This is a genomic window from Streptomyces corallincola (assembly GCF_019104725.1).
Taxonomy (GTDB): Bacteria; Actinomycetota; Actinomycetes; order Streptomycetales; family Streptomycetaceae; genus Streptomyces; species Streptomyces corallincola.
Genome location: NZ_JAHRXF010000043.1, coordinates 1 through 54,810 on the forward strand (window position 1 = coordinate 1; position 54,810 = coordinate 54,810).

At 72.5% G+C, this 54,810-nt stretch carries 48 protein-coding genes, 2 pseudogenes and 1 CRISPR repeat array; of the genes and pseudogenes, 28 read left to right on the forward strand and 22 right to left on the reverse strand.

From position 1 onward, the window contains the following. Positions 1-659 precede the first annotated feature (659 nt). The 3 genes from KUM39_RS22480 to KUM39_RS22490 all read left to right on the forward strand — a co-directional run bounded on the left by KUM39_RS22480 (position 660) and on the right by KUM39_RS22490 (position 4,844). Positions 660-1,604, forward strand: a complete 945-nt coding sequence (locus KUM39_RS22480) for an SCO0930 family lipoprotein (protein ID WP_217787566.1) — start codon at positions 660-662, stop codon at positions 1,602-1,604. Between the two features lie 292 nt (positions 1,605-1,896). Next, complete coding sequence (locus tag KUM39_RS22485; RefSeq protein ID WP_217787567.1) at positions 1,897-2,709, forward strand: SAM-dependent methyltransferase; 813 nt, start codon at positions 1,897-1,899, stop codon at positions 2,707-2,709. Then, positions 2,706-4,844, forward strand: a complete 2,139-nt coding sequence (locus tag KUM39_RS22490) for a putative bifunctional diguanylate cyclase/phosphodiesterase (protein WP_217787568.1) — start codon at positions 2,706-2,708, stop codon at positions 4,842-4,844. The genes KUM39_RS22485 and KUM39_RS22490 overlap by 4 nt, the downstream gene beginning before the upstream one ends. 463 nt (positions 4,845-5,307) lie before the next feature. Here KUM39_RS22490 and KUM39_RS22495 read toward each other — a convergent pair whose 3' ends face one another. Then, on the reverse strand, positions 5,308-6,204 hold the full coding sequence (locus KUM39_RS22495) for a LysR family transcriptional regulator (RefSeq protein ID WP_217787569.1): 897 nt from the start codon (positions 6,202-6,204) through the stop codon (positions 5,308-5,310). A gap of 94 nt (positions 6,205-6,298) precedes the next feature. Here KUM39_RS22495 and KUM39_RS22500 point away from each other — a divergent pair, with 94 nt between their 5' ends. From KUM39_RS22500 to KUM39_RS22520, 5 genes are all read left to right on the forward strand, one after another. After that, the gene (locus KUM39_RS22500) at positions 6,299-7,003 is read left to right on the forward strand and encodes a succinate dehydrogenase (RefSeq protein WP_217787570.1); all 705 of its coding nucleotides are present in this window, start codon (positions 6,299-6,301) and stop codon (positions 7,001-7,003) included. A gap of 2 nt (positions 7,004-7,005) precedes the next feature. Then, positions 7,006-8,955: a fumarate reductase/succinate dehydrogenase flavoprotein subunit gene (locus tag KUM39_RS22505; RefSeq protein WP_217787571.1), complete on the forward strand. Its 1,950-nt coding sequence runs from the start codon at positions 7,006-7,008 to the stop codon at positions 8,953-8,955. Further along, entirely contained in the window at positions 8,952-9,701 is a 750-nt protein-coding gene (locus tag KUM39_RS22510; RefSeq protein ID WP_217787572.1) for a succinate dehydrogenase/fumarate reductase iron-sulfur subunit, read from the forward strand. Before KUM39_RS22505 ends, KUM39_RS22510 begins: the two co-directional genes overlap by 4 nt. Positions 9,702-9,940: 239 nt before the next feature. After that, positions 9,941-10,711: a GNAT family N-acetyltransferase gene (locus tag KUM39_RS22515; RefSeq protein WP_217787573.1), complete on the forward strand. Its 771-nt coding sequence runs from the start codon at positions 9,941-9,943 to the stop codon at positions 10,709-10,711. Continuing rightward, a complete protein-coding gene (locus KUM39_RS22520; RefSeq protein WP_217787574.1) occupies positions 10,711-11,568 on the forward strand; it encodes a lysophospholipid acyltransferase family protein in 858 nt (285 codons plus the stop codon). The genes KUM39_RS22515 and KUM39_RS22520 overlap by 1 nt, the downstream gene beginning before the upstream one ends. On the opposite strand, the gene KUM39_RS22525 is transcribed toward KUM39_RS22520, so the two are convergent. Further along, entirely contained in the window at positions 11,510-13,870 is a 2,361-nt protein-coding gene (locus KUM39_RS22525) for an ATP-binding cassette domain-containing protein (RefSeq protein WP_217787575.1), read from the reverse strand. The two genes, KUM39_RS22520 and KUM39_RS22525, sit on opposite strands and share 59 nt — an antisense overlap. Before the next feature lie 88 nt (positions 13,871-13,958). Further along, positions 13,959-14,156, reverse strand: a complete 198-nt coding sequence (locus KUM39_RS22530) for an antitoxin (protein WP_217787576.1) — start codon at positions 14,154-14,156, stop codon at positions 13,959-13,961. Positions 14,157-14,381: 225 nt separating this feature from the next. Between KUM39_RS22530 and KUM39_RS22535 the strand changes: the two genes are divergently transcribed. Both KUM39_RS22535 and KUM39_RS22540 read left to right on the forward strand, forming a co-directional pair. Continuing rightward, positions 14,382-16,862, forward strand: coding sequence for an ATP-dependent Clp protease ATP-binding subunit (locus KUM39_RS22535; protein ID WP_217787577.1), 2,481 nt, complete (start codon positions 14,382-14,384; stop codon positions 16,860-16,862). 232 nt (positions 16,863-17,094) lie between these two features. Then, positions 17,095-17,580 (forward strand): phosphatase domain-containing protein, encoded by a 486-nt coding sequence (locus KUM39_RS22540; protein ID WP_217787578.1) that lies wholly within the window; start codon positions 17,095-17,097, stop codon positions 17,578-17,580. A gap of 13 nt (positions 17,581-17,593) precedes the next feature. Here the strand turns inward: KUM39_RS22540 and KUM39_RS22545 are convergent, their stop codons facing one another. From KUM39_RS22545 to KUM39_RS22585, 9 genes are all read right to left on the reverse strand, one after another. Next, positions 17,594-17,818 (reverse strand): dodecin, encoded by a 225-nt coding sequence (locus KUM39_RS22545; RefSeq protein ID WP_217787579.1) that lies wholly within the window; start codon positions 17,816-17,818, stop codon positions 17,594-17,596. Between the two features lie 146 nt (positions 17,819-17,964). After that, positions 17,965-18,927 (reverse strand): L-histidine N(alpha)-methyltransferase, encoded by a 963-nt coding sequence (egtD, locus tag KUM39_RS22550; protein WP_217787580.1) that lies wholly within the window; start codon positions 18,925-18,927, stop codon positions 17,965-17,967. Next, positions 18,924-19,697, reverse strand: coding sequence for an ergothioneine biosynthesis protein EgtC (gene egtC, locus KUM39_RS22555; RefSeq protein ID WP_217787581.1), 774 nt, complete (start codon positions 19,695-19,697; stop codon positions 18,924-18,926). The genes egtD and egtC overlap by 4 nt, the downstream gene beginning before the upstream one ends. After that, entirely contained in the window at positions 19,697-21,076 is a 1,380-nt protein-coding gene (gene egtB / locus KUM39_RS22560; RefSeq protein WP_217787582.1) for an ergothioneine biosynthesis protein EgtB, read from the reverse strand. Before egtB ends, egtC begins: the two co-directional genes overlap by 1 nt. Then, positions 21,073-22,506 (reverse strand): ergothioneine biosynthesis glutamate--cysteine ligase EgtA, encoded by a 1,434-nt coding sequence (gene egtA / locus KUM39_RS22565; protein WP_217787583.1) that lies wholly within the window; start codon positions 22,504-22,506, stop codon positions 21,073-21,075. The genes egtB and egtA overlap by 4 nt, the downstream gene beginning before the upstream one ends. Before the next feature lie 761 nt (positions 22,507-23,267). Then, complete coding sequence (locus KUM39_RS22570; RefSeq protein ID WP_217787584.1) at positions 23,268-23,711, reverse strand: type II toxin-antitoxin system PemK/MazF family toxin; 444 nt, start codon at positions 23,709-23,711, stop codon at positions 23,268-23,270. A 302-nt stretch (positions 23,712-24,013) separates the two neighbouring features. Then, positions 24,014-25,510, reverse strand: a complete 1,497-nt coding sequence (locus tag KUM39_RS22575; RefSeq protein WP_217787585.1) for an SPFH domain-containing protein — start codon at positions 25,508-25,510, stop codon at positions 24,014-24,016. Between the two features lie 133 nt (positions 25,511-25,643). After that, positions 25,644-25,862: an NfeD C-terminal domain-containing protein gene (locus tag KUM39_RS22580; RefSeq protein ID WP_217787586.1), complete on the reverse strand. Its 219-nt coding sequence runs from the start codon at positions 25,860-25,862 to the stop codon at positions 25,644-25,646. Between the two features lie 151 nt (positions 25,863-26,013). Then, a CRISPR array of direct repeats spans positions 26,014-27,934; the repeat unit is 29 nt; unit sequence CTGCTCCCCGCACACGCGGGGGTGACCCC. Positions 27,935-28,045: 111 nt separating this feature from the next. Continuing rightward, the gene (locus KUM39_RS22585) at positions 28,046-29,092 is read right to left on the reverse strand and encodes an alpha/beta hydrolase (RefSeq protein ID WP_217787587.1); all 1,047 of its coding nucleotides are present in this window, start codon (positions 29,090-29,092) and stop codon (positions 28,046-28,048) included. Between the two features lie 192 nt (positions 29,093-29,284). On the opposite strand from KUM39_RS22585, the gene KUM39_RS22590 reads away from it, so the two are divergent. Continuing rightward, a complete protein-coding gene (locus tag KUM39_RS22590; RefSeq protein ID WP_217787588.1) occupies positions 29,285-30,166 on the forward strand; it encodes an LLM class F420-dependent oxidoreductase in 882 nt (293 codons plus the stop codon). A gap of 120 nt (positions 30,167-30,286) precedes the next feature. Here KUM39_RS22590 and KUM39_RS22595 read toward each other — a convergent pair whose 3' ends face one another. Continuing rightward, on the reverse strand, positions 30,287-30,850 hold the full coding sequence (locus tag KUM39_RS22595) for an NADPH-dependent FMN reductase (protein WP_217787589.1): 564 nt from the start codon (positions 30,848-30,850) through the stop codon (positions 30,287-30,289). A 115-nt stretch (positions 30,851-30,965) separates the two neighbouring features. Between KUM39_RS22595 and KUM39_RS22600 the strand changes: the two genes are divergently transcribed. After that, positions 30,966-31,637, forward strand: coding sequence for a TetR/AcrR family transcriptional regulator (locus tag KUM39_RS22600; protein ID WP_217787590.1), 672 nt, complete (start codon positions 30,966-30,968; stop codon positions 31,635-31,637). Positions 31,638-31,674: 37 nt separating this feature from the next. On the opposite strand, the gene KUM39_RS22605 is transcribed toward KUM39_RS22600, so the two are convergent. Beyond that, positions 31,675-32,826, reverse strand: coding sequence for an FAD-dependent oxidoreductase (locus KUM39_RS22605; RefSeq protein ID WP_217787591.1), 1,152 nt, complete (start codon positions 32,824-32,826; stop codon positions 31,675-31,677). A gap of 82 nt (positions 32,827-32,908) precedes the next feature. Then, entirely contained in the window at positions 32,909-33,574 is a 666-nt protein-coding gene (locus KUM39_RS22610; RefSeq protein WP_217787592.1) for a TetR/AcrR family transcriptional regulator, read from the reverse strand. Between the two features lie 156 nt (positions 33,575-33,730). Between KUM39_RS22610 and KUM39_RS22615 the strand changes: the two genes are divergently transcribed. Continuing rightward, positions 33,731-34,837 (forward strand): LacI family DNA-binding transcriptional regulator, encoded by a 1,107-nt coding sequence (locus KUM39_RS22615; protein ID WP_217787593.1) that lies wholly within the window; start codon positions 33,731-33,733, stop codon positions 34,835-34,837. A gap of 30 nt (positions 34,838-34,867) precedes the next feature. Here KUM39_RS22615 and trxA read toward each other — a convergent pair whose 3' ends face one another. Next, positions 34,868-35,266 carry a thioredoxin gene (gene trxA / locus KUM39_RS22620; protein WP_217787594.1) on the reverse strand — a complete coding sequence of 133 codons (399 nt, stop codon included), beginning with the start codon at positions 35,264-35,266 and terminating at the stop codon, positions 34,868-34,870. 163 nt (positions 35,267-35,429) lie between these two features. Between trxA and KUM39_RS22625 the strand changes: the two genes are divergently transcribed. Then, positions 35,430-36,860 (forward strand): dihydrolipoyl dehydrogenase family protein, encoded by a 1,431-nt coding sequence (locus KUM39_RS22625; RefSeq protein ID WP_217787595.1) that lies wholly within the window; start codon positions 35,430-35,432, stop codon positions 36,858-36,860. Between the two features lie 31 nt (positions 36,861-36,891). Here KUM39_RS22625 and KUM39_RS22630 read toward each other — a convergent pair whose 3' ends face one another. Next, on the reverse strand, positions 36,892-37,548 hold the full coding sequence (locus KUM39_RS22630; protein WP_217787596.1) for a peptide deformylase: 657 nt from the start codon (positions 37,546-37,548) through the stop codon (positions 36,892-36,894). Between the two features lie 259 nt (positions 37,549-37,807). On the opposite strand from KUM39_RS22630, the gene KUM39_RS22635 reads away from it, so the two are divergent. Both KUM39_RS22635 and KUM39_RS22640 read left to right on the forward strand, forming a co-directional pair. After that, positions 37,808-38,266 carry a BlaI/MecI/CopY family transcriptional regulator gene (locus KUM39_RS22635; protein ID WP_246620579.1) on the forward strand — a complete coding sequence of 153 codons (459 nt, stop codon included), beginning with the start codon at positions 37,808-37,810 and terminating at the stop codon, positions 38,264-38,266. A gap of 6 nt (positions 38,267-38,272) precedes the next feature. Continuing rightward, positions 38,273-39,226, forward strand: a complete 954-nt coding sequence (locus KUM39_RS22640) for a M56 family metallopeptidase (protein WP_217787597.1) — start codon at positions 38,273-38,275, stop codon at positions 39,224-39,226. Between the two features lie 117 nt (positions 39,227-39,343). Here the strand turns inward: KUM39_RS22640 and KUM39_RS22645 are convergent, their stop codons facing one another. Then, positions 39,344-39,769, reverse strand: a complete 426-nt coding sequence (locus tag KUM39_RS22645; protein ID WP_217787598.1) for a hypothetical protein — start codon at positions 39,767-39,769, stop codon at positions 39,344-39,346. A gap of 184 nt (positions 39,770-39,953) precedes the next feature. On the opposite strand from KUM39_RS22645, the gene KUM39_RS22650 reads away from it, so the two are divergent. Next, positions 39,954-42,047 carry a P-loop NTPase family protein gene (locus tag KUM39_RS22650; protein ID WP_217787599.1) on the forward strand — a complete coding sequence of 698 codons (2,094 nt, stop codon included), beginning with the start codon at positions 39,954-39,956 and terminating at the stop codon, positions 42,045-42,047. Here the strand turns inward: KUM39_RS22650 and KUM39_RS28880 are convergent. Continuing rightward, on the reverse strand, positions 42,035-42,289 hold the full coding sequence (locus tag KUM39_RS28880; RefSeq protein WP_308288209.1) for a hypothetical protein: 255 nt from the start codon (positions 42,287-42,289) through the stop codon (positions 42,035-42,037). The genes KUM39_RS22650 and KUM39_RS28880 overlap by 13 nt on opposite strands. A 1,591-nt stretch (positions 42,290-43,880) precedes the next feature. On the opposite strand from KUM39_RS28880, the gene KUM39_RS22660 reads away from it, so the two are divergent. Continuing rightward, positions 43,881-44,282: a PPOX class F420-dependent oxidoreductase gene (locus KUM39_RS22660; RefSeq protein WP_217787600.1), complete on the forward strand. Its 402-nt coding sequence runs from the start codon at positions 43,881-43,883 to the stop codon at positions 44,280-44,282. Positions 44,283-44,328: 46 nt separating this feature from the next. Here KUM39_RS22660 and KUM39_RS22665 read toward each other — a convergent pair whose 3' ends face one another. Further along, positions 44,329-45,450: an FAD-dependent oxidoreductase gene (locus KUM39_RS22665; protein ID WP_217787601.1), complete on the reverse strand. Its 1,122-nt coding sequence runs from the start codon at positions 45,448-45,450 to the stop codon at positions 44,329-44,331. A 151-nt stretch (positions 45,451-45,601) separates the two neighbouring features. Here KUM39_RS22665 and KUM39_RS22670 point away from each other — a divergent pair, with 151 nt between their 5' ends. The 6 genes and pseudogenes from KUM39_RS22670 (at position 45,602) to KUM39_RS22695 (ending at position 50,095) form a co-directional block, all read left to right on the forward strand. After that, a complete protein-coding gene (locus tag KUM39_RS22670) occupies positions 45,602-46,288 on the forward strand; it encodes a TetR/AcrR family transcriptional regulator (RefSeq protein WP_217787602.1) in 687 nt (228 codons plus the stop codon). Between the two features lie 146 nt (positions 46,289-46,434). Beyond that, entirely contained in the window at positions 46,435-47,214 is a 780-nt protein-coding gene (locus KUM39_RS22675; RefSeq protein WP_217787603.1) for a VOC family protein, read from the forward strand. Between the two features lie 296 nt (positions 47,215-47,510). Next, positions 47,511-47,990, forward strand: coding sequence for a hypothetical protein (locus KUM39_RS22680; RefSeq protein ID WP_246620580.1), 480 nt, complete (start codon positions 47,511-47,513; stop codon positions 47,988-47,990). A gap of 145 nt (positions 47,991-48,135) precedes the next feature. Continuing rightward, positions 48,136-48,384 (forward strand): annotated as a pseudogene (locus tag KUM39_RS22685) (DUF2568 domain-containing protein); the annotation flags it as partial. Positions 48,385-48,447: 63 nt separating this feature from the next. Further along, positions 48,448-49,653: a phospholipase D-like domain-containing protein gene (locus KUM39_RS22690; RefSeq protein WP_217787605.1), complete on the forward strand. Its 1,206-nt coding sequence runs from the start codon at positions 48,448-48,450 to the stop codon at positions 49,651-49,653. 196 nt (positions 49,654-49,849) lie between these two features. Next, complete coding sequence (locus KUM39_RS22695; RefSeq protein ID WP_217787606.1) at positions 49,850-50,095, forward strand: DUF5133 domain-containing protein; 246 nt, start codon at positions 49,850-49,852, stop codon at positions 50,093-50,095. Positions 50,096-50,360: 265 nt separating this feature from the next. Here KUM39_RS22695 and KUM39_RS22700 read toward each other — a convergent pair whose 3' ends face one another. Beyond that, positions 50,361-50,639, reverse strand: a complete 279-nt coding sequence (locus KUM39_RS22700; protein ID WP_217787607.1) for a GlsB/YeaQ/YmgE family stress response membrane protein — start codon at positions 50,637-50,639, stop codon at positions 50,361-50,363. 327 nt (positions 50,640-50,966) lie between these two features. On the opposite strand from KUM39_RS22700, the gene KUM39_RS22705 reads away from it, so the two are divergent. The 3 genes from KUM39_RS22705 to KUM39_RS22715 are packed head-to-tail and all read left to right on the forward strand — an operon-like array spanning position 50,967 to position 53,750. After that, positions 50,967-52,172, forward strand: a complete 1,206-nt coding sequence (locus KUM39_RS22705) for an acyl-CoA dehydrogenase family protein (RefSeq protein ID WP_217787608.1) — start codon at positions 50,967-50,969, stop codon at positions 52,170-52,172. A 47-nt stretch (positions 52,173-52,219) separates the two neighbouring features. Beyond that, positions 52,220-53,044, forward strand: a complete 825-nt coding sequence (locus KUM39_RS22710; protein ID WP_217787609.1) for an SDR family oxidoreductase — start codon at positions 52,220-52,222, stop codon at positions 53,042-53,044. Positions 53,045-53,099: 55 nt separating this feature from the next. Then, entirely contained in the window at positions 53,100-53,750 is a 651-nt protein-coding gene (locus tag KUM39_RS22715) for a GNAT family N-acetyltransferase (protein ID WP_217787610.1), read from the forward strand. A 114-nt stretch (positions 53,751-53,864) separates the two neighbouring features. Here the strand turns inward: KUM39_RS22715 and KUM39_RS22720 are convergent, their stop codons facing one another. Further along, entirely contained in the window at positions 53,865-54,071 is a 207-nt protein-coding gene (locus KUM39_RS22720; protein WP_190016681.1) for a cold-shock protein, read from the reverse strand. Positions 54,072-54,543: 472 nt separating this feature from the next. Here KUM39_RS22720 and KUM39_RS22725 point away from each other — a divergent pair. Continuing rightward, positions 54,544-54,810: pseudogene (locus KUM39_RS22725) on the forward strand (FdhF/YdeP family oxidoreductase); the annotation flags it as partial.

Consider the following 54,810-nt stretch of genomic DNA (forward strand, 5'->3'; position numbering starts at 1 on the left):
GAGGAGGCGGAGGTGGTGGGGTGGGCCGGGGAGTCGGCGTAGGCGTCGGTGTCGGCTTCGGCGGCGGGGGAGTCGGTGTCGGTGTCGGCGTGGGCGTCGGGGTGGGGGTCGGTGGACACGGTGGCGGGGTCGGCCGGGGGCACGGCGGCCAGTGGTGGCCGCCTCCCGCGACGGCCACCGCGACCGTGCCGTCCGGGCCCGTCGAGGCGTAGGCGCAGGCGTCGGCGGACGCCGTACCGACCGGGCAGCCCACCAGGGTCCAGGTCAGTGTCAGGAGGGTCAACACCCTTGTGGCGGGAGCGCGACGGGTGGGTTCGGGTCCATGCACGCGAAGATCATGAGGCTCGCCGGGCGGACGCGCGCCGGAGTGCGCGGGGATTGGTCCGAAGGAGGGACAAAGAACGCTCGTTGGTTTGACGTGCCGTCACCACTCGGGTGGCGGGCGCGTACGCGCGTACGAGGTGGTGCGCCCCGGCGCCCGGCGCCCCGCCGTGCCCTCCCCGGCGCCCGCTCCTCCACCGGCTCCGCGCGCCCCCGGGGAAACTCCCGGAAAGAATTTCCCGGCGCGTTGAACATCCCGCCCCCCGGCCCCCGTACTGATGCCTGTGCGACGGCGCGGCAGGCGCTGCGACATCCAGGCGAATGAGGGGAGTTGGGCCATGAAGACCTCCTGGCGTACCGCCTCGCTGGTGGCCACGGCCGCGGCGGTGCTGACACTGACGACGGCGTGCGGTCAGGACAAGGCGGCGTCCCCGTCCTCGCAGGCGCAGAACGTGGGCGCCACCGCCGCGGCGGGCGACTACGGCGTGCCGGGCAGCGGCAACGGGTACGGCGCCGACGGAGACAAGGCGTCCGCGCCCCCGGCGTCCGCCCCCGCGGGCAAGCTCACCGCGTCCGTGGACGCCAAGCTGGGCCAGGTCGTCACCGACGGCAACGGCATGACGCTGTACCGGTTCGACAACGACACGGCCAGCCCGCCCAAGTCCAACTGCGACGGCGACTGCGCCACCGCCTGGCCGCCCGTCCCCGCAGGTGACGCGCTGGCCGGTGCGGGCATCGACAAGTCGCTGCTCGGCGAGGTCACCCGGTCCGACGGCAGCAAGCAGCTCACCATCGGCGACTGGCCCGCGTACCGCTACGCCAAGGACACCGCCCCCGGCGAGGTCAACGGGCAGGGCGTCAACGGGAAGTGGTTCGCGCTCGCCCCCAACGGCAAGAAGGCGTCGGCCGAGAAGCCGCCCGGGCTGTCGGTCCGCAAGGACCCCAAGCTCGGGGACGTCGTCGTGGACCGCAACGGCATGACCGTGTACCGGTTCATGAAGGACCAGGCGTGGCCCAAGTCCGTCTCCAACTGCCTCGGCGCGTGCTTGGCCAAGTGGCCGGCCGTCGCGCCGGTCGCCGCCGCCGACACCAAGGGCGTGCAGAAGAAGGGCCTGATGGGCTTCACCCGCTCCGACGGGGTGAAGCAGATGACGGTCAACTGCTGGCCGGTCTACACCTTCACCGGTGACAAGGCGCCCGGTGACACCAACGGTCAGGGCGTGGGCGGCACGTGGTACGCCGTCGCGCCCGACGGCAAGCCGGTCGGCGCGCCGGGCAAGTAAGAGATCACCTCCCCAGGGTCGATCCACCCGCCCTCGGCGCGTCACCGCGAGTCCGCCCCCTCCGCACCGCACGGAGGGGGCGGACGTCTTCGTGTGCCCGGAACCGCCCTGTTCGACCTCGCACGGGCACGGAAGGGGCCGTCACGGAACGGGTCCGCACGAGCACATGCCGCAGGCAGTGACCGGGAACGGATGGTCAATTTCCGGTTCTGGTCGCTCCGTTGGCGGACGATCAGTAGCCTCTGCTCGAACACCGGATCGCCTACGCCACCGTCCACCCTTGGAGAGATACATGGAGCGTCCCGCCTGGGCCCCCAGGAACATCGACATCTCGGTGCCGAGCGTCTCCCGTATCTACGACTACTACCTGGGCGGTTCGCACAACTTCGAGGTGGACCGGGAAGCGGCCCGCAAGGCGATGGAGTTCCTGCCGGGCCTGCCGAAGATCATGCAGGCCAACCGCGCCTTCCTGCGCCGCGCGGTGCGGTTCGCCGCAGCCGAGGGCATCACCCAGTTCCTCGACATCGGCTCCGGCATCCCCACGTACGGCAACGTGCACGAGATCGCGCGGGCCGCGGTGGACGGCGCCCGTGTGCTGTACGTCGATCACGACCCGGTCGCCGTCGCGCACAGCGAGGCCGTCCTCGCCGGGAACGACGGCGCCGACGTGCTCGCCGCCGATCTGCGCAAGCCGCACGAGATCCTGTCCAGCCCGCAACTCGCCCGGCTCATCGACCTGAAGCGTCCGGTGGCACTGCTCCTCGTTGCCATACTGCACTTCGTGGAAGACACCGACGACCCCCGCGCCGCCGTGGCCGAGCTGCGTGACGCGCTCGCCCCCGGCAGCATGCTGGTGCTCACCCATGCCTCCTACGAGGGCATCCCGCTGCCCGAGGAACAGGCGGGCGGTGCGGTCGGGGTGTACCGGGACATCCGCAATCCGCTGGTCATGCGCTCCCGCGAGGAGATCGCCCGGTTCTTCGAGGGGTTCGAGCTGGTGGACCCCGGCCTGGTCCTCATGCCGCACTGGCGGCCCGACTCCGCACCCGAGGAGGAGGACCCGTACGCGTTCTCCGGGTTCGCCGGAGTGGGGCGTACCGCGTGAGCGCGCTGCCGGACGGACCGGAGGACAGACTGCGGCGGCTGACCACGATCTGGAGCCGGGCGGTGTACCCGGTCACCTCCACGTCGCTGACCCGCGTCGAGTTCGAGGACCTGCTGCGTCCGCTCGCCGACCGTCTCAGCGAGCTGCTGCGCGCCCGCAGCTTCGACGCCGAGGGGGCCCGAGCCGTCGGCGCCGCGCTCGTCACCGCGCACTGCACCGACCCCGAGGCACTGTCCCGGTCCCTGGACTGCGTGGACGCCTACCTCGTGCTGTACTGCGGCGGAGACGGCCCGCAGGACGAACTCCGCATGCGCTCCTCGCGGTTGCAGCACGCGATGGCCGCCGGTTACGCACATGCGCTGCGGGCCCGCACGCTCGCCGAGCAGGAGTCCGTCGCGCAGGCCGCGCTGCGCGCCCAGGGCGTGGTCGCCCAGGCCCTGCACGCCAGCGAGGCCCGCTTCCGCGCGGTGTTCGAGGGCGCGGCCATAGGCATCGGCATCGCGGACCTGGACGGCAACATCCTCCAGGTCAACGAGGCGCTGACGCGCATGTTCGGCCTCACCGAGCAGGCGCTGCGCGGGCGCCGGGTCCTGGACTGGACGCACCCCGAGGACGCCCCGCAGACCTGGCGGCTCTACGAGGAACTCGTCTCCGGCGACCGCGAGCACTACCACGTGGAGAAGGCGTTCAACCGCCCCGACGGCACCGCCCTGTGGACCAACCTCACGGTGTCGCTGCTCCGGGACCCCGACGGGGTGCCGCAGTACCAGCTGGCGATGGTGGAGGACACCACCGAGCGGCGCCTGCTCAACCTCCGGCTGCGCTACGAGGCCACCCACGACGCGCTGACCGGGCTGCCCAACCGCACGCTGTTCTTCGAGCGCCTGGAGAAGGCGCTCGCGGCGGGGGAGGGCCAGCGCTTCGGGCTGTGCTACCTCGATCTGGACGGCTTCAAGACCATCAACGACAGCCTCGGGCACGCGGCCGGGGACCGGCTGCTGGTGGAGGTCGCGGACCGGCTCCAGTCCTGCGCGACCGCGCCCGGCGAGATGGTCGCCCGGCTCGGCGGTGACGAGTTCGTCGCCCTGACCACCGGCCCCGGCACCCAGCGCGAGGTGGACGAGCTGGCCGAGCGCATCATGCACGCGCTCACCGGCCCCATCAGCATCGACGGCCGCGACCTGATGGTGCGCGGCAGCCTCGGCATCGTCGAGGGTCCCGCCGGGGAACGCACCGCCGCCGAGGTGCTGCGCAGCGCCGACATCACGATGTACCGCGCCAAGTCGGCGGGCGGCAACCGCGCCGAGACCGCCGACGCCGAGTCCGACGCCCGCGCGATCACCCGGCACGCCCTGACCACCGCGCTGCCCGCCGCCCTGGAACGCGGCGAGTTCTTCATCGAGTACCAGCCCCTGGTGCACCTCGGCGACGGCAGCGTGCGCGGCGCGGAGGCGCTGGTTCGCTGGCTGCACCCGCAGCACGGGGTGCTCGGTCCGGACCGCTTCATCCCGCTCGCCGAGGACACCGGCCTCATCGTGCCGCTGGGCCGCTGGGTGCTGGAGGAGTCGATCCGCCAGGCCCGCGTGTGGGGCGAGCGGTACGGCGCCGACGACACACCGCTGCGCATCAACGTCAACCTCTCCCCGTGCCAGCTCGGCCATCCCCAACTGGTCCAGGACACCGTGGAGATCCTGGAGCGCACCGGTGTCGCCCCGGACGCGCTCTGCCTCGAAGTCACCGAGTCCGCGCTGATCGGCGCCGACGACGATCTCCTCAAACCCCTGCGCCGCCTCGCCGAGATGGGCGTGGACATCGCCCTCGACGACTTCGGCACCGGTTACTCCAATCTCGCCAACCTCCGCCGCCTCCCGGTCAACGTCCTCAAACTCGACCGCTCCTTCACCCAGGGCATGCAACAGTTCCCCGCCGACCCCGTGGACCTCAAGATCGTCGAAGGCATCGTGTCGCTGGCCCACAGCCTCGACCTGGCCGTCACCGTCGAAGGCGTGGAAACCGGCGCCCAGGCCGAACAACTCCGCATCCTCGGCTGCGACACAGCCCAAGGCTGGTACTACGCCCGCCCCGGCCCCCCGGAAAACCTCCACAGACTCGCCCTGGTGGACACAACAGGCTGACAAGCCCGAGCGTCCCCCTCGGGGGCGTGGGCGGGGACGTGCCTTTCAGGGACGCGGGGAACGTCGCGTCTTCGGGATGGCGGGAGAACGGCGCGTCTTTTTTTGGGGGTGCGCGGAAGCGGGGGCGGAACTTTCGAGGCGCGGGAGCGGGGCGCGTCTTTGGGGGCGCGGGAGGGGGACGCGCCTTTCGGGGGCGGCGGGAAGAGGCGCGCCTTTGGGGGCGCGGGGAACTGCGCGTCTTTTAGGGGCGCGGGGAACTGCGCGAGAAGGGCATCCAAGTCCGGCTTCTCGACAAGGGGCACCCGGAACTCCCTGAAGGGGCGCGGGGAACTGCGCGAGTGGAACACCCCAGTCCAGCAATCCAGCAAGGGGCACCCGGAACTCCTTGAAGGGGCGCGGGGAACGGCGCGACCAGCCTCCACAACCCGCACCCCGCAACGGAGTTGAAGAGGCCCCCCAACCGCTACCGCTCCAGCAGCATCCGCTGCAACTCCCGAGCAGCCCGCGGCGGCGCAACATCACTGCGATGAGCCAACGCGATGGTCCGCCCCAACCCCGGCCGAGCCAAGGACGTCACCCGCAACCCCCGCCCCGCCCGCCCGGCCACCATCCGAGGAACGACAGCCACCCCCAACCCGGCCCGCACAAACCCCAGCACCGCGTCCATCTCACCCCCCTCCACCGCGAACTCCGGCTCGAACCCCGCGGAGCGGCACGCCGCCACGGTCAGCTCCCGCAGGTCGTACCCGTGCCGGAACATCACGAGCCGCTCCCCCTCCAGATCCCCGATCTCCACGACCCGCCCCCCGGACCCCCCGTCCCGCCCCGGCGCGGGCGCCTCCGGCGAGGACACCACGACGAGATCCTCCCGCAGCAGCTCGACGGTGGTCAGCGCGGGCGCGGGCGTCGGCAGCGGCAGTACGACCAGCGCGAGATCGAGCGCCCCGCGCGCGAGGAGTCGTACGAGATCGCGGGAGCCGCCCTCCTCGACCAGCAGCCGGATGCCCGGATACCGGTCGTGGAAGGCGCGCAGCACGTCCGGCAGCAGCCCGGTGCACAGACTGGGGGTGGCGCCGAGGCGTACCCGCCCGGCCCGCAGCTGCACCAGTTCCTGCACCTCCTGCCGCGCCGTGTCCGTGTCCGCGAGGATGCGCCGGGCCAGCGGCAGCAGCGCCTCACCCGCGTCGGTGAGGGTGATGTTGCCCCGGGCCCGCTGGAAGAGGTCCGCGCCCAGCTCCCGCTCCAGCGCCCTGATCTGCTGCGACAGCGACGGCTGCGCCACGTGCACCTGCTCGGCGGCGCGGGTGAAGTGCCGGGTCTCGGCGACGGCCACGAAGTACTGGAGCTGCTGGAACTGCATACGCCCAGGATAAGCCCGTACATAGGCAGTGCCTATCGAAACGAGCCGCACCATGTCTTGGACCGATCGCGCCGGGCCGCCCTAGCGTGACGGCATGGCTCTGGCAACGAGGACGGACCGACGGCCGTCGAGGGCGCGCACCCTGTGGGACAGCTCCGTCGGCAAGAAGACCGTCATGGCGGTCAGCGGCCTGATCATGCTGCTCTACCTCGTGGTGCACATGATCGGGAACCTGAAGATCTACTTCGGCGCGGGCGAGTTCAACCACTACGCGCACTGGCTGCGCACCGTGGGCGAACCCTTCATGCACTACGAGTGGACACTCTGGCTGGTCCGGATCGTCCTGGTCGTCGCCGTCGTCGCGCACGCCACCTCCGCGTACCAGCTCAGCCGCCGGGACCTGAGGGCGCGTCCGGTGAAGTACGCCCACCGCAGGGGCCGTTCGAGCTACGCCACCCGCACCATGCGCTGGGGCGGCGTGATCCTCGGGCTGTTCATCGTCTGGCACCTCCTGGACCTGACCACCGGCACCGTGCACCCCGGCTTCCAGGAGGGCCACCCGTACCAGAACGTGGTCGGCACCTTCTCCACCTGGTACGGCGACCTGATCTACATCGTCGCCATGCTCGCCCTCGGCCTGCATGTGCGGCACGGCTTCTGGAGCGCCGCGCAGACCCTCGGCGCCGGGAGCCGCACCCGTGACCGCGCCCTGAAGGCGACCGCGAACATCCTCGCGCTGCTGCTCACGGCCGGTTTCATCGCCGTACCCGTGGGCGTCATGACCGGAGTGGTGAGCTGAACGTGAACCCGTACCCGAACTACACCACCGGCGCGCCCGCCCGCGACACCAGGGCGCCCGCCGGGCCGATCGCCGAGCGCTGGGACACCCGCCGCTTCGAGGCGAAGCTCGTCAACCCCGCCAACCGGCGCAAGCACACCGTCATCGTGGTCGGCACCGGCCTCGCGGGCGGCTCGGCCGGGGCCACCCTCGCCGAACAGGGCTACCACGTCGTCCAGTTCTGCTACCAGGACTCCCCGCGCCGCGCCCACTCCATCGCCGCGCAGGGCGGCATCAACGCGGCGAAGAACTACCGCAACGACGGCGACTCCGTACACCGGCTGTTCTACGACACCGTCAAGGGCGGCGACTTCCGAGCCCGCGAGTCCAATGTGCACCGGCTGGCGCAGATCTCGGTGGAGATCATCGACCAGTGCGTCGCGCAGGGCGTGCCGTTCGCCCGCGAGTACGGCGGCCTGCTCGACACCCGCTCCTTCGGCGGCGTCCAGGTCTCCCGCACCTTCTACGCGCGCGGCCAGACCGGTCAGCAACTCCTGCTCGGCGCCTATCAGGCGCTGTCCCGGCAGATCGCCGCGGGCAACGTCGAGATGCATCCCCGTACCGAGATGCTGGACCTGATCGTCATCGACGGCCGGGCACGCGGCATCGTCGCCCGCGACCTGATCACCGGCCGGGTGAGCACGTACTTCGCGGACGCGGTGGTCCTCGCCAGCGGCGGTTACGGGAACGTCTTCTACCTGTCCACCAACGCGATGAACTCCAACGCGACCGCCGTGTGGCGGGCGCACCGGCGCGGCGCGCACTTCGCCAACCCCTGCTTCACACAGATCCATCCGACGTGCATCCCGCGCACCGGCGACCACCAGTCCAAGCTGACCCTGATGAGCGAGTCGCTGCGCAACGACGGCCGGATCTGGGTGCCGAGGGCGAAGGGCGACACCCGGCCCGCGCACGAGATCCCCGAGGACGAGCGCGACTACTACCTGGAGCGGATCTACCCCTCGTTCGGCAACCTCGTCCCCCGTGACATCGCCTCCCGCGCCGCGAAGAACGTCTGCGACGAGGGACGCGGTGTCGGCCCCGGCGGACAGGGCGTCTACCTCGACTTCGCGGACGCCATCGGGCGGTTGGGCCGCGGTGCGGTCGAGGCGAAGTACGGCAACCTCTTCGACATGTACCAGCGGATCACCGACGAGGACCCCTACCGGGTCCCGATGCGGATCTACCCGGCGGTGCACTACACGATGGGCGGACTCTGGGTCGATTACGACCTCCAGACCACCGTGCCCGGCCTGTTCGCCGTCGGGGAGGCCAACTTCTCCGACCACGGCGCCAACCGGCTCGGCGCCTCCGCGCTGATGCAGGGCCTCGCGGACGGCTACTTCGTACTGCCCGCCACCATCAACGACTACCTCGCCCGCAACCCGCACCAGGAGGCCGTCACCGACCGGCACCCCGCCGTCGCCGAGGTGCTGGCCGAGACCGAGGACCGGCTGAACCTGCTGCTGGCCGTGGACGGCGACCGCACCCCCGACTCCTTCCACCGCGAACTCGGCGCCCTCATGTGGGAGTTCTGCGGCATGGCCCGCACCGAAAGCGGACTGCGCGAGGCACTGGAACGCATCCCACGCATCCGCGACGAGTTCTGGCGCCGTATCAAGGTCCCCGGCACCGGAGAGGAGTTCAACCAGTCGCTGGAGAAGGCCAACCGGGTCGTGGACTACCTCGAACTCGCGGAACTCATGTGCCTGGACGCCCTGCACCGCGCCGAGTCCTGCGGCGGCCACTTCCGTGAGGAGTCCCAGACCCCGGACGGGGAGGCCGCCCGCCGCGACGAGGAGTTCGGCTACGCCGCCGCCTGGGAGTTCACCGGCACCGGCACCCCGCCCGTCCTGCACAAGGAAGACCTCGTCTTCGAGTACGTCCACCCCACCCAGCGGAGCTACGCATGAGGCTCACCCTGCGCGTCTGGCGGCAGCGCGCCGCCGACACCGACGGCGCCCTGTCCACCTACGAGGTGGACGACATCTCGCCCGACATGTCCTTCCTGGAGATGCTCGACGTCCTCAACGAACGGCTCATCCTGGAGGGCGAGGACCCCGTCGCCTTCGACCACGACTGCCGCGAGGGCATCTGCGGCGCCTGCTCCCTCGTCATCAACGGCGAGGCGCACGGCCCCGAACGCACCACCACCTGCCAGCTGCACATGCGGTCCTTCCGCGACGGCGACACCATCGACGTCGAACCCTGGCGGGCCGCCGCCTTCCCCGTCGTCAAGGACCTCGTCGTGGACCGGTCCGCGTTCGACCGGATCATCCAGGCGGGCGGCTACGTCAGCGTGCCCACCGGCGCCGCGCCCGAGGCCCACGCCACCCCGGTGCCCAAGGCCGACGCCGACTTCGCCTTCGAGCACGCCGAGTGCATCGGCTGCGGCGCCTGCGTCGCCGCCTGCCCCAACGGCGCGGCCATGCTGTTCACCTCCGCCAAGGTCAACCACCTGGCCGTGCTCCCGCAGGGCGCGCCCGAGCGGGAGACCCGCGTGCTGGACATGGTCGCCCAGATGGACGCCGAGGGCTTCGGCGGCTGCACCCTCGCCGGTGAGTGCGCCACCGCCTGCCCCAAGGGCATCCCGCTGGTCTCCATCACCGGCATGAACAAGGAATGGCTCCGCGCCACCCGCAGGGCGGGCAAGCGGTAGTCCTCCGCAGGACGTTCGCCAGGGGCGGACGGGCGGGGCCGGGAGGTGCTCCCCGGCCCCGTCTCGCTTCCCCGGCCCGGCCGCGCCCCCGCCGAGTGAGCCGTTCAGCAAGGCTGCACCCGCGCACCCCGCTCCGGTCACGCGGCGGTCAGCCTGCCTCGGAAGAACAGGGGTGGCGGACCGCACGCACGCGGTCCGCGCCCGCTCCGCCGAACCGGCCCGCGACCAGGAGTGCAGCCATGACCGGCGTACCCACGCTCGACCGCCCCGCGCGGTCCGCCGCCCCCGCCCGCTACACCGTCTCCCTCGCCCGCGACGAGGAGGACGTACGAGCCGCCCAGCGGCTGCGCCACGCCGTCTTCGCCGGGGAGCTGGGCGCCCTGCTGGACAGCCCCGAGCCGGGACTCGACATCGACCCGTTCGACGCGTACTGCGACCACCTCCTGGTCCGCGACACCTTCGACGGCACGGTGGTCGGCACCTACCGGCTGCTCCCGCCCGAGCGGGCCGCCCTCGCCGGACGGCTCTACGCGGAGAGCGAGTTCGACCTCTCCCGGCTCGACGCCCTCCGCCCCGGCATGGTCGAGGTCGGCCGCTCCTGCGTCCACCCCGACCACCGCGACGGCGCCGTCATCGGCCTCGTCTGGGCCGGGATCGCCCGCTACATGGTGGACCGGGGCCACGAGTGGCTCGCCGGATGCTGCTCCCTGCCCCTCGCCGACGGCGGCACCCTCGCCGGAGCCACCTGGGCCCGGGTGCGCGAACGGCACCTCGCGCCCGAGGAGTTCCGGGTCAGCCCGCTGCGGCCCTGGACACCCGAGGCCGCCGTGCCCGCCGGGAACAACGAACTGCCCGCCCTGCTGCGCGGCTACCTCCGGCTCGGCGCCCAGGTGTGCGGCGCACCCGCCCACGACCCGGACTTCGGCGTCGCCGACCTGTACGTCCTGCTGTCGATGCGCCGGGTCAACCAGCGCTACCTGCGCCACTTCCTCTCCCTCGTGCCCGCCTGATGAGCGCCTGGCTGCCGACCGCGCCCTGCACCCCGCTCGCCTGCGTGGCCCCGGCACCCCGCGCGGTGCCGCTGCCGCGCGCCGTCCTGCGGGTCGCGGCGGCCACCGCCCTGCTGCTGGCCGGGATCGCGCTGATCCCGCTCGGCCCCCGGCTCCCCGCCGACTGGGTCCGCCGCTGGTGCCGGGCCGTCGTCCGGGCCATCGGGGTCCGGGTCCGGATCACCGGTGACCTCCCGCCGGACGGCGGGGTGCTGCTGGTCGCCAACCACGTCTCCTGGCTGGACATTCCGCTGCTCGCCGCCGTACGGCCCGCCCGGATGCTCGCCAAGAGCGAGATCCGCGGCTGGCCGCTGGCCGGACCGGTCGTCGCGCGCGGCGGGGTCCTCTTCATCGAACGCGACCGGCTGCGCGCCCTGCCCGCCACCGTCGCCCGCGTCGCGGACGCGCTGCGCGCGGGCGCCGCCGTGGCCGCCTTCCCCGAGGGCAGCTCCTGGTGCGGCCGGGCGCAGGGCCGCTTCCATCGCGCCGTCTTCCAGGCCGCGCTGGACGCGGGCGTCCCCGTCCAGCCCGTACGGCTGGCCTACCGGCGCACCGGCGCCGGACCGAGCACGGCCCCCGCGTACGTCGGCGAGGACACCCTGCTCGCCTCGGTGTGGCGGGTCGCCCGCACCCCCGGACTGGTCGCCGAGGCCGAGATCCGCCCGCTGATCCCGCCCGGCGCCCACCCCGACCGGCGCACCCTCGCCCGCGCCGCCCGGCCCCCGTCCCCCGGGCCCGGCTGGACCCACGCGGCCCTGCTCAGCCCGCTGCCGCCCGGCAGGCCCGGTCCAGCGCCCGCGCCAGATACGGTGCCGTAGCGCTCCCCGCGGACCGGGCGACGTCCTCCGGCGGGCCCGCCGCCACCACCCGGCCGCCCGCCGCACCGCCGCCCGGACCCAGGTCGATCACCCAGTCCGCGCCCGCCACCACCGCCATGTCGTGCTCCACGACGACGACCGTGTGCCCGGCGTCCACCAGGCCGTGCAGCCGGGTGACCAGGAGCTCCACGTCCGCCGGGTGCAGACCCGTGGTGGGTTCGTCCAGGAGGTACAGCGTGGGGGAGCGGCGGCCCCGCTGGAGTTCGCTCGCGAGTTTGATGCGCTGTGCCTCGCCGCCGGACAGCTCGGTGGCGGGCTGGCCCAGCCGCAGGTAGCCGAGACCCACGTCGAGCAGCGCGCGCAGGCTGCGGGCGGCGGCCGGGACGTCCGCGAAGAACCCGGCGGCCTCCTCCACCGTCAGGTCCAGCACCTCCGCGACGTTCCGCCCCCGGTACGCCACCCGCAGCGTCTCCGGGTCGTAGCGGGCACCCGCGCAGTCCGGGCACGGGCTGTACGTCGTCGGCAGGAACAGCAGTTCCACGCTGACGAACCCCTCGCCCTGGCACGTCTCGCACCGCCCTCCCGCCACGTTGAACGAGAACCGGCCCACTCCGTAACCGAGTTCACGCGCCCCCTCGGTCGCCGCGAACACCTTGCGCACCACGTCGAACAGCCCCGTGTAGGTCGCCAGGTTGGAGCGCGGGGTGCGCCCGATGGGCCGCTGGTCCACCCGCACCAGCCGCTCCACGCCCGCCGTCCCCTCGGTCAACTCCCCGACCAGGGTGGACTTTCCGGACCCGGACACCCCGGTGACCGCCGTGAACGCGCCGAGCGGGATCTCGGCCGTCACCGCGCGCAGGTTGTGCCGGGTCACCGGCCCGACCGTCAACCACCCACGAGGGGTACGGAGTTCATGCCGGTCGGCGGGCTTCCGCGCCGCCTCGAAGAGATACCGCGCGGTGGCCGACTCCGCCACTGACGCCAGCCCGTCCGGCGGGCCGCTGTACAGCACCCGCCCGCCGTGCCCGCCCGCGCCGGGGCCCACGTCCACCAGCCAGTCGGCGCCCCGCACCACGGCCATGTCGTGCTCCACCACGAACAGGGAGTTCCCGGCCCGCTTCAGCCGCTCCAGCACCCCGAGCAGCGCCTCGGTGTCCGCCGGGTGCAGCCCGGCCGACGGCTCGTCCAGCACGTACACCACGCCGAACAGTCCGGACCGCAACTGGGCCGCCAGGCGCAGCCGTTGGAGTTCGCCCGCCGACAGGGTCGGTGCGGGCCGGTCCATGCTCAGATAGCCGAGGCCCAGTTCGACGACCGGCGCGATCCGCGCCCGCAGGTCCGCGAGCAGCACCCGTGCCGTCTCCGAACCGCCGTCCGGGAGCGCGGCCAGCTCGGCGAGCGGCAGCGCGGCCAGCTCCGCGACGGTCCGCCCGTCGTACGTCACGGCCAGCGACTCGGGCCGCAGCCGCCCGCCCCGGCACGACGGGCAGGGCGCGCTGGTCAGAAAGCGCTCCGCCTTCGCGCGCAGGGTGGCCGACCGGGTGTCGGAGAACGTCTTGCGCACATACCGGTCGGCGCTCATGTACGTCCCCTGGTAGGGGCGTTGGATGCGGTCCGCGTCCCGTACCGGATGCACGGTGACCACCGGCCGCTCGTCGGTGAACAGAATCCACTGCCGCTGCTCCGGCGGGAGTTCGCGCCAGGGCCGGTCCACGTCGTAGCCGAGCACGTCCAGGATGTCCCGGAGGTTCTTGCCCTGCCAGGCGCCCGGCCACGCGGCGATCGCGCCCTCGCGGACCGACAGCGAGGGGTCCGGGACCAGCGACTCCTCGGTGGTGCGGTGCACCAGGCCCAGGCCCTGGCACCCGGGGCAGGCACCCGCCGTGGTGTTCGGGGAGAACGCGTCGGAGTCCAGCCGCCCGGCCCCCGGCGGGTAGACGCCCGCGCGGGAGAACAGCATGCGCAGCGCGTTCGACAGGCTGGTGACCGTCCCCACCGAGGAGCGGGCGGTCGGCGCGGAACGCCGCTGCTGGAGCGAGACGGCCGGGGGCAGCCCCGTGATCTCCCCGACCTCCGGCGCGCCGACCTGATGGATCAGCCGCCGCGCGTACGGCGCCACCGACTCGAAGTAACGGCGCTGCGCCTCCGCGTACACCGTCCCGAACGCCAGCGACGACTTGCCCGAGCCGGACACCCCCGTGAACACCGCGAGCACATCACGCGGAACGTCCACGTCCACGTCCCGCAGATTGTGCTCACGGGCCCCGCGGACGCGGACGTACGGATCGTGCGGCTGGGACATGGCGGAACTCCGTGCGGGCCGGTGAGCGGGGGAAATACCCCGCAAGTATGGACGCCGGTCCGCACGGAGTCGGGAGCCGCTCGCCGTCCTACGAGTGCGGCGGGTTGTTGGGGTCCTGCGGCCTGGTGCCGAACTGGTCCCTCATCCTGTCCTGCGCGGTGTCCACCTGCGACGTGTACTTGTCGCCGGTGCGCTGGTCGATGTAGTCCCCGCCCTTGTCGATGCCCTTGTCGGCCATGTCCTCATGACCCTTGAGCATGCCCTTGATCTTGTCCATGAAGGACATGGCAGCCCTCCTCAGTCGGTTGAGGTGTGCCCTCCCAGGTTCACCGCTGCCGCCCGTATCCGCATCTCGGACGGAGCACGTCCGGAACCGCTCCCTCCGCTGCGTACGCGGGTGGATTGTGACAGTTTGGACGGACAGGGCGCCGAGTCGGACATGGACGCCTGCCCGCCTGCCCGGACGCCTGCCCGACCCCAGAACGGCACGCTCCAGAAAGGCGACGCTCCCATGACCTCACCCGGATTCGGTTTCGGACGCAGCCCGTTCGAGGAGTTCGACGAGCTGATGTCCCGGTTCTTCGGCGCGGGAGGCCAGACCGCCCCCGCCCGTCGCGCCCAGCGCGTGGACATCGGCAGCCTGCTCTCCGAACGCGCCCGCGACCTCGTGGCCGCCGCCCGCGACATCGCCGCCGAAGAGGGCGCCGACGACGTGGACGCCCGCCACCTGCTCGCCGCCGCCACCCGCGACGAGTCCACCCGCCGCATGCTCACCGACGCGGGCGCCGACCCCGACCGGATACGAGCAGCCCTCGGCGGCCACCCCACCGGCGAACGCACCGAACCCGGCACGCTCACCCCCTCCGCCAAGCGCGCCCTGCTCGACGCCTACCGGCTCTCCCGCGCCGAGGACAGCTCCTACATCGGCCCCGGCCATCTGCTGCGCGCCCTCTCCGCCAACCCGGAGTCCACCGCCGGACAGGCCCTGGAGGACAGCGGCTGGGAGCCCGGCCGACTGGCCGCCGACAGCGGCACCGGCGAACGGAAGAGGCCCAGCACCACCCCGACCGTGGACGAGTACGGCCGCGACCTCACCGAGGACGCCCGCGACGGCCGCCTCGACCCGGTGATCGGCCGGGACGACGAGGTCGAGCAGACCATCGAGGTGCTCTCCCGGCGCAGCAAGAACAACCCCGTGCTCATCGGTGACCCCGGCGTCGGCAAGACCGCCGTGGTCGAGGGCATCGCCCAGCGCATCGTCGCCGGTGACGTCCCGCAGACCCTGGCGGGCAAACGGCTGGTCTCCCTGGACCTAGCCGGGATGGTCGCCGGGACCAAGTACCGGGGCGAGTTCGAGGAGCGGCTGAAGAAGCTGCTGGCGGAGGTGCGCGAACACGCCGACGAACTCGTCCTGTTCCTGGACGAGTTGCACACGGTCGTCGGCGCCGGGGGCGGCGGCGAGGGCGCGCTGGACGCCGGGAACATGCTCAAGCCCGCCCTCGCGCGCGGCGAACTCCACCTCATCGGCGCGACCACCATCGACGAGTACCGCAGGCACATCGAGAAGGACACCGCCCTGGAACGCCGCTTCGCACCGATCCTCGTGGGCGAGCCCAGTGTGGACGACACCATCGAGATCCTGCGCGGCCTGCGCGACCGGTACGAGGCCCACCACCAGGTCCGCATCACCGACGAGGCCGTCGTCGCCGCCGCCGAACTCTCCGACCGCTACATCACCTCCCGCTTCCTGCCCGACAAGGCCATCGACCTGATGGACCAGGCCGCCGCCCGGGTCCGGCTGCGGGCCAGGGCCCCGCTTCCGGACACCCGCGACATCGAGGACCGGCTCGCCGCCCTGAACCGGGAGAAGGACCAGGCGGTCGCCGACGAGGAGTACGAGCGGGCCAGGGAACTCCGCGACCGGATCAGGGAGACCCGCGCCGAGATGGCCGGTACCGCCGAGAAGACCGACGAGCACGCCCCCGAGGTCACCGCCGAGGACATCGCCCAGGTCGTCTCCCGCACCACCGGCATCCCCGTCGCCCAGCTCACCGAGGAGGAACGCGACCGGCTGCTGAAACTGGAGGACCACCTGCACGAACGGGTCGTCGGCCAGGACCGGGCCATCACCGCCGTCGCCCGCGCCGTCCGCCGCGCCCGCGCCGGTATGAGCGACCCCGACCGGCCCGTCGGCAGCTTCCTCTTCCTCGGCCCCACCGGCGTCGGCAAGACCGAACTCGCCCGCGCGCTCGCCGCCGCCCTCTTCGGCGACGAGGACCGCATGATCCGCCTGGACATGAGCGAGTTCCAGGAACGGCACACCGTCTCCCGCCTCGTCGGGGCACCCCCCGGCTACGTCGGCCACGAGGAGGCGGGCCAGCTCACCGAGGCCGTCCGCCGCCAGCCGTACGCCGTACTCCTGCTGGACGAGGTGGAGAAGGCCCACCCGGACGTCTTCAACACGCTGCTCCAACTCCTGGACGACGGCCGCCTCACCGACTCCCAGGGCCGCACGGTGGACTTCAAGAACACCGTCGTCATCATGACGTCCAACATCGGCGCCGACCGCATCCTGGCCGCCGGTACCGAGGACCACGCCAGGATGCGCGACACGGTCATGCCGGTCCTCCAGCAGCACTTCCGGCCGGAGTTCCTGAACCGCATCGACGAGATCATCGTCTTCCGGGGCCTGGACCACACCCAGCTCCGGCAGATCGTGGACCTGATGCTGGAGGACACCCGGCGCCGCCTGCTCGCCCAGGACGTCTCCATGAACGTCACCGACGCGGCGGCCGAACTCATCGGAGAACTCGGCCACCAGCCCGAGTTCGGAGCCCGGCCGTTGCGCCGCACCATCCAGCGCGAGGTGGACGACCGCCTCGCCGACCTGCTGCTCTCCGGCGAACTCCAGCCGGGCGACCGGGCGGTCATCGACGCGGCGGACGGCACGGTCGTCGTCCACGTCGAGAAACTGACCCCGGTGGACGGCTGATCAGCCCGCTCACCGGCGGCCGTCCCGTGCGCGCAGCGCGGGACGGCCGCCGGGTACGACTCCGGCAGCCGCCGCACCGGGGGAGTGCCCCGGCGGGTGCGCGAGCGGTCGGGCAGCGGCCCGCAGGCCCTGGCCCCGGCCCCCACCCCACGGCGGGCACCCGCTCGCCCCCGGACGGACACCGGTGGCGTATGGCGGGCGTGGTCGTCCGGGGCGCCTCTAGAGTGGCCCGGTGACCGACCTCCGCCCCCTCGCCGTCTTCGATCTGGACAACACGCTCGCCGACACCGCGCACCGGCAGCGCTTCCTCACCAGGAAACCGCGGGACTGGAACGGTTTCTTCCGGGCCGCCGCCGAAGATCCGCCGCTCGCCGAGGGCGTCGCGCTGGCGGGTGAGCTGGCCGGGGAGTGCGAGATCGTCTACCTGTCCGGGCGGCCCGAGCGGTGCCGCCGGGACAGCCAGAAGTGGCTGGCCGCGCACGGACTGCCGGACGGGCGGCTGTACCTGCGCCGCGAGGCCGACCGCAGGCCCGCCCGGACCACCAAGCTGGAGGTCCTGCGGCGGCTGGCCCGCGACCGGGAGATCCGCGTCCTCGTGGACGACGACGACCTCGTGTGCGACGACGCCGAACGCGCCGGGTTCACCGTGCTGCGCGCCCGCTGGGCCGCCCGGTCGGCGGACCTGCGGGACGCCCAGGAGCGTACGGGGCGGACCTGAGCGGAGACCCGGTTCAGCTCTCGGCGCCCTCGTCGTCGATGCGGAAGCCGACCTTCAGACCCACCTGGTAGTGCTCGATCTGCCCGTTCTCGATCTGCCCGCGCACCTGCGTCACCTCGAACCAGTCCAGGTTGCGCAGGGTCTGCCCGGCGCGGGTGACACCGTTGCGGATGGCCTGGTCGATGCCCTCGTGCGAGGTGCCGACGATCTCGGTGACCCGGTAGGTGTGATTCGACATGCGGCTACTCCTCTTCGGCGGGGCTCGTGCGAGCCACGGTCTCTCACGTCCCTGGTGACCTTTTTGTCACTCCTTACACACGGTGCCGCATCCGGGTCCGGTCCGCGAGGTGTCGGCGCACGCGCGCCGACACCCCGGCGGCCGGGTCAGCGGACGGTGCTGAGGGACAGCGCGAAGCGGCCCTCGGAGTCCGTCCACCAGTGCGTCAACTCAAGCCCCGCGGAGGCGAGTTCGCTCGCCACGCCCTCGCGGCGGAACTTCGCCGAGATCTCGGTGCGCAACTCCTCGCCCGCCGCGAACTCCACGGCGAGATCGAGCGCGGGCACCTTCACGGTCTGCGCGGTGCGCGAGCGCAGCCGCATCTCGATCCACTCCCGCTCCGCGTCCCACACGGCCACGTGGTCGAAGGCGTCCGGATCGAAGTCGGCGCCCAACTCCCGGTCCACGACGGCCAGGACGTTCTTGTCGAACGCGGCCGTCACCCCGGCCGCGTCGTCGTACGCCCGGACCAGCGTCGCCTCGTCCTTCACCAGATCCGTGCCGAGCAGCAGCCCGTCACCGGGTGCGAGCAGCGCCCGTACCGACGCCAGGAACGCGGCGCGTTCGGCGGGCAGCAGGTTGCCGACGGTGCCGCCGAGGAACGCGACCAGGCGCGGGCCCGGCGTCTCCGGCAGCGCGAGCGGCGCGGTGAAGTCGGCGATCAGCGCGTGCACGTCGAGTCCGGGCCGCTCCGCGACCAGCGCCTGCCCGGCCTGCGTCAGCGCGCTCTCGCTGACGTCCACCGGGACGTACGCCTCCAGCGCGGTGAGCGCGTCGATCAGGTGCCGGGTCTTCTCCGAGGAGCCCGAGCCGAGCTCGACCAGCGTGCGCGCCCCGCTCGCCTCCGCGATCTCGCCGGAGCGCGTGAGCAGGATCTCCCGCTCGGCACGCGTCGGGTAGTACTCGGGCAACTCCGTGATCCGCTCGAAGAGTTCGCTGCCCCGCGCGTCGTAGAACCACTTGGGCGGCAGCGACTTGGGGGTCGCGGTGAGCCCGGTGCGGACATCGGCGCGCAGCGCGGCGCCGGTGGCGTCCTCGGGCAGGGTGCGGGTGATGCGCAGGGGACTCACGGGCAGGGCTCCTTCGGGGTTGCGGACGCCGGGTCCTCCAGGGGCGCGAGGCGCACTCCGGTGCGGGTGGCGGTCAGGACCGTGCGGTCGGGGACCTCCTGCCAGCGCGGATCGTCGTCGTACGGCTCGGAGGCGACGACCGTGCCGGTGCCGGTGCGGTAGAAGAGGCTGTCCCCCCAGGCGGACGCGGTGATCGTGGCGCCGTCGGTGAGCAGCAGGTTCAGCCGGGACGCGGGCGCCGCCTCCGCGACCTGCCGTACCGTCTCCCCGAGCGCGCGGGCGGCGTCCTGCCCGGCGCGCAGCCGGTGCAGCAGCAGCGCCCACACGAACGCGGAGTCACAGCCCGCCTGGAGGGAGAGCAGATCCGCCGGGGGGAGCGTCGGCACCAGCGGCGCCATCGTGTGCGGCCAGCCGGGCACCGCGCCGTTGTGGCTGAACAGCCAGCCCCCGGCGGCGAACGGCGCCGACGCGGCCTCCGCGTCCGCCCCCGCCAGGGTCGCGTCCCGTACGGCCGCCAGCACCGCGCCCGAGCGCACCACGCGCGCCAGGTCCGCGAACGACAGGTCCGCCCAGACCGGCCCGGCCCGCCGGTAACGGGCGGGCAGCGGGTCGTCCGGCGCGTACCAGCCGACCCCGAACCCGTCCGCGTTGACCGTGCCGTACCGCTGCCGCCGGGGCGCCCAGGACTGCCGGTACAGACTGTGTTCCGGCTCCACCAGCACGCGCCCGAGCGGCAGTTCGGGCCCCACATAGGCCAGGTGACGGCACATCAGACGTTCTCCGAGCGTGCCGTGCGGAACCCGGAGAAGATCTGCCGCCGCACCGGATGGTCCCAGTTGCGGAACGTGCCCCGGCAGGCCACCGCGTCCACCGCGAACGCCCCGCCCCGCAGCACCTTGTACCGCGGCCCGTAGAAGACCTCGGAGTACTCCTTGTACGGGAACGCCCCGAAGCCGGGGTACGGCAGGAAGTCGCTCGCCGTCCACTCCCACACGTCACCGATCAACTGCCGTACGCCCAGCGGGGATTCGCCCGCCGGATAGCTGCCCGCGGGGGCGGGTCGCAGATGGCGCTGGCCCAGGTTGGCGTGCTCGGGGCCCGGATCGGCGTCGCCCCACGGGTAGCGCCGGGAGCGGCCGGTGGCCGGGTCGTGCCGGGCCGCCTTCTCCCACTCCGCCTCGGTGGGCAGCCGCCGCCCGGCCCAGCGGGCGTACGCGTCCGCCTCGTACCAGCTCACGTGCAGCACCGGCTCGTCCGCCGGTACGACCTCGGTCGCGCCGAACCGGCGGCGCAGCCACTGCCCGCCCTCGCGCCACCAGAACTGCGGGGCGAACAGGCCGTGTTGACGCACATGCGCCCACCCGTCCGGCGTCCACCAGCGCTCGGTGTCGTAGCCGCCGTCCGCGATGAACTCCTGGTAGGCGCCGTTCGTCACCGGCACCGTGTCGAGCCAGAACGGTGCCACCTCCACCGGATGCGCGGGGCGTTCGTTGTCCAGCGCCCAGGGCTCGGTGGACGTGCCCATCGTGAACGGGCCGCCGGGGACGAGGACTTCGCCCGGACCGGTGTACGGCGCGACCGGCTCGGGGTCCGGCGCGGTCAGCGCCTGCGGCCCCTCACGGAGCTGATGGGTGATCAACATGGTCTCGTCGTGCTGCTGTTCGTGCTGCGCGATCATCCCGAAGGCGAAACCGGCCTCGGTGAGCCGGGTGCCCCGGAACTCCGCGGCGCCGATCAGGTCGAGCGCCCGGCCGCGCACCTCGGCCGCGTAGGCGCGGGCCTCGGCGGGCGGCAGCAGCGGCAGCTTGGGGCGCTCGGCACGCGGGTGCTCGAAGGCGTCGTACAGCCCGTCGATCTCGGGGCGCATCGCGTCCCGTCCGCCGACCGTGCGCAGCAGCCACAGCTCCTCCTGGTTGCCGATGTGCGCCAGGTCCCAGACCAGCGGCGACATCAGCGGAGAGTGCTGTGCGGTGAGGTCCGGGTCCTCGACGCAGGACGTGAGCAGCGTGGTGCGCTCGCGGGCGGTGGTCAGTGTGGCGAGCACCCGCGCGCGCAGCGCCTCGGTGTCCGGCTCGGCGTGCGGGGTCTCGGCGTGCGGGTGCCGGGTGCCCGGCGCCACGGGCGTGGCGCCGGTCTCGGGGGCGGTCATGAGTGGATGTCCTTCCTCCCGTGGACCACGGGTGCGCCGGTGAGCGGCTCGGGCCGGACCGGGGAGAGGTCCGTGCCGTCCGTGGTGTCCGCGGTGCGTGCCCGGTCGGTTGCGTACGCGCCGTATCCGCCGCCCGCGCCGTCCCTGCGGCCCGTGTCGGAGGGCGGGTCGAGGAGGTCGTCGGCCGGGCAGCGGCCCCGCGCCGGGTAGCGGTCCCGGAACTCCGCGACCGTGCCGGTCAGCGCGGGTGTGGCGCCGAGCCGGGGCAACGCCTCCAGCGCGGCGGCGAAGCAGGCCTCGGCCGCCTCGCGCAGCTCCGGATCGGCGAGGCCGTGCCGGGCCGCGTGGCTCCACAGCGGGTTGTGCGGGGCCGGTGCCCCGCCGGAACGTTCCGCCAGTGGCTTCACGGCCCGGTGCGCGGCCTCCGCCGCCTCCGGGTCGTCGAACAGCGCGGCGGCCACCGCCAGCGGCACCATCCAGCCGTCGTCGCCGGGCTGCGCGTCGATCATGCGCAGTTCCAGGTGGCCGCGCGGCCGGACCGGCGGGAACAGCGTGGTCAGGTGGTAGTCGAGATCCGCGCGGGTGGGCGGGCGCGGACCGCCCGAGCGGGTCCACTCGCGGAAGGTCAGCCCCTCCGGCACGTCCCAGGGACCGGCGTCGGCGCGCACGCACATCACCGGCGCGTCCAGCACGTGCCGGGCCCACGCGGTGCGCGGATCGCCGTCCACCGGGGGAGCGCCCGCCCGGCCGGCCCCGATCTCCGCCCACAGCAACTGCCGGGTGGACAGCCAGCCGGTGGGTCGCCGGGCGACCAGGGGAGAGTTGGCGAACGCGGCCACCAGGACCGGTCCGAGCAGATGGGAGAGGCGCCAGCGCTCCCGGTACCCGAGGGGGCCGGGCTCCTCGTGCCCCGCGTCCACGCAGACCTGCACCGAGGCCGAGCTGCACATCATGTGCCGCCCCGCCGGACCGGTGCGGCCCAGGCAGGTCTCCATCGCGTCGTAACGGGGTTCCCGCAGATAGCGGCGGGGGGTGTGCCACGGATCGTGGCCCATGCCGACCAGGGCGAGCCCCTGTCCGGCGAGCACCGTACGGACGGCGGCCAGATCGGCCGCGACGGTGTCCACGCACTTCATGAGGGAGGCGGCGGGCGGCGAACTCAGTTCGAGCTGGCCGCCGGGCTCGATGGTCAGCGGCGAGCGCAGGGGGACGGTCCGCAGGGCCGCGTACGCGGCCTCCAGGCGGTCCGGCGTCACCGGCACCCGCGGCGTCCGCAGGTCGTGGACGAGCCATTCCACTTCGACCCCGAGGGTGCGGGGCGGTCCGGTCTTGAAACAGATCCCGTGGACCAGGGCTTCCACTTCGGCTTCGGTGACGACGGTCCGGTGGTCCGTACAGTCGCCGCCGCAGACGTGCGTCGATTGAGACATGTCGGGAAATCCTCCTGAGATTCCACCATGCCACCGGTCCGGTATCGCGGGTGCGCCGGACCGGCACTCGTTCCACCCAAGACCCTTCCCTCGAATCTCACAAGGGTGCCCATCGGGCCGCCCCGAGATCCGCGATCTCCGTTCTTCCGCGCTTCTCCGGGACGCCGGACGCCCCGGGGAAACTCCGTTGCACCGCGCGACCAGCATCGCCCAGGATGCGGGCACGGGCACGACGGGGAAACCGGCCGGGACCGCGCGCACGGCGCCCACGGGGGTGGCGCCGTGAGCGCCCGGCCGGTTTCCCCGTCGTGGGATCGCCACCGGGACGGAACGGATCGCGGCGGCCGGAAGCCACCGCCCGCCGGGCGGCGACCCGGACAGCGGGCCGGACGTCCGGATCACCCAGGCCGTCGCGGCGGCACGCGCCGGGGCGCGGGTGTACGGCCCTGCGGCCATTCGGGTGACGACGGCCGGACGGAGCGGTCCCGCACCGGCCGCGCCCGCCACCGTCTTCGAGGTCACCGGCGAGAGCGGCCGGGAAGCCCCCACCGCCTCGCGGACCGCCGGGTCGCCGTCCTGAACTTCGCCCTCCGCCGGGAGCCCCGGCGGCGGCGTCCCAACGGCGCGTAGGCGGCTCAGGAAGAGGCCCTGTGCCGCGCCTCCGCGCTGTACGGCCGCCTTGCCGGACGAGCTCTACCGCGCGGGCTTCCTCACCGCCGCCCCCCGACGCGGGTGGCGTACGGGGTACGGCCCGGTGCCGGTCAGGTCCAGCCGTAGCGCTCGTACAGGCGTCGGCGGACGAGGTCGAAGCGGCCCCGGTCGAGGGCGCAGGCCTCGCGGCGCATGCCGTCCTCGTGGAGGCGCAGTACGCGGTCGATGTTCAGCCAGGAGTCCCGGCCGCTGGCGTCCCAGGGCCCGCTGCCCAGGGCGACCCACTCGCGGTCGTCGTCGTGCCGCTTGCTGGAGAGCTGCACGGCGAGCAGCGTCCCGGCCGCCTCGCGGGCGACCACCAGTACCGGGCGGTCCTTGCCCCGGCCGTCGTTCTCCTCGTACGGCACCCAGGTCCAGACGATCTCGCCGGGGTCGGGGTCACCGTCGTGCGCGGGGGCGTACTCGGTGCGCACCGTGCCGACCTCACGGGGGTCGGCCTCGGTGGTGGCGTGCGGGCCGGAGCGGCCGGGTGTCTCGTCGCTGAATGTGCTCACGCACGCACCTTATGACCTGGAGCAACGGGGTTGCGGGGCGGGGTTGTTGAGGGGCGACGGGGCGGGCGGCTCCGAGGTGGGCGGTGGGTGGCGGGGCGTGCCCCGAGGCGGACGGTGGGCGGCGGGCAGTGGGCGTGCCCCGAAGCGGGCGCGGGCGTGCCCTGAGACGGGCTGCGAGCCGCGAGATGTGGGCAGCGGGCGGCCGGAGCGCCCCGTGTGGGGCAACTCCGTCCGTCTTTCCGCTGTTTGCCGAGTTGTTTTCCGAGTTGTTCGCGTGCCGGGCGTGTGCCGGGACGGCCGGGTCAGCCCTCGGACTCCACCGGAACCCGCTGGGCGGGCGGTTGCGGAACTCCGTTGACAGTGCCGGTAGTTGCTGCCCTGCCCCCTTCCTTGTGGCTCCCCGGGTCGGCGGCGGAGAGGAGTTGACGGGCGAGGCCGAGTCCGGCGCCGCCCATCGTGAGCGCCTTGGCGAACAGTTCGGACATGCCGTCGGCGCCGTTGAGCAGCACCATGTTGTCCACGTTGCCGAACGCGGAGGCGCCCGCCTTGACGATCTCCGGCCAGTTCTCGGCGAGTTGCTGGGCGACGACGGCCTCCTGGTTCTCGGCCAGTGCCGCCGCCCGCGCCTTGATGGCCTCCGCCTCGGCGAGACCCTGGGCACGTGTCGCCGCCGCCTCCGCGAGTCCGCGTGCCTCCGCGGACGCGGCCTCCGCCTCACCCGTGGCACGGGTGGCGGCGGCCGTCGCCTCACCGCGGGACTTGGTGGCCTCCGCCTCGGCGCCCGCGGCGGCCTTCACGCGGGTCGCCTCGGCGGCTGCCGCGAGTTCGGTCTCACGGGCCTTGGCCTGCGCCGCCGAGATCCGCGCGTCGCGCTCGGCCTCGGCCAGGGTGCGCTTCTCGTACGCCTGGGCGTCGGCCGGTTTGCGCACGTCCGCCTGGAGCTGCTGCTCGCGGCGGTGGGCCTCCAGTTCCGCGACCCGTGTCTCCTGGACGACGACCTCCTGCCGGGCGGCGGCGTCCGCGAGGGGCCCGGCCTGGTGGGCCTTGGCCGCCGCCTTGTCCCGCTCGGCCTGGTAACCGGCCTGGAGGATCTCGCTGTCGCGGGTGGCCTCGGCCATCCGCGCGAACGACTGCTGCTCCGCCTCGGTGGCCAGCCGGTTGGCCTCCGCCTGCGCGATACGCGCGTCCCGCTGGACCGCTGCCGCGTGCGGCATGGCCAGGTTCTTGATGTACCCCGTCGGGTCCTCGATCTCGTGGATCTGCAGGGAGTCCACGATCAGGCCGAGCTTCTCCATCTCCGTACCGCAGGCGGCCCGGGTCTGACCGGTCAGCTTCTCCCGGTCGCGGATCATGTCCTCGACCGTCAATCCGCCCACGATGGAACGGAGATGACCGGCGAAGACGTTGTGCACCCGCTCGGACATCAGCCTCTGCTGGTCCAGGAAGCGGCGGCCCGCGTTGGCGATCGACACGAAGTCGTCGCCGACCTTGAAGATGACCACGCCGCGCACCCTCAGCGGAATGCCCTGGTGGGTGACGCAGTCCACGTGCAGTTCGGTCTCGTTGAGGTCCAGTGACAGCTTGCGCACCGCCTGGACACCGGGCAGCACGAGCGTGCCGCGACCGGTGACGATGCGGAAACCCATGCCCTCCTCCAAGCCCTCGGTACGGTGCTTGGAGCCGGAGATGATGAGTGCCTCGTTGGGCTCGGCGACCCGCCACATCATCTTGAACAGACCGATCAGAGCAAGAACGGCGACGACCGCCGCCCCCGCCACGACGCCGATGACCATCGGCATTCGCCCCCTTTGCATGGTGCCCGTTCGGCACCGAACGAAGGGAGTGTGCGCCTGTTCCCCCTCGCCGAGAAGGGGTTGGCGGTTCCTTGTAGCAATCTTGACGCACAAGCCCCTCACCTGGGGCGGAGCACGCTCAACTGTCGTACACGGCCGTGACGTAGACCGTCCTCGGCGCCAGATACTCCACCACCATCACCACCGTCCCCCGCTCGATCCGCACCCCGCTCTCCGCCGCATACGCCAGAAAGTGCTCCGCCCCACCCCGAACCCGAACCATCACCTCCCCCACCAACCCCGGCCCCACCACCCCGGAAACCCGCCCCATCAGCCCAACCATCCCGGCATCGCCCATGCGGGTAGGGTACGGCCGCGGGGCGCGCTGCGAGCGGGACACGACGTTCTCACGGGCCGCGCACGGTAGGTCCCTCATGCACCTTATGCCCGACTCTCCGCAAGTGGCCCCCAGGGCGGCTCAGCCCAAGGAAACCCCCAGCTCAACGAGACTGCTCCCCGCACACGCGGGGGTGACCCCGGGGAGCTGGACGCGGCGGTGATCGGCCGCCTCTGCTCCCCGCACACGCGGGGGTGACCCCGCCTCTCGGACATCGGTGCCAGGATCACCACGCTGCTCCCCGCACACGCGGGGGTGACCCCAAGGGCTCGGTCTCGAAGGCGGTCAAGTCGCTCTGCTCCCCGCACACGCGGGGGTGACCCCCGGGGGCGCTCGGCCGTGGGAACCAGCGTCGCCTGCTCCCCGCACACGCGGGGGTGACCCCAGCCTCGCCCACGTCTCGGGGCCAGCGGCGCCCTGCTCCCCGCACACGCGGGGGTGACCCCCATTCGGCGCCTCCGCAGGTCTACGTCAGAACCTGCTCCCCGCACACGCGGGGGTGACCCTGATGCTGGCCGATGTGGGGTGCGAGACAATGACTGCTCCCCGCACACGCGGGGGTGACCCCGAATTCGCGGGCGGCTTCGGCTTGGTCGGTGTCTGCTCCCCGCACACGCGGGGGTGACCCCCCTGTCTGGAGCTTTCCGCCCACGGTGACGAGCTGCTCCCCGCACACGCGGGGGTGACCCCCTACGCCGCATTGGCGGCGTGACCGCTCACCTCTGCTCCCCGCACACGCGGGGGTGACCCCCGTGCGGAGCGGTCCCCGTTGGAGCCGTACCCGCTGCTCCCCGCACACGCGGGGGTGACCCCGACCGCTTCTTCGGTCAGGGGCCGTTCGGGCACTGCTCCCCGCACACGCGGGGGTGACCCCCCCAGCGCGGCGAGACCGGTGGCGACCGGCACCTGCTCCCCGCACACGCGGGGGTGACCCTTCGTGCCTTTGAGCACGGCATGAACATCCAGGCTGCTCCCCGCACACGCGGGGGTGACCCCGACCCGGCCTGTCACGGGAGTTGACGTGAGATCTGCTCCCCGCACACGCGGGGGTGACCCCCGGGAGCGGGGGTCCGGCCGAACCGGCGGCACCTGCTCCCCGCACACGCGGGGGTGACCCGAAGGAAGAGGCTGGCGCACCTCCGGGTCCTGCCTGCTCCCCGCACACGCGGGGGTGACCCCCGGCGCTGGCCGCCGGGAAGCAGGTCGCCGCGCTGCTCCCCGCACACGCGGGGGTGACCCCATGCCCTCGGGCATGCCCAACGTGGCGCGGGTCTGCTCCCCGCACACGCGGGGGTGACCCCGCGGTCGGCCAGATCCTGAAAACGCGCCTCGCCTGCTCCCCGCACACGCGGGGGTGACCCCCGGTTCGTCAGGGCCCGGTTCGATGGTGTCCTCTGCTCCCCGCACACGCGGGGGTGACCCCCGCGTCAGCGAGTTCTTCCGCAAGATCTCGATCTGCTCCCCGCACACGCGGGGGTGACCCCAAGCTCGCCACCAGCTTCGGCCGGGACATGGCCTGCTCCCCGCACACGCGGGGGTGACCCCTCGTCAGGAGCGCGCGGGCCGTGCCTCTTTCCCTGCTCCCCGCACACGCGGGGGTGACCCCAACAAGTACGTCACCCAGCTCGGGCAGCAACTCTGCTCCCCGCACACGCGGGGGTGACCCCAGCGCGTCGCTGGCCAAGGGCGTCTGATGCGGCTGCTCCCCGCACATGCGGGGGTGACCCCGTCATCGTGGGCACGACCGGGTACGGCGACGGCTGCTCCCCGCACACGCGGGGGTGACCCCAGCAGGGTCACGTTGGCGGTGCCGTGTTCGGCCTGCTCCCCGCACACGCGGGGGTGACCCCAGCATGAAGGCGCCGATCACCCGCCACGTCCACTGCTCCCCGCACACGCGGGGGTGACCCCATCATCGCTTTCAACATGGCCGACTCCATCGCCTGCTCCCCGCATACGCGGGGGTGACCCCGACACCCAGCGCGCCGGCCTCGACGGGATGATCTGCTCTTCGTACACGCGTAGGTGACCCCAACGGCTCCCCTGCGTTCTATTACGACGACTGCTCCTCACGCGCGCAGGAGTACCCCCGATCTCACCGTCGGCTGCCCCGCATCCAGGCTGCTCCCCCCAGCGGGCGTCGTTCAGGAAGCACCCCTTGGTCGCCCTGAGTCCTCGGACGGAGCCTGTTCCAGGAGGTGGTGGAGCCAGGCCTGGCGGGTGGTGTGGGCCTGGTGGGTTAGGTGGGCGGTGGGGGAGAGGGTTTCGAAGCCGTGGTAGGCGCCGGGCCAGATGTGGAGTTCGGTGGGGGTGGCGGAGTGGTAGAGGCGGGTGGCGTAGGTGAGGATCTCGTCGCGGAAGGTCTCGGCGGAGCCGGCGTCCAGGTAGGTCGGGGGGAGGGCGGTGAGGTCGGTGGCGCGGGCCGGGGCGGCGTAGGGGGAGACGCCGGGGGTGCCGCGGAGGGGGCCGAGGAGGGCGGTCCAGCCGGTTTCGTTGGCGGTGCGGTCCCAGACGCCTAGGCCCGCCATCTGGTGGGCGGACACCGTGTCGTTGCGGTCGTCCAGCATCGGGCTCATCAGCAACTGGCCGATCACCGAAGGGCCTTGACGGTCACGGAGCAGGAGGGACAGGGCCGCGCACAGGCCGCCACCCGCGCTGGCCCCCACCAGGACGATCCGGTCCGGGTCGCCGCCGATCTCCGCCGCGTGGGCCGCCGTCCACAGCAGACCGGCGTACGCGTCCTCCACCGGCGCCGGATGCGGATGTTCCGGTGCGAGCCGGTACTCCACCGAGACGACCACCGCACCCAGTTCCCGCGCCCAGCTCAGCGGCGCGTCCACCCCGGCCCGGTTGTTGCCGAGGACCATCCCGCCGCCGTGCACGTGGTAGAGCACCGGGAGCGCGGTGGACCGGTGCTCCAGGCCTGTCGGGCGGCAGATCAGGAGGGAGACGGGTGGCGCGCCCTCGGGACCGGGCACCGTACGGTCTTCCGCCGTGAAGGCGCCGTCCACCGTCACGTCGAACAGGTTCAGGAGTTCCATACCGGGGCCGCGGCGCGCGACCTGGATGTCCTCCGGGGTCATGCCCGGCGGCATCGCGTCCTTCAGCGGTGCCAGCGCCTCGGCCAGCTCGGGGTCGAAGGGGGGCGGCGGCGGAACGGCACCGGGCGGGGACGACGGCTGCTCGCTCATCTGTGCTCCTCCTCCGGCCGCCGCGCCCTCGGGCGGCCCACGGCCCGGTCGGGTTGTCGTACGGTCACCGCACCCGCGTACCCCGAGAACGCCGGACCGCTCGGCCCGCTCCGCATGTCCCTTGACTTGGAGCGCGCTCCAGGATCTAGCGTCGGTTCCGTCGATGACGGTCCGGACGGGACGGAGACGGGCATGCGGGTGGGCGTACACATCAACCGGTTCGGCGACCCGGGAGGCGGTCCCGAGCTGGGACCGGAACTCGCGGCGGCCGGACGTGCGGCCGAGGCGGCCGGGGTGAGTTGGCTGTCGGTGATGGACCACTACTTCCAGATGGAGTTCAACGGCGGCGCCGAGGATCCGATGCTGGAGGCGTACACGACCCTCGGCTACCTCGCCGCCCACACCTCCACGGTGCGGCTCGGCGTCCTGGTCACCGGCGTGACGTACCGCCACCCCGGCCTCCTCGCCAAGATCGCCACCACGCTCGACGTACTCTCCGGCGGCCGGGCCACCCTCGGTATCGGCGCCGCCTGGTACGACCGCGAGCACCTGGGCCTCGGTGTCCCCTTCCCGCCGCTGAAGGAGCGTTTCGAGCGGCTGGAGGAGACCCTGCGCATCTGCCTGCAGATGTGGGACCAGAACACAGACGGCCCCTTCGAGGGCGAGCACTACCGGCTGGCCGAGACCATCTGCCACCCGGCTCCGCTCAGCAGCCCGCACCCCGAGATCATGATCGGCGGCAGCGGTGAGAAGAAGACACTGCGGCTGGTCGCGCAGTACGCAGACGCCTGCAACCTCATCGTCGCCTCGCCGGAGGAGCTGAGCCACAAGCTCGACGTGCTGCGCGGTCACTGCGAGACAGTCGGCCGGGACCCCGAGACCATCCGCCGCACCATCATCTACACCGGCGAGCACGTCAACAGCGGCGACCTCGACGGATTCCTGCGCGACATGGACGGTTACACCAAGTTCGGCATCGACACCGTCATTCTCAGCCCGCGCGTGGACGAGACCTCGGAGTGGATCGAGCGCTTCGCCGCCCCGGCGGTCGAGCGGCTGGCCGCGCTGGACTGACTCCGGAGGAGCGGGCGGTACGTACGCGAAGAGGGGCCGGAGTCGTACTCCGGCCCCTCTTTCGGGGTGTGCGGCGGGTGCCGTCGCGGCGACGGCACCGGTGCGCCACGCGTCGCGGGATCAGACCGCGGAGACCTGGCCCACGACACCGTGCAGACGGCCGACGACATCGGTCAGCTGCTCGACGACCTCGGCGTCGTCCGACGGGTGGGTCTCGGCGAAGCGGGTCAGGGAACCGGGGATCGAGAGCTTGATCTCCTCGACGACCTTGCCACCGGCCAGGCCGACCGACTTACGGGCCTCGTCCTGCGCCCACACGCCGCCGTACTGGCCGAACGCGGTGCCGACGACGGCGACGGGCTTACCGGCGAAGGTGCTGGCGCCGTAGGGGCGGGACAGCCAGTCGATGGCGTTCTTCAGGACGCCGGGGATCGAGCCGTTGTACTCGGGGGAGAACAGCAGGAACGCGTCGGCGGCGTTGGCGGCGGCCCGGAGCTTGGCGGCCGGGGCCGGTACGTTCCCCTCGACGTCGATGTCCTCGTTGTAGAACGGGATGTCGGCCAGGCCCTCGAAGATCTCGATCTCGGCACCCTCGGGGGCGAGCTTCACGGCCGCCTCGGCGAGCTGGCGGTTGGTCGAACCGGCGCGGAGGCTGCCGACGAGGGCGACGATGCGAACAGTCATGGTGATCTCCAAGAGAAGCGGAAACGAGGCAGGGAACATCGCTGGAAACGATCCGGACCGGGGTCCGTTTAAGTTTCTACCAGGCTAAGCGGACCACGGTCCAGTTTTCTTCCCGATGCTTTACGCTGAGTTCATGCCGAGCGCCCTCCCGCCCTTCCCGCAGCCCCCGGAGTCCTTCGAGCCGCCCGAGTTGCTGACGGTCGAAACCGCTCCGGACGAGCCGAACCTCCGTGCCGACGCCGCCCGCAACCGCGCGCGACTGCTGGAGGCCGCCACCAGGCTGATCGCCGAGCACGGGGTCGCCGGTGTGACGATGGAGGCGGTCGCCGCCGCGGCCAAGGTCGGCAAGGGCACGGTGTTCCGCCGCTTCGGAGACCGCACCGGACTGCTCACGGCACTGCTCGACCACGGGTCCCGGCAGCTCCAGGCCGACTTCATGGGCGGACCGCCCCCACTCGGCCCCGGCGCCCCGCCCCTGGACCGGCTCCGCGCCTTCGGCGTGGCCGTCCTCTACCGCTCCGCCGAGCAGCTCGACCTGCAACTCGCCGCCCAGCCCGACGCGTCCCGCCGCTTCGCCCACCCCTCGGTCCGGGCGCTGCGCACCCACCTCACGATGCTGCTCCGCCAGACGACTCCGGACGCCGACACCGACCTCCTCGCCCACACCCTCCTCGGCTACCTCGACCCCGCCCTCATCCACCACCTCACCCGGCAGTGCGGCATGCCGATGGAACGGCTGGAACAGGGGTGGCTGGACCTCGTGGAGCGGATGACCGGGCGCCTCTGAGCTGGTGGCGGCGGCCGGTCGGGGCAGGAAACCCCGCTCAGTCCTCGTGTCCCGTGAACATGTCCAGCAGCCCCTGCGGAGCGTCCGCACGGAACATCAGCTCCCCGTTGCGCGCCGACTCACCGGCCGACGTCCCGCTGCGCGGGAACAGCTTCTCCTCGTAGGCCGCGAGAGCCGTCTCCGTGTCTCCGGGGTGCGCCACGACCGCGAGGGCCAGCTCGGCGCCGTCCAGCAGCGCCAGATTCGCGCCCTCGCCCGCGAACGGCGACATCAGATGCGCCGCGTCCCCCAGCAGCGTCACACCGGGGACCCGGTCCCAGCGGTGCCCGACCGGCAGTGCGTGGATACGGCGCGGAATCAGCGTGCCGTCGGCGTCCGCGATCAGGGTCCGCAGCCGGTCGTCCCAGCCCCCGAACTCCTTCAGCACAGCCGACCTGGCCGCCTCGGAGTCGCTGAAGTCGATCCCGTCCAGCCAGTCCTCCGGCGCCACGACGGCGGCGTAGACGTGCAGGGAACCGTCGGGCTCGCGGTGGGCGAGGAAACCGCGGCCGGGACCGAGGGCGAACAGCATGCCCCCGCCGACCACGGACGCGGGCACCGGGTGCCGCGTGTCCGCGTCCGGGAAGTCCGCCTCCACGAACGACACGCCGGTGTACGCGGGCCGCGCGTCGGAGAGCAGCGCCCTGACCCGCGACCAGGCGCCGTCCGCACCCACCAGCAGATCGGTGGTGAACGCGCCGCCGTCCGCGAGCGTGACCTTGTGCCGCCCGTCGCCCAACGCGCGGAAACCTGTCGCCCGGGCACCCCAGCGGACCGTGCCGTCGGGCAGTGAGCCGAGCAGCAGACCACGCAGTACGCCCCGGTCGATCTCCGGGCGCTCCCCGCTGCCGTCGTCCGGCTCGTCCAGCCGGACCACGCCGTCCCGGCCCATGACACGGACGGCCTGTCCGCCCGTGTGTACCCGGTTCAGGAACTCCGCGTGCAGCCCGGCCGCACGCAGAGCCACCTGACCGGAGTCCTCGTGGATGTCGAGCATGCCACCCTGGACACGGGCCCTCGGCGAGGCGTCGAGGTCGAAGACGGCCGTCTCGATGCCGTGCACCTGGAGGACGCGGGCCAGCGTCAGCCCGCCGAGTCCGGCACCGATCACGGCGACGGGGTGGTGGGGGAGCGAGGCGTCGGTGGTCATGGGGGCCTCCTGGTCGGATCGGTGAAGGGAGAGGGGGAGGAGGAGGGGGGAGATGGGGAAGGGTGCAGGGTGCGTCCCGTCGTCAACTCGGCACGGCCGTCCGCTCTATCCCGGTGATCAGTGCCTGGAAGGCCCAGGACAGCCGCTCCTCGGGCTGCCCGGACAGCAGGGTCTCGCCGACCGCCGCGATGTGCGGGTGGGTTCCGGCGGCCGATGTCTCGCGCAGGGCGCGGATCACCGCGTGCCACTCCTCCGGCCGCTCGTCCCCGGCGTGCTCGGCGGCGGTGGCCGTGGCGTGCTGGAGCAGTACGTCCACACCCCAGGCCGCCCGGTCGCGTGCGACCTCGCCCTCGTCGAGCAGGGCGAGGAGCGTCTCGATCAGGTTCAGGTAGTGCGGGCCGCGCGGTCTCACGGTCAGTGCGGAACGGGCCAGGTCCGGGTGGTCGAACAGCATCCGCGTATAGGCGAACAGCTGCTGCTCCAGCCGCTCCCGCCAGTCCCCTTCGGTGGACACCGGGCCGAGTGTGCCGAGGAGTTCGTCCAGGACGGCCGCGTGCAACTCGTCCGTGTTGCGCACGTAGACGTACAACGAGGCGGGGCCCGTGTCCAGCTCCTGGGCCAGGCGGCGCATGGTCACCTTGCCCAGCCCCTCGGTGTGCAGGACCGTCAGCGCGGTGGCGACGATCCCCTCAAGGCTGAGGGCGGGCTTCGCGGGACGCTCACGGCGTGAGCGCGGGGCTGCGTTCATGCTCCCCACTGTAACGAACATGTTCGCTACGAACAAGGTCGTCACGAACATGTTCGTAAAGTTCATGCTCGGAAAGTCCACGTTCGTGAGGAACGCGTTCGTAGCGAACTGAACGACCGTCACCCGCCCGCAACAGCCGATCGCCGCTCTGCCAGGATGCGGACCGTGATGGTGGAGATCCCGAACCCGTCCCCGTCCCAACTCCCGTCCGCCGGGCCCCGCCCGCCCGGAGGACCACCGCCCGCGCCCCCCGCCGCCACCCCGCCCCCGACCCCCGCCGCTCCTACCAGCGCCGACGTGGCCCGCCTCGCCGGTGTCTCGCGCGCGACCGTCTCGTACGTCCTCAACGACGCCACCTCGGTCCGCATCAGCGACAGCACCCGCCGCCGGGTCCGGGAGGCCGCGCGGGAACTCGGCTACGTTCCGCACGCGGGCGCCCGCAGCCTGCGCGCCGGACACAGCCGTCTCGTGCTGATGCCCGCCCCGCCGGTCCCGATGGGCCCGCTGTACCACCGCTTCCTCGGTGAATTGCAGACCGCACTCGGACGGCTCGAATACACCGTCGTGCAGCACGCCGCGACCGGAGCCGGAGTGGACGAAGCGGCGCGCGCCTGGGCGGAGTTACGCCCGGTCGCCGTCCTCGTGCCCGGCACCGGACTGAGCCCGCGCGGGGTCGCCGTGCTGCGCCGGGCCGGTGCCCGCGCGGTGCTGACCCTCGGCCCGGACCGCGTCGAGGGCGCGCACGCGCTGCTCACCGACCACGACGCCGTGGGCCGCAGCGCCGGTACCCATCTGTACGCGCGCGGCAGGCGCCGTATCGGTGTGGTCGTGCCCGGCGAACCGGGGCTCGACGTGTTCTCCCTGCCCCGCCTCGCCGGTGTACGCCAGGCGCTGGACGGCACCGACGCCTCCGTGACCGTCCTGCCGCTCGCCCCCACCGAGGACGCCGCCGCCGAACTCGCCGCCCGCTGGACCGAGTCTGGCCTCGACGCGGTGTTCGCCTACAACGACGAGTACGCCATGCTGCTGATGCGTGCCCTCCAGGACGCCGGTCTGCGCGTGCCCGAGGACGTCGCCGTCGTCGGCGCCGACGATCTGATGCTGGGGCGGCTGCTGCGGCCCCGGCTCAGCACGGTCCGCATCGAGCTGCCCTCCGGCCGCGAACTCGCCGGGCTGGTGGACCGCCTGGTACGGGAGCCCGGCGGGGAACCGGAGGTACGGGACGTGCTGGGAGCGACGCTCGTCGCACGCGAGTCCAGCTGACGCCCCTCGGCCCACGTCCCGTACGCTCCCCTACTCGCCCGCCGCCTGCTCCCCGCTGCTCTGGGCGGCCTGCTGGTCGGCGATGCTCTTGCGCACCTCGTCCATGTCCAGCTTGCGGGCCTGCTCGATGACGTCCGTGAGGGCCGCCTCGGGCAGCGCGCCGGGCTGCGCGAAGACCGCGACCTGATCGCGGACGATCATCAGGGTCGGGATGGACTGGATGTTGAACGCCTGGGCCAGCTCCGGCTGGGCCTCGGTGTCCACCTTGGCGAAGACCAGATCGGGGTTGGCCTCGGCCGCCTTGTCGTAGACGGGCGCGAACTGACGGCACGGTCCGCACCAGGCCGCCCAGAAGTCGATCAGGACGAACTCGTTCCCCGTCACCGTCTCGTCGAAGTTGTCCTTGGTCAGCTCCACGGTGCTGCTCATGGCGTGGTTCCCTCTTCCCTGATGTGGGGGTCTGTGCCGACGGCACAAACACGGCGGTGCCGTCGGCTATTCCGTTGTTCCGTTCCGGGCGGCCGACCGTACGGCCGTGTTCGGCGCGCGTACCCGTGTGGCCCGCGCGCCAACCACCCACCAGACTGGGCCCATGACGGAAACGGAATCCATCGCGTACGACGTCGTGGTGCTCGGGGCCGGGCCCGTGGGGGAGAACGTGGCCGACCGCACGCGGGCGGCCGGTCTCTCCACCGCGATCGTGGAGAGCGAACTGGTCGGAGGCGAGTGCTCCTACTGGGCCTGCATGCCCAGCAAGGCGCTGCTCAGGCCGGTCATCGCCCAGGCCGACGCCCGCATGCTGCCCGGTCTGGCCGAGGCCAACCAGGAACCGCTGCGCACCCCAGCGGTCCTCGCCCGCCGCGACGAGTTCACCTCGCACTGGAAGGACGACGGCCAGGTCGCCTGGCTCGACGGCGTCGGCGTGACGCTGTACCGGGGTCAGGGGCGCCTCGCCGGGCCCCGCACGGTCACGGTCACCGCCGCCGACGGCACCCTGACCACCCTCACCGCACGGCACGCGGTCGTCGTCAGTACCGGCACCCGTGCCGTACTGCCCGACCTGCCCGGACTCGCCGACGTGCGGCCCTGGACCAGCCGCGAGGCCACCGCCGCCAAGGCGGCGCCGGGCCGGTTGATCGTGGTCGGCGGCGGGGTCGTCGCCGCCGAGATGGCCACCGCCTGGCAGGCGCTCGGCTCCCGCGTCACCCTCCTCGTACGCGGCAAGGGCCTGCTCAGCCGCATGGAACCGTTCGCCGGGGAACTGGTCGCGGAGTCCCTGACGAAGGCGGGGGTGGACGTCCGCACCGGTACGTCCGTCACCTCCGTGACCCGCGAGAACGGCACCGTCGTCGCCGTCACCGACGGGGGCGACCGCATCGAGGCCGACGAGATCCTCTTCGCCACCGGCCGCGCCCCGCGCACCGAGGACCTCGGCCTCGACACGGTCGGCCTGGAGCCCGGCTCCTGGCTGGACGTGGACGACAGCCTCCTCGTCGCGGGCACCGACTGGCTCTACGGCGCCGGAGACGTCAACCACCGAGCCCTGCTCACCCACCAGGGCAAGTACCAGGCCCGGATCGCCGGTGCCGCCATCGCCGCGCGCGCGGCCGGGGGACCGCTGTCGGCCGAACCCTGGGGCCCGCACGCGGCGACCGCCGACCAGGAGGCCGTCCCCCAGGTCGTGTTCACCGAACCCGAGGCGGCGTCCGTCGGCCTCTCCCTGGCGGAGGCCGAACAGGCCGGGCACCGGGTGCGCGCCGTGGACGTCGAGTTCTCCTCCGTCGCCGCCGCGAGCCTCTACGGCGACGGCTACAAGGGCCGCGCCCGCATGGTCGTCGATCTGGAGGAGGAGATCCTGCGCGGCGTCACCTTCGTCGGACCCGGCGTCGGCGAACTCATCCACTCCGCGACCGTCGCCGTGGTCGGCCGCGTCCCGATCGGCCGTCTCTGGCACGCCGTTCCGTCGTACCCCACGCTCAGCGAGGTGTGGCTGCGGCTGCTGGAGACGTACCGCGACAACTGACGCCGCGGGTAAGGCGGGTCTAGCCCTCGGACTAGCCCTCGGACGGCGGGAGTTCGAAGCCGAGCGCCTCGGCTGCCGCCGTCGGGGCGGGGTGTGCCCAGAACGCGGCGACCGCCTCGTTGGTGGACAACGAGCGCGGGTCCGCGCGGTCCAGATACAGGGTGCCGTCCAGGTGATCCGTCTCGTGCTGCACGATCCGGGCGGGCCACCCGGTGAACACCTCGTCCAGCGGGCGCCCGTGCTCGTCCTCCCCGCGCAGCCGGACCTCGGCGTGGCGTGCCACCACCGCCTGCCACCCCGGCACACTCAGACATCCCTCGAAGAACGCGGCACGCTGCGAACCCGCCGCCTCGTACGAGGGGTTGACCAGCACCCGGAACGGCTGCGGCACCCGGCCCCGCACCCGCGCGATCTCCTCCGGCACCGGCGCCGGGTCCTCGATCACGGCGATCCGCAACGGCACCCCGACCTGCGGAGCGGCCAGCCCCACACCCGGCGCCGCGTGCATCGTCGCGCGCAACGCGTCCACGAAACGGGCCAGCAGGGCGGGGGAGAGCTGACCGTCGTAACGCGCGGTGGTCCGCCGCAGCACGGGGAGCCCGGCCGCGACGATCGGCAACGGACCGCCGGTGGCGAGGAGTTGCTCGACGTGTTCGACCAGGGGCACGGGGTGCTGGGGAGATGCCATCCGGCCAGGATGCCATGCGGGTACGGGCGGCGGGGGCCGCGCCCGGTGCGCCGCCCGGCCGGGGGCTCGGCTTCGGTTACGGAACCCGGCTTCGACAGGGTTCTCGGCCGTGACAGGGCGCTCGCCTTCGTCCGGGGTGTACGGCGTCGGCCAGGCGCTCGGCTTCGGGCCGATGGGCGGGGTGAAGTAGCGTGGTCCGGCACCACCCCGGCGAATCCGGGCGGACCGGTGCGCAGACGACGAGGGAGAGCCGCGGCAGATGGTGCGGGACGACGGCCGCGTCCGGCGGCGCGGGCAGGGCGAGTTGGAGGGCCAGGTGCTGGGCGCCCTGCGCGAGGCGGACGGCGCGGTCAGCGCGGCCTGGGTGCAGGAACGCCTCGGCGGCGACCTGGCGTACACCACCGTCGTCACCATCCTCACCCGGCTGCTCGCCAAGGACGTCGTCGCCCGTGAACGCCGTGGCCGCTCGTTCCTGTGGACGCCGACCGCCGACGTGGCACGCCTCGCCGCCCTGCGCATGCGCCGCCTGCTCGACGGCGAGCAGGACCGGGAAGCGGTGCTGGCCAGCTTCGTGACGGCGCTGCCACCGGGCGACGAGCAGGTACTGCGGGCGCTGCTGGAGGGCGCCGCGCCGGAGGGGGACACCGCCGGGCAGCGCGCCGGGGAACTCCCGGCCGACCGCCGTACCGGCGGTGGCGACGGCGGTCCGGGGGCCTGACCGTCCGTGGGATTCTTCGTCTTCCTGCCGCTCGTACTGCCGCTCACCGCCTGGCCGGTGGCCCGGCTCGCGGAGTCCCATCTGCACCCCCGCACCGCGACCCGCCTGCTCACGGCGGTCGCCGTCGTCATGGCCGTGTGCAGCACGCTGTGCCTCGGCCTGCTGATGGTGGTCGGCACCGCCCAGCTCCCCGGCAACCCGCTCCCGGACGCCTGGTCCGACCCCGAGGTGCGGAGCGCGGTCCCGCACGACGGCGTCGCCGGACGCCTCGCCATCCCGGCCCTCGCCGCCGTGACGACCGCCTGCGCGCTGTCGCTCCGCCGCCACCGCAGGGTCGTCCGCGCGGCACGCCGGGCGCTGTACGGGCTGCGCGGGTCGTCGGTGGCCGTGCTGCCGGACGACACGGCGTACGCGTACGCCGTCCCCGGCGGCGGGCGGCGCACCGGTGAGCGGCGGCCGGGCCGGATCGCCGTGACGACCGCGCTGCTGTCCGGTCTCACCTCCGCCGAGCGCCGCGCCCTCTTCGCGCACGAGCGCGCCCATCTGGCCGCGCGCCACCACCGCCACCTGCTGGCCGTCCGGCTGGCGGCGCGCGCGAACCCGTTCCTGCGACCGCTGCGTACGGCCGTGCTCTACACGGCGGAACGCTGGGCGGACGAGGAGGCGGCGGGCGCGGTGGGGGACCGCCGTACGGTGGCCCGCGCGATCGGCAAGGCCGCCCTGCTCTCCGGTGGTGCCCCGGCCACCACGCTCCCGGCGCTCACCACGTCCGGGCCCGTCCCGCGCCGGGTCGCCGCGCTGCTCTCCCCGGCCCCGGCCCAGCGCGACTGGCCGTCCGCCTTCACCTCGGCGGGCCTGGCGGCCTGGGGCGCCGCGGCGGGCGCGGTCGCGTCGGCGATGTCCTCGGCCAACTCGGCGGTGAGTCTCTTCCTGGTGCTGTGGACGGCCACGCCCTTGTGAGGTGGGCGCCAGCCGGTAGCCGGGGCGGTCTGCTCCCGCATCTTCCCCACCAGTCCGCCCCGGCACCCGCGCCGCCCCGGCGTGGTCCCGGTCCGGCCGTGGCGCCCGGCGTGCTGGTCAGGCGGCGCCCGACGGGGACGGTGGACCTCCGATGTTGAAGGTGAGACCCGTGAAGTCCCTGCCCTGGACCACATTGCCCTGCGTACCGCCCGTGACACGGTTCTCCACCACGTCGATCGACGTGCTCCGGGTCTGCTCCCACCACTCGTCCAACCGCGCCCGGAACTCCGCGTCCAGCGCGGCCCGCACCCCCAGGGCGGTCGCCAGGGCCTGTGCGTGGGCCTGGTTCGCGGGGTCGCGCTGGAGCGCGGTCAGCTCCGGCTCCCCGGACGGCAGCCCGTCGGGAAGCTGCGCGTCCTCCTGCCCCGTCCGCCGGAAAGGCCGCCGGACCAGTGCCGTGAGTCCCTGCCAGGCGCTGCGCCCCGCTTCCCCGCCGAGGCTGCCGGCGAGCGCGGCCAGAGCCGCTCCGGTGATCGGGTCCACGACACCACTCCCTGAGGTCGGAGGTCCAACGGCACCAGCGTAGGGCGGAGGCCGACGGCGTCGTCGTGCTTCACACCAAGCGGTCGCGCACGGCCGCCGCTTACCGGCCACGGGCCGCGTCGAGTGGCCGGAAGCACTGGTCTGTCGCCCCGTCATCTCCATTGCCAGGCAATAGTGTTGCCGCATGGGTGAGGAGACGCGCAACAGCCTGGACGGACGGGCCGAAGTGGTGGTCCAAGCCGGACGCATCGGGGAAATGCACCAGCACATACACGGTCCGGCACCCGCCGCCCGCCCGGCGCCCTATCAACTTCCGCCGGAATGCTTCGTGTTCGAGAACCGTACGGCCGAACAGGACCGGATCGCGCGGGCCGTGGACGCGCACCCGGCGGGCGGCGGCCCGCTCGTGGTCTCCGTGACCGGTATCGGCGGCATCGGCAAGACGACGCTGGGCTTCCATGTGGCGCGGAACCTGAGCGACCGCTACCCAGGCGGTGTGCTGTGCGTCGATCTGGACGACTTCCGGCGGGACGGCGTCGTGGAGAGCGGCGACGTCCTCGCGGAACTCCTGGACGGCCTGAAGATCGAGCCGGACTGGGTGCAGCACTCGCCCGCGGGCCGCAAGAAGCAGTTCTGGACGCTGACCCGCGAGAAGAAACTGCTGGTCGTCGTGGACAACGCCCGGTTCGGACACGAGGTCGGGGATCTGCTCCCGGCCGGTGCGGGCAGTCTGCTGATCGTCACGAGTCACGGCCCGCTGCACGACCTGCCCGGCGCGTCCTTCGTGGAAGTGCCCCTCGCCCGGCTCTCCTCGGCGGACGCGGCCCGGCTGCTCGGCCGGATCGTGGACGACCCGAGATTCAGCGCCGAGCCCGACGCCCTGGCCGAACTCGCCGACGGATGCGAAGGGTTGCCCGCCGCACTCCAGGTCGCCGGGCACTGGGTGCGCCGCTACCGCAGACGCGGCCTGTCCCGGCTGGTGGCCGAACTCACCGCGGAACTGCACGAGAAGGGCATCCCGATGGTCGAAGCGGTGTGGGACGCCGCCTACACCGGCCTGGACGAGCGGGCCCGCCGACTGTACCGGCTGCTCCCGCAGCACCCCGCCCCCGACCTCACCCCCGACGTGGCCGCCGCGCTGCTCGCCGCGGACCCCGAGACGGGCGCGGACACGTTGGAGGAACTGGAGTCCGCCGGACTCCTGGAGGGCCGGGAGGACGCCTACCGCCTGCACGGCCTGCTGCGCGGCCACGCCGAGCGACGCGCCCGCGAGGCGGACCCGGCCGGTACGGAGGCCGCCGACGCACGCCGACGGCTGATCGGCTGGTACCGCCGTCAGGCCGCCCGCGCCGACCTGACGGTCGCCGGGACCCGCATGACCTTCGCCGCCCTGCCCGCGCCGTACGGCCCCGAGGCGGTGGACGTCGCGTTCCCCGACAACGCGGCGGCGCGGACCTGGCTGCACACCGAACGCCACGCCCTCCACGGCTGCGTCCGCCTCGCCTTCGCGGCCGAACTGTACGAGGACGCCTGGGCGTTGTGCGAGCCACTGTGGACGTACTTCCTCGACCACCGCCACTACGCGGAGATCACCGACGCCTTTCGCACCGGAGTCGCCGCCGCCGACCGCTGCGAACACCTCCCGGCGATGATCCGGATGCGCTGCCAGCTCGCCCGCCCCCTGTGGGAGCAGGGTCAGTACGACGAAGCCGCCGACCTCATGCGGCACGCCGTCAACTCGACCGCCTCACTGGGCGATTCGACCGCCGAGCGCAAACTCGGGGCGTCCACCGTCGAGTTCCGGGGTCTGGTGAAGTCGGCACGCGGCGACTGGGACGGCGCCGCCGCCGACTTCGCGGCGTCCCGCGCGGTGCACGCCGAGATCGGCAACATCTACGGCGTCCTGCTCCAGACGTACCTCCTCGGGCGCAACGCGATGAACCGGGGCGACGGAGAGACGGCCGTCCAACTGCTGGGCGAGGCACACACGATGGCCCAGGAGCAGCGGCGGGAGCGGATGACCGAGCGCGCCGGATTCGAGTACGCCCGGGCCCTGCGGCACGTCGGCCGCCGAGCGGAGGCCGAAATCCAGGCGCTCGCCGCCCTGGAGGCCGCCCGCGCACGCGGGGCCACCTACGAGGAGACCCGCGTCCTCGGCGAACTCGCCGCCCTCGCCGACGAGCGCGACGACACCGCCGGGGCCGCCGAATACCGTTCGCTGGCACGGGAGTTGTCCGAGAACGCGGGCGGCCTGCCGCAGGACGGTCACAACTCGTAGCCGAGGTCGTCCTCGGTCGCCGCCATCATCCGCACCCGGACCGCCAGCGGGCCGACCTCGCAGACGAGTGACGCGGGCGTCGGCGGTGGGCCGGTGGCGGCGCCCAGCCAGGCGTGCACCGCCGAGACGACGGCCGCCGGGTCGGCGCGCAGGACCCGGCTGCCGGTCCGCACCGGCTCGACGCGGACGCTCAGCACGCCGTGCGCGCGGTGCCGGACCAGGACACGGGCGGGGGTCAGCACCGCCGCCGCCGTCCGGCACCGGGGGTGCTCGGACAGGGCCCGCCCGGTCCAGCCCCCCGGCGGTCCAGGTGCCGCCCGGCGCGACCGGTGGGCCGGACGGAGCCCGGCGCCACAGCACGGCCGCGTTGCCCACGTGGTGCGGCGCCGCGCGCTCGCACTCGGCGGCCAGATGGTGCACGTACGCCGCGCTGCGCACCGGCAGCCGGGTCACCCGCACCCGCTCGTCCGACACTTCGGCCCGCACCGCGAACACGTCGGGGCGGCGCGGCACGCTGCCCGGCCGGGGGAGCGGACGCGGCTCCACCGGAACGTCGTACGGGGTGAGACCGAGCAGGCCGTAGAGCCGGTGCCGCAGGCGGGCCAGGGAGCTGCCGTGTCCGTCGAACGCGTGCCGTGCGAGCGCGGCCGTGTCGGTCAACTTGGCTTCCTTGAGGCACCGTTCGAGGTCGTCCGGTGAGGTCATGCGGGGCACGTGGGCGAGCAGGTGTGCCATCGGGCTGCCGGGGACCAGTTCGCGGCCCGCGCGGTGCACCCCGACGACGGGTCGGCCCAACGCCGCCGCGTAGAGCGCCGTCGAGCCGTGGTCCGTCAGCACCGCGTCCGCCGCGATCAGCACCGACGCCCACTCCTCGTACGCCTCGGCGACCACGAGACCGGCGGCGAGGGCGGGTTCGAGTTGCCGGGTGAGGTCGAAGTGACCGGTCGTGCTGTGCGCGTTCGGGTGCAGGATCAGGGCGAGCTGGTAGGTGTCGTGGGGGAGGGTGTCGGTCAACTCCCGCAACAGGTGAGGGTGTTGTACGAGCAGGGACTCGGGGCCCCAGGTCGAGGTGAGGGCGACGAGTTCGCGGTCGCCGGTGCCGAGCGCCTCCCGGTAGTGCTCCCTGCGGTTCGCGGAGGTGAGGACGCGGTCCAGGGTGGGGTCCCCGATCACCTCCGCCCGGGCGGCTGCCTCGGGGCAGGAGCGGTGCAGCCGGTCCAACTGCTCGCCGTGCGCGAGTGCGTACAGATCCGCCCACGGCTTGCCGTCCGCCAGCAGGTAGTGCGGGTCCAGGCCCGACGGCAGGCCCGGCGAACCCTCCTCGAGGATCGCCTTGTTGAACCCCGCTCCGTGCGGCAGTAGCGCCCGCGGCCCGGACAGGACGCGGAGCGGGCCCTTCGGGCTCGCCGTCAGGATCAGGTCGTGCACCTCACGGCAGGCGGCGTCCCAGGGGAGCGTGCGGGCCCCTGACCGGTCCAGCGCGGCCAGCGCGTCCACGTCGAATGCCGAGCCGGGTACGAGGGTGAAGCGCACGCGGACGCGTTCGTCGCCGTCGAAGACGGGGAGGGCGTCCAGCAGCCGGTGCAGAGCCCCTGCCGACCGTACGGCCACGAGCACGGACCGCTGCCCGTTGATCGAATCATCAAGTATATGAAGTGGGTGCGTCCCGGCGGGAGTTGGTGTGTCCGAGAGATCCGCGTCGGGATCGGTCTCGTCTCTCGACATGAGGGAGATCGTACCGGCGGGTACTCCTGCGACCGGGTGGCGGGCTCCGCCCATGACCGGGCCGGGTCTACGGTGGCCGCAGTACACGCCCGACCCGTGGAGAACTCCGTGACCGTACCCCTCGGCGACGACCTGCTGGCGCTGCTGCGTCGCCCCGCCACCTGCTACATCGCCACCACCATGCCCGACGGCTCGCCCCAGCTCACCCAGACCTGGGTGGACACCGATGGCAAGAACATTCTGATCAACAGCGTCGAGTCGCACCAGAAGACCCGCAACATCGAGCGCGACCCGCGCGTCGCCGTGGCCGTCTCCGACCCCGCCGACCCGTCCTCGTACACCCAGATCCGGGGCCGGGTCGTGCACATCACGAAGCACGGCGCCGTCGAACACATCGAGGCGCTGGCCCAGAAGTACCTCGGCCGGCCGTATCCGTGGTTCGGGGGCCGGGACCAGGTCCGGCTGATCTACGTGATCGAGCCGGACCGGATCAGCAGCCCCCGCGGCTGACCCACGGGAGCCCGGCCCGGCACGCGGTCCTCCCGCTCGACCCGGCTCACTTGCCTGCCAGCATCCTGATCAGGCCGCGCGGCGTGTCCGGGCCGAACAAGAGGTTCTGGAGGTCTTCGCCGTCCCTCGCGGCCGTGGTGCTGCGGGGGAACATGGCCTGCTCGTAGGCGGTGAGGGCTGTTTCGGGGGCGTGCGGGTGGGCTGCCAGGGCGGTGGCGAGTTCGGTGGCGTCGTACATGGCGAGGTTGGCGCCCTCGCCGTTGGGGACGGCGAGGTGGGCGGCGTCGCCGAGGAGGGTGACGCCGGGGGTGCGGTCCCAGCGGTGGTCTGCGGGAAGGGCATTGAGGGGGCGCAGGACCGGGGGTGTGTCCGAGTCGGTTATGAGACTGGTCAGTTCGGGGGACCAGCCCCGGAACTCCGCTGCCACGGCGGCGGTTGAGGCCACCGGGTCGGTGAAATCGATCTCCGCGAACCACGCGAGCGGCTTGGACAGCGCCACGTAGGTGTGCAGGGTGCCGCCGCTCTCGTGGTGGGCCTGGATGCCCTTGCCCGGCGTGAGGGCGGACAGGGAGCCGCCGCCGACGACCTTCGCGGAAGCGGGGTGGCGGGTGCCCGCGTCGTAGAGGTAGGTCTCCACGAACGAACGCCCCGCGTACGTCGGGGTCGCGTCGGAGAGCAGCGGGCGGACGCGGGACCAGGCGCCGTCCGCGCCGACCAGGAGGTCCGTGGTCACGCTCGTGGCGTCGGCGAACACCACCTCGTGACGCCCCCCGCCCAGCGAGCGCACGCCGCTCACCTTGTGTCCCCAGCGGACGGTGCCCGGCGGGAGCGCGTCGATCAGCATCCCGCGCAGCTCGCCGCGCTGAACCTCGGGGCGTCCGCCGGTGCCGTCGTCGGGCTGGTCGAGGAGGACGGTGCCGTCCGGGGCCACGACGCGGGTGGCCTGCCTGCCCGCCAGGACGAGCGCCCTGAACTCGGCGGTCAGGCCCGCCGCTTCCACGGCCGCCTGGCCGGTGCCCTCGTGGAGGTCGAGCATCCCGCCCTGCCCGCGCGCGGTGGGGGACGCCTCCGCTTCGTAGACAGTCGCCTCTATGCCATGCAGGTGGAGGACGCGGGCCAGGGTCAGGCCGCCGAGTCCGGCGCCGACGATCGTGACGGGAGTGGGCATGGGGGCTCCTCGGGGTGATTGCGGGTGGTTCCAGCAGGGCGTGTGGCGGCGGGCTGCGGGCGTGGCCGCCGGGCCCGGTGCTGGAATGGCGTTCCACAATGGAACGTCGCTCCATGTTGGAACGTCGCTCCACCCGTGTCAAGATGACCCCATGACCACGCGGCCCCGCCGGACCCAGCGGCGTACAGAAGCGCTCACCCGTGCGCGCATCGTCGAGACCGCCGTCGAACTGCTGGACACGGCGGGCGAGGGCGGGCTGACGTTCCGGGCGCTGACCGAGCGCCTCGCCACCGGGCCCGGCGCGGTCTACTGGCATGTGGCCAACAAGGGCGAACTGCTCGACGCCGCCACCGACGAGGTCGTCACGGCGGCGCTGGGCGCGGCGCCCGGCGACTCCACCGCCTCACCGCGGGAGGGTATCCACGCCGTCGCGCTCGGACTGTTCGACGCGATCGACGCGCACCCCTGGCTCGCCGCGCAACTCGCCGCCCAGCTCTCCCGCAACCCCTGGGAGTCGGTCACCCCGCGCATCTTCGAGAGCATCGGCCGCCGGGTCCGCGCCCTCGGCGCGCCCGAGAACACGTGGTTCGTCTCGACTTCGGTGCTGGTCCACTACATCCTCGGAGCCGCCGGACAGAACGCGGCGAACGCCCGCGCGGCGGCCCCGGACACGGACCGGGCCGCCTTCCTCGACGCCGTCTCCACCCGGTGGGACGAACTGGATCCCGAGGAGTTCCCGTTCATGCGGGCGGTCGCCGACCAGGTGCGCGAGCACGACGACCGTGAGCAGTTCCTCGCCGGGATCGACCTCGTACTCGGCGGCATCGCGGCAGGCTGACCCGAGCCCCGGCCCCCGCTCCGCCCACGCCCCGTCCTCGCCTCCCCGTGCCGTACGGCCCTCCGTGAGGCCCGTCGAATGGTGAGCCGCCGGTTACGGCGGAATCGTGGCTTCTGTCATGTCCGACCGGACAGAAGGAGCGAGGCATGCCCGAGATCACGACCCCGTACGCGACCGGCACTCCGTGCTGGACCGACCTGATGGCGAAGGACCAGCAGGCCGCGCTGGACTTCTACCGCGACCTGCTCGGCTGGCAGGGGCAGGCGGGCCCGGCCGAGTTCGGCGGGTACGCGGTGTGCGAGCTGCGGGGCAAGGCCGTGGCCGGTATCGGCCCCGCGATGGCGCCCGAGGGGCAGCCGGAGCCGCCGACCGTCTGGACCAGCTACCTGGCCACCACCGACGCCCAGGCCACCCAGGACGCGATCGTCGCCGCCGGAGGCACGCTCCTCGTGCCCGTGATGGACGTCGGCGACCTCGGCCGGATGCTCGTCGCCGCCGACCCGCAGGGCGCGGTGTTCGGCGTCTGGCAGGCCCGCGAGTTCCCCGGCGCGCAGATCGTCAACGAGGCAGGCGCGCTGCTCTGGAACGAGCTGCACACCAGCGACGTCCTGGCCGCGACCGCCTTCTACGGCGAGGCGTTCGGCATCACCATCGAGGAGATGGAGGGCTCCGAGGCGTACTGGGAGATGAAGGTCGGCGGTCGCACCGTCGGCGGGGTCACCCAGGTGGACAACGACCCGCCCGGCACCCCCACCCACTGGCTGACCTACTTCGCGGTGGACGACGTCGATTCCGCCGTGGACGCCCTGGTCAAGCGGAACGGTACGGTCCTCGCCCCGCCGTTCGACATGGTCGCGGGCCGCATGGCCGTCGTCGCGGACCCGCAGGGCGCACCGTTCGCGCTGCTCAAGCCGCGTCCCATGTAGTCGGGTCGCGGGGTGCGGGTGTTCGAGGCGTGCTCCGGGGGCGGTTGTCCCGGCCGGGGCACGCCGCCCCTCGCCGTGTCCGTCCCTCTCCTCCCTCGGAAGAATGAGTTTGCGCCGTCGAGGGATGAGCGCCCGCTCGTTGGAAAGCCTTCCCTCGGCATTCGCCTGCCCTCCGGCCGACCGGCGGTCCAGCGTACGGAGGTGAGTCGCTGCCGCTTCGACCCCTGAGGAGAAGCTCTGTGATCTCGCCCTGTGATCCGTCGAACGCTCCCACCGGGGATGTGGGAGCGGCGATCATGATGGTCGATTCCCGGCTCAAGACCATCTACCACCGCACGCAGGACATCGACCCCGAGCAGCAGAAACTGCTGGACGAGTACGCCGCCTCCCTGGCACGCGACGGCCTCGACGGGCTGATCAACGGCGTGTGCACGCTGATCTACATGTTCACCAGATGGCTGCGCATGGCCTGCGAGGACCACGACAAGGACGTCATCGAGCACGTGGTGCCCACGGTGGTGGCCACGATGCGCATGATGACCAAGACCTACCCTCCCGAGGTCATCCCCACGATGGCGGGAATGATGATCGCCGCCGCCACCGATCTCAGCCCCACCCTGTGGCGGGAGCAGTTCGGTGCCTGGACCGAGAAGGAGATGAACCCCCTCGAAGCCACCGCCGTCCTGCTCGCGGAGCGCATCAACAAGATGACGGAGGACGAGGACTACGCGACCCGGCTCGTCACGGACGCGCTGACCCGTGCGGGAGAGCTGTGAGCGGCTGAGCCTCCGGCCACACCGCCACGCACTCGAGTATCGCTGAAGCCGTGCACGTGAAATCGATCAAGTCGCGTGAAGGAAAGGTGTGTTGAGCGCCGGGCTGGCATGCTGATGATCGCCGGCGCTTCGATTCGTCACCGGTGACTCCCTCGCCGTCCGCGTCCTCCTGGGCATCGGCACCCCGCTGGTGGCCGTCGTACTCTGGGCCCTCTTCGCCGCGCCACGGGCCAGGCTGCGACCGGGGCTGCCGCTCGTCCTGCTCGTCAAGGCCGTGGTGCTGGGCGGCGGGGCCGCCGCGCTCTACGGCATCGGGGAACAGGCCGCCGGTGTGGTCGTGGCGGTCGTCGTCGTGCTCAATACGACGGTGGCGGAGGTTTTCCGCCGCGGGTAGTCCGCTTCGGACGCCCGTCCAGGGGCAGTCGCTCTCCAGGAACGGCACCTGGGAGGGCAATCCATGACCATCGTGACCCCGGACACGGAGCAGCGGGACGGGCACACCGACGCGGCTCGGCGCAAACAGCGGCTCAGACGCCGGCTGGAGAGACTCATCGGCGTCGCGGCGACCGAGGGGAACGAACTCACGCCGCTGCGCAACGGGGACGAGATCTTTCCCGCGATGCTCACTGCGATCCGGTCGGCCCGGCACACGATCGACATGATGACGTTCGTGTACTGGCGGGGGCAGGTCGCCCGCGACTTCGCCACCGCGCTCGCCGGGCGGGCCCGGTCGGGTGTCCGCGTACGGCTGCTGCTGGACGGCTTCGGCGCCAAGGAGATCGAGGGCGACCTGCTGACCGAGATGGAGGACGCGGGCGTCCAAGTGGCCTGGTTCCGCAAGCCGTTGTATCTGTCGCCGTTCAAGCAGAACCACCGCTGTCACCGCAAGGCCCTCATCATCGACGAGCGCACCGCCTTCACCGGTGGTGTGGGTATCGCCGAGGAGTGGTGCGGCGACGCCCGCGGCCCCGGCGAGTGGCGCGACACCCACGTCCAGGTGCGCGGCCCGGCGCTCGACGGGATCGCGGCGGCCTTCGCGCAGAACTGGGCGGAATGCCATGACGAGTTGTACGACGACCGGGACCGCTTCGTGGAGCACGATCAGCCCGGCACGTCGATCGTCCAGGTGGTGCGCGGTTCGGCCAGTCTGGGCTGGCAGGACATGCAGACGCTGATGCGGGTTGTTCTCACCTCGGCCGAGGAACGGTTCCGGCTGGCCACCGCCTACTTCGCGCCGGACACCTACTTCGCCGACCTCCTCTGCGCGACAGCACGGCGCGGGGTGCGGGTCGAGATCCTGCTGCCCGGCCCCCACACCGACCAGCGCGCCTGCCAGTTGGCCGGTCAGGGCCACTACGCCAAGCTCCTCGACGCGGGCGTCCGCATCCACCAGTACCAGCCGACGATGATGCACGCGAAGATCATCACCGTGGACGGCGTCGCCGGACTGATCGGCTCGACCAACTTCAACCGCCGCTCCATGAACCACGACGAAGAGGTCATGCTCGCCGTCCTGGACGAGGAGTTCACCGCCCGCCTCGACCGTGACTACGACACGGATCTGGAGCGGAGCGTCCTCATGGACGCCGCTCGCTGGCGGCGCCGGGCGGCGGTCCAGCGCGTACGGGAGACTGCCGTTCTCCCCGTACGGCGCTTCCTGTGAAGGGACCGGACGGAGTGTGAGGTCCGTCTCTGTTCCGGGGCACGTGTGAGCAGAAGGTGTGAATCGCGCGGTGGGGGGCATTCGCCGTTAGCCGAGTGACTCGGCGTTCCCAGTGACAAAGGCGCCACTGACGAAGTCTTGGATTCTCGCCGTGACATCTGTTCACGCGCGAGCTGGTGTTGCATGGAGGACGACCATGTTGCTGCCCGCGGAGAAAGAACTGCGCACGGTTCTCGCCCGGTTCGCCGAAGCGCGCATCGAGCACGACGTACGCCCCACCGGCCGCACCGGCCGCGCCCTGGAGGACGCCTCGTACACCCTGTGTGTCATGACCGGCAATCAGACCATCGAACGGGCTCTGCACGCCGCCGACTTGATGCTTGAGCAGTACTGCGCCGACCGTACGGCGGTGGTGCGCGAGGAGCCGGAACTCGCCGCATAGCCACACAGCGGGAGAGCGTGCGGAAGGACCCCGGGAGGCGGACGACGCCCCTTCCGGGGTCCGTTCGTATGACCCGTGCTCCCGTATGCCCCGCGCTCCGCATGCCCCGCACTTCGCGTGCCCTGTGCCCGCAAGCCGCAAGCCGCAAGCCGCAAGCCGCAAGCCGTCCCCGTGCCATCTGTCGTGCCCCGAACACGCCGATGGCTCCCGCCCGTTGCCGGGGAGGGAGCCATCGGCGTGTTCGGCCGCGTGGGCCGACGATGTGTCAGGCGTGGCGGTGCGAACTCCGGTTGCCCGTGATGAGGCGGTAGAGCGCCAGCAGGATCAGCGAGCCGACGATCGCCGCGATCCAGGTGGAGAGGTCGAAGAACCCGTCGATGGAATCGACGTGGAAGATCACCTTGCCGAGCCAGCCGCCCAGCAGACCGCCCGCGATGCCGATGAGCATGGTGATGATGATTCCGCCCGGGTCCTTGCCCGGCATGATCGCCTTGGCGATGGCGCCGGCCAGCAGACCGATGATGATCCACGCGAGGATGCCCATGTGGCTCTCCGTTCCCTTGTAAAGACGGTGTCAGAAAACCGTGTACGCAGTTCCGGCCCGAACAAACGTCTCTGTTTGGAAAAGGGCCGTCGCCCTGCTCCGTCGCCCGTGGCCGTCGCTCGTAGCCGTCACCCGTCCCCAGTCCCCGGCGGCCGGGAAGGCGTTCGGCGGATGCCCGAGGACCCGTCCCGAGAAATCCTGAGAAATCCGCCGGAACGGTGAACTCCGGCCGGGTCCGCCCTCGTGGTGAGGGAGGTAGGTCTGCCGTCCGGAGGTTCCGCTTCGCTCGTAGCGGGCCCGCACCACCGGACCAGAAGGAGACCCGTCATGTTTTCCCCTGCCCCGAGCCGAAGGCCGGACCGTCGGCGGACCGCCGAGGAAGCGCGTCTGCTCGACGCGGCGGAGGGTGTTGTACCGATGCTCGCCGCGTACGCCGAGGAGACCGAGGCGTCGCGCCGCCTCGCCGAGCCGGTGGCGAAGGCGCTGACCGAGGCCGGTCTCCTTCGGCTGGCCACACCGCGTGTCTTCGGCGGCCACGAGGCGTCCGCGCGGATCGCCACCGAGATAGGCGCCGTCCTCGCCCACGGCTGCGCATCGGGTTCCTGGGTCACCGGCATCGCCTACGGAGGCGCCCGCTTCGCCGCCCAGTACCCCGAGGAGGTGCGGCGGAGTATCTGGGAGCACAACCCCGACAGCGTCGTCTGCGGCTCCGTCTCGCCGCAGGGGAACGTGCGGTACACCGACGACGGTGCCGTCATCGGCGGGCGCTGGGGCTGGGCCTCCGGCATCCGGCACGCCGAATGGGCCCTGCTCGGCCTCCGGGCGCCCGAGGAGGGCACCGGTGACCGGGTCCTGGCGCTGCTGCCCATCGGTGACATCGATGTCGAGGACTCCTGGTACGTCGCCGGGATGCGCGGCACGGGCAGCGAGACGGCGGTGGCGGACGAGGTGTCCGTCCCGGCCGAGCGCCTGCTGTCGTACGTCGAGGTGGCCGGTGGCATCGGCCGCCGCAGGTACCCCGGGGAGCCGCGTGTCACCGTGCCGCTCTCCATCAACCTGCCCCTCGTCGGCACGGCTGTCGGACTGGCCGAAGCCGTGCTCGCGCGGGTCATCGACAGCCTGGCCGGCGGCCGACGGAGGCCGTCCGCGCTGTACGGCCACGCGGCGGACGCGGTCGCGCACCAGTTGAACGTCGCGGACGCCGCCATGCTCATCGACACGGCCTGGCTCCATGTCCTGCGCGCGGCCGACGAGTTGGACGAGCTGTCCCGCGCGGGCGAGCGCCCCGACCTCGCCACGCGGGCCCGGATGCGGCTGGACAGCACCCTCGCCATGCGCTGCGCCCGTGACGCCGTGGACAAGCTGATGGACACCGCGGGCGCGGGTGGCTTCGCCGACGGGTCGTTCACGCAGCGGGCCTGGCGCGACCTCGAAACCGCCTCCCGGCACGTGTCGTTCAGCTCCGAGGTCACGCGGGAGATCTACGGCCGCGTCCTGCTGAACCGGCCGGTCCCCGACAGCCCCGTCATCTGAACCGCCGCACCACCCCTGCACCACGCGAAAGGCACCACCGCACCACCATGCCGTCCACTCTCGACAACCGCTCCGCCGCGACAGACACAGCCCCCACCGCACCCCCGGACACCCCGCCCGCCCCCACCGCCGAGCACCCCCGCGTCGCGCTCGTCTCCGGAGCCGCCCGCGGCATCGGTGCCGCCGTCGCCGCCGAACTCCACGCCACCGGCGCCCTGGTGGCCCTCCTGGACCGGGACGATGAGGGCGTACGGCGTACCGCGTTCGCCCTCGACCCCACCGGACGGACCGCGCTCCCCCTGGCCGCCGACGTCTCCGACACCCCGGCACTGCGAGCGGCCGTGGCCCGGGTCACGGAGCACTGGCGGGCACCGGACATCCTGGTCAACAACGCCGCCCTGTCCGTCCCCGCGTCCATCTGGGACGTGCGGGAGGACGAGTGGGACACCGTCATGGCCGTCAACCTGCGCGGAGTCCTGCAACTGACGCGGCTGTGCGCACCCGCCATGCGCGACCGGGGATGGGGCCGCGTGGTCAACGTGACCTCGCTCGCGGGCCAGCAGGGCGGACGGCTCATGGGGCCGCACTACTCGGCCTCCAAGGCCGGAATCCTCGTACTGACCAAGATCTTCGCCCGCGAGCTGGCCGGGCACGGGGTGACCGTCAACGCCGTCGCCCCCGCCGTGATCGAGACGCCGGTGATGGACGGACTCGGCGCCGAGGAGCGTGCCGCCATGTCGCGCGCGATCCCGGTCGGACGGCTCGGGCAGCCCGCGGAAGTGGCGGCGCTCGCCGCCTACCTGGCCTCGGACGCCGCCGGTTACGTCACCGGGGCCACCTTCGACATCAACGGCGGCTCGTTCATGCGCTGAGCGCGTGGCCCCGCCCGCGTCTCGTACGGGAACGCCTGCTCCGGAGTAGTACGACATGATCATCGACACCCCCCGCACGTCCCTGGAGTGGAGAGGAGACCCCGAGGAGTTCCACCGGCTGCACGCCCCCGAACTGGCCCGGATCGGAGCGGACGCCTTCGGCCGTTCGGTCGAGGTGATGGCGGAAGAGGTGGAGAAACGTTTCGGTAGATCCTTCGCCGCGCAGATCATCCACGCCGACGGCCGTATCGCGGGATTCTGTCTCTACGACCGGATACCGGGCGACAGCGGCCTGTGGTCCATCGAGGGCCGCGCCACGCTCACGGCGTACCAGGGGATGGGGCTCGGGGCGCTCGCTCTCGCCCGTTTTCTGGAGGTGACCGGCGCGGAGACCGTGGTGTCGGTGACCCGCAACCCCGCGGTCTGCCGTCTCATGGCCCGCCGCTTCACTGTCTGCCTGCCCGACCTCGATCCGGCGGCGGCCGATCCGCTCCGGCCGCTGGAGCACAGTGCCGTGCGGGATGCGGTGAAACGTTACGCCGACCATCTGGACGCCGCCGACAACCCGCTGCCCTTCCTGGAGAACCGTTACCCCGGCGGCCTGTACGGCGCCGCCGACCCCGGCAGGGCCATGCCCTTCCCCGAACTCGCCGGGCACCCGGCGAACGGGATGATCACGGTGGGCACAAACCGGCCGGACGTGTGAGCCCCACGGCTGCCGCGAGGGCCCGCCCCGGCCGCCGTACGGGTGGGGAAACGGCGAGCGCGTGGCTCCCGGAACCGAGGGTTCCGGGAGCCACGCGCTGTGGTTCGGCCGGGATCAGGCGACGACCGTGATGTTCTCGGCCTGCGGGCCCTTCTGGCCCTGCGTGACGTCGAACGTGACGGACTGGCCCTCCTGGAGCTCACGGAAGCCGGAGGAGTTGATGTTGGAGTAGTGCGCGAAGACGTCCGGACCGCCGCCGTCCTGCTGAATGAAACCGAAGCCCTTCTCGGCGTTGAACCACTTCACGGTACCGCTGGCCATGCCATTGCCTCTCGGTCGTTCACGGGCCGCACTGTGCCGCCCGTGAATTGCTCTGCGCCGCGACCCACAGCATGGCGCCCGCACCTGATGATGCGGGCGCCCTGCCGAACCACGACTTCTGCGGCGTGACGCTACACGGCGCAGTCAATCGAGGCCAGCGCACAACGAGTTCCGGTGGCGCGGTGTCGAGAATCGGGCTCCGCCCGACGGACCGCGCGCCCGGCCCGGAGATCGCCGCGCACCCCGTGTCCGAGCTCGCTGTACGCCGTATATCTGCTACGGAGAGTGAGAGTGGGCGGTCTCGCGGGCGGGTCGGGACAGATCGTCTCGCGTTCCTGGATCAACCCATTTAGCCTGTTTTGAGGTGTCGCCGTGCCGGGCGGCACCTTTCCCGGACCGGTGAAGGGTGAAAGCCGTGACTACCTCCCGTGAAGAACAGGGTCGCCCTGGTACGGAGGAGGGGGAGCCGTTCGTGCCGAACGTGGGCGAGGCTCCCGAGGGCAAGCCGTCCTTCCAGCCGTACCACCACCCGGCAGCCGGCTGGGGCGCCGCCATGAGCGTCAGCAGGTTCCTGCTGCGGGAGCGTGCGGTGGACGGTCCGCGCGCGATCCTGAAGATGAACCACGAGAACGGCGGCTTCGACTGTCCCGGCTGCGCCTGGCCGGACGACATGAAGGGGCTGCATCTCGACATCTGCGAGAACGGCATCAAGCACGTCACGTGGGAGATGACCGGCAAG

Excerpts from the sequence above, each read along its gene's own strand:
- KUM39_RS22680 (WP_246620580.1), top strand. The coding sequence starts at position 47,511 with ATGATGGTCGATTCCCGGCTCAAGACCATCTACCACCGCACGCAGGAC.
- KUM39_RS22675 (WP_217787603.1), top strand. The coding sequence starts at position 46,435 with ATGCCCGAGATCACGACCCCGTACGCGACCGGCACTCCGTGCTGGACC.
- KUM39_RS22605 (WP_217787591.1), bottom strand. The coding sequence starts at position 32,826 with ATGACCACCGACGCCTCGCTCCCCCACCACCCCGTCGCCGTGATCGGT.
- KUM39_RS22485 (WP_217787567.1), top strand. The coding sequence starts at position 1,897 with ATGGAGCGTCCCGCCTGGGCCCCCAGGAACATCGACATCTCGGTGCCG.
- KUM39_RS22610 (WP_217787592.1), bottom strand. The coding sequence starts at position 33,574 with ATGAACGCAGCCCCGCGCTCACGCCGTGAGCGTCCCGCGAAGCCCGCC.
- KUM39_RS22690 (WP_217787605.1), top strand. The coding sequence starts at position 48,448 with ATGACCATCGTGACCCCGGACACGGAGCAGCGGGACGGGCACACCGAC.
- KUM39_RS22535 (WP_217787577.1), top strand. The coding sequence starts at position 14,382 with ATGACCTCACCCGGATTCGGTTTCGGACGCAGCCCGTTCGAGGAGTTC.
- KUM39_RS22530 (WP_217787576.1), bottom strand. The coding sequence starts at position 14,156 with ATGTCCTTCATGGACAAGATCAAGGGCATGCTCAAGGGTCATGAGGAC.
- KUM39_RS22480 (WP_217787566.1), top strand. The coding sequence starts at position 660 with ATGAAGACCTCCTGGCGTACCGCCTCGCTGGTGGCCACGGCCGCGGCG.
- KUM39_RS22710 (WP_217787609.1), top strand. The coding sequence starts at position 52,220 with ATGCCGTCCACTCTCGACAACCGCTCCGCCGCGACAGACACAGCCCCC.
- egtB (WP_217787582.1), bottom strand. The coding sequence starts at position 21,076 with ATGACCGCCCCCGAGACCGGCGCCACGCCCGTGGCGCCGGGCACCCGG.
- KUM39_RS22720 (WP_190016681.1), bottom strand. The coding sequence starts at position 54,071 with ATGGCCAGCGGTACCGTGAAGTGGTTCAACGCCGAGAAGGGCTTCGGT.
- KUM39_RS22615 (WP_217787593.1), top strand. The coding sequence starts at position 33,731 with ATGCGGACCGTGATGGTGGAGATCCCGAACCCGTCCCCGTCCCAACTC.
- egtA (WP_217787583.1), bottom strand. The coding sequence starts at position 22,506 with ATGTCTCAATCGACGCACGTCTGCGGCGGCGACTGTACGGACCACCGG.
- KUM39_RS22520 (WP_217787574.1), top strand. The coding sequence starts at position 10,711 with ATGAGCGCCTGGCTGCCGACCGCGCCCTGCACCCCGCTCGCCTGCGTG.
- KUM39_RS22625 (WP_217787595.1), top strand. The coding sequence starts at position 35,430 with ATGACGGAAACGGAATCCATCGCGTACGACGTCGTGGTGCTCGGGGCC.
- KUM39_RS22630 (WP_217787596.1), bottom strand. The coding sequence starts at position 37,548 with ATGGCATCTCCCCAGCACCCCGTGCCCCTGGTCGAACACGTCGAGCAA.
- trxA (WP_217787594.1), bottom strand. The coding sequence starts at position 35,266 with ATGAGCAGCACCGTGGAGCTGACCAAGGACAACTTCGACGAGACGGTG.
- KUM39_RS22705 (WP_217787608.1), top strand. The coding sequence starts at position 50,967 with ATGTTTTCCCCTGCCCCGAGCCGAAGGCCGGACCGTCGGCGGACCGCC.
- KUM39_RS22665 (WP_217787601.1), bottom strand. The coding sequence starts at position 45,450 with ATGCCCACTCCCGTCACGATCGTCGGCGCCGGACTCGGCGGCCTGACC.
- KUM39_RS22515 (WP_217787573.1), top strand. The coding sequence starts at position 9,941 with ATGACCGGCGTACCCACGCTCGACCGCCCCGCGCGGTCCGCCGCCCCC.
- KUM39_RS22580 (WP_217787586.1), bottom strand. The coding sequence starts at position 25,862 with ATGGGCGATGCCGGGATGGTTGGGCTGATGGGGCGGGTTTCCGGGGTG.
- KUM39_RS22650 (WP_217787599.1), top strand. The coding sequence starts at position 39,954 with ATGGGTGAGGAGACGCGCAACAGCCTGGACGGACGGGCCGAAGTGGTG.
- KUM39_RS22670 (WP_217787602.1), top strand. The coding sequence starts at position 45,602 with ATGACCACGCGGCCCCGCCGGACCCAGCGGCGTACAGAAGCGCTCACC.
- KUM39_RS22715 (WP_217787610.1), top strand. The coding sequence starts at position 53,100 with ATGATCATCGACACCCCCCGCACGTCCCTGGAGTGGAGAGGAGACCCC.
- KUM39_RS22575 (WP_217787585.1), bottom strand. The coding sequence starts at position 25,510 with ATGCCGATGGTCATCGGCGTCGTGGCGGGGGCGGCGGTCGTCGCCGTT.
- KUM39_RS22495 (WP_217787569.1), bottom strand. The coding sequence starts at position 6,204 with ATGCAGTTCCAGCAGCTCCAGTACTTCGTGGCCGTCGCCGAGACCCGG.
- KUM39_RS22525 (WP_217787575.1), bottom strand. The coding sequence starts at position 13,870 with ATGTCCCAGCCGCACGATCCGTACGTCCGCGTCCGCGGGGCCCGTGAG.
- egtC (WP_217787581.1), bottom strand. The coding sequence starts at position 19,697 with ATGTGCCGTCACCTGGCCTATGTGGGGCCCGAACTGCCGCTCGGGCGC.
- KUM39_RS22700 (WP_217787607.1), bottom strand. The coding sequence starts at position 50,639 with ATGGGCATCCTCGCGTGGATCATCATCGGTCTGCTGGCCGGCGCCATC.
- KUM39_RS22600 (WP_217787590.1), top strand. The coding sequence starts at position 30,966 with ATGCTTTACGCTGAGTTCATGCCGAGCGCCCTCCCGCCCTTCCCGCAG.
- KUM39_RS22635 (WP_246620579.1), top strand. The coding sequence starts at position 37,808 with ATGGTGCGGGACGACGGCCGCGTCCGGCGGCGCGGGCAGGGCGAGTTG.
- KUM39_RS22590 (WP_217787588.1), top strand. The coding sequence starts at position 29,285 with ATGCGGGTGGGCGTACACATCAACCGGTTCGGCGACCCGGGAGGCGGT.
- KUM39_RS22545 (WP_217787579.1), bottom strand. The coding sequence starts at position 17,818 with ATGTCGAATCACACCTACCGGGTCACCGAGATCGTCGGCACCTCGCAC.
- KUM39_RS22510 (WP_217787572.1), top strand. The coding sequence starts at position 8,952 with ATGAGGCTCACCCTGCGCGTCTGGCGGCAGCGCGCCGCCGACACCGAC.
- KUM39_RS22695 (WP_217787606.1), top strand. The coding sequence starts at position 49,850 with ATGTTGCTGCCCGCGGAGAAAGAACTGCGCACGGTTCTCGCCCGGTTC.
- KUM39_RS22595 (WP_217787589.1), bottom strand. The coding sequence starts at position 30,850 with ATGACTGTTCGCATCGTCGCCCTCGTCGGCAGCCTCCGCGCCGGTTCG.
- KUM39_RS22585 (WP_217787587.1), bottom strand. The coding sequence starts at position 29,092 with ATGAGCGAGCAGCCGTCGTCCCCGCCCGGTGCCGTTCCGCCGCCGCCC.
- KUM39_RS22500 (WP_217787570.1), top strand. The coding sequence starts at position 6,299 with ATGGCTCTGGCAACGAGGACGGACCGACGGCCGTCGAGGGCGCGCACC.